General features: G+C 66.8%; 50 protein-coding genes (2 of these 50 only partly in view). 39 read left to right on the forward strand and 11 right to left on the reverse strand.

From position 1 onward, the window contains the following. Positions 1 to 524, reverse strand: the 5' portion of a protein-coding gene (locus tag QFZ57_RS14300) for a peptidylprolyl isomerase (RefSeq protein WP_306631025.1). Its footprint begins 295 nt before the window's first position; the window shows 524 of its 819 coding nt (coding positions 1–524); the start codon lies at positions 522 to 524; the stop codon falls past the left edge of the window. A gap of 230 nt (positions 525 to 754) precedes the next feature. Between QFZ57_RS14300 and hisS the strand changes: the two genes are divergently transcribed. Then, positions 755 to 2,125: a histidine--tRNA ligase gene (gene hisS / locus QFZ57_RS14305; protein ID WP_306900692.1), complete on the forward strand. Its 1,371-nt coding sequence runs from the start codon at positions 755 to 757 to the stop codon at positions 2,123 to 2,125. A gap of 7 nt (positions 2,126 to 2,132) precedes the next feature. On the opposite strand, the gene QFZ57_RS14310 is transcribed toward hisS, so the two are convergent. Continuing rightward, positions 2,133 to 3,389, reverse strand: coding sequence for an APC family permease (locus QFZ57_RS14310; protein WP_306900693.1), 1,257 nt, complete (start codon positions 3,387 to 3,389; stop codon positions 2,133 to 2,135). Positions 3,390 to 3,483: 94 nt separating this feature from the next. Here QFZ57_RS14310 and aspS point away from each other — a divergent pair, with 94 nt between their 5' ends. Together aspS and QFZ57_RS14320 are read left to right on the forward strand one after the other, a co-directional pair. Further along, positions 3,484 to 5,265, forward strand: coding sequence for an aspartate--tRNA ligase (aspS, locus tag QFZ57_RS14315; RefSeq protein ID WP_306900694.1), 1,782 nt, complete (start codon positions 3,484 to 3,486; stop codon positions 5,263 to 5,265). Between the two features lie 130 nt (positions 5,266 to 5,395). Next, positions 5,396 to 6,157: a GNAT family N-acetyltransferase gene (locus QFZ57_RS14320; protein WP_306901586.1), complete on the forward strand. Its 762-nt coding sequence runs from the start codon at positions 5,396 to 5,398 to the stop codon at positions 6,155 to 6,157. A 61-nt stretch (positions 6,158 to 6,218) separates the two neighbouring features. On the opposite strand, the gene QFZ57_RS14325 is transcribed toward QFZ57_RS14320, so the two are convergent. Beyond that, positions 6,219 to 6,890 (reverse strand): acVLRF1 family peptidyl-tRNA hydrolase, encoded by a 672-nt coding sequence (locus QFZ57_RS14325; protein WP_306900695.1) that lies wholly within the window; start codon positions 6,888 to 6,890, stop codon positions 6,219 to 6,221. 78 nt (positions 6,891 to 6,968) lie between these two features. Between QFZ57_RS14325 and QFZ57_RS14330 the strand changes: the two genes are divergently transcribed. From QFZ57_RS14330 to nusB, 14 genes are all read left to right on the forward strand, one after another. After that, entirely contained in the window at positions 6,969 to 8,438 is a 1,470-nt protein-coding gene (locus tag QFZ57_RS14330) for a replication-associated recombination protein A (protein WP_306900696.1), read from the forward strand. Positions 8,439 to 8,608: 170 nt separating this feature from the next. Beyond that, entirely contained in the window at positions 8,609 to 9,235 is a 627-nt protein-coding gene (rpsD, locus tag QFZ57_RS14335; RefSeq protein WP_306631030.1) for a 30S ribosomal protein S4, read from the forward strand. Positions 9,236 to 9,381: 146 nt separating this feature from the next. Next, the gene (locus tag QFZ57_RS14340) at positions 9,382 to 9,756 is read left to right on the forward strand and encodes a DUF948 domain-containing protein (RefSeq protein WP_056336614.1); all 375 of its coding nucleotides are present in this window, start codon (positions 9,382 to 9,384) and stop codon (positions 9,754 to 9,756) included. Positions 9,757 to 9,773: 17 nt separating this feature from the next. Beyond that, on the forward strand, positions 9,774 to 10,004 hold the full coding sequence (locus QFZ57_RS14345; protein WP_306631031.1) for a DUF6167 family protein: 231 nt from the start codon (positions 9,774 to 9,776) through the stop codon (positions 10,002 to 10,004). Between the two features lie 126 nt (positions 10,005 to 10,130). Continuing rightward, a complete protein-coding gene (gene alaS / locus QFZ57_RS14350; protein ID WP_306900698.1) occupies positions 10,131 to 12,809 on the forward strand; it encodes an alanine--tRNA ligase in 2,679 nt (892 codons plus the stop codon). Between the two features lie 7 nt (positions 12,810 to 12,816). Beyond that, on the forward strand, positions 12,817 to 13,416 hold the full coding sequence (gene ruvX, locus QFZ57_RS14355; protein ID WP_306900699.1) for a Holliday junction resolvase RuvX: 600 nt from the start codon (positions 12,817 to 12,819) through the stop codon (positions 13,414 to 13,416). Continuing rightward, complete coding sequence (gene mltG / locus QFZ57_RS14360) at positions 13,413 to 15,044, forward strand: endolytic transglycosylase MltG (protein WP_306900700.1); 1,632 nt, start codon at positions 13,413 to 13,415, stop codon at positions 15,042 to 15,044. Before ruvX ends, mltG begins: the two co-directional genes overlap by 4 nt. Beyond that, positions 15,041 to 15,901, forward strand: coding sequence for a shikimate dehydrogenase (locus tag QFZ57_RS14365; protein WP_306900701.1), 861 nt, complete (start codon positions 15,041 to 15,043; stop codon positions 15,899 to 15,901). The genes mltG and QFZ57_RS14365 overlap by 4 nt, the downstream gene beginning before the upstream one ends. A 23-nt stretch (positions 15,902 to 15,924) precedes the next feature. After that, complete coding sequence (gene aroC, locus QFZ57_RS14370) at positions 15,925 to 17,124, forward strand: chorismate synthase (protein WP_306632526.1); 1,200 nt, start codon at positions 15,925 to 15,927, stop codon at positions 17,122 to 17,124. Continuing rightward, on the forward strand, positions 17,124 to 17,693 hold the full coding sequence (locus tag QFZ57_RS14375) for a shikimate kinase (RefSeq protein WP_306900702.1): 570 nt from the start codon (positions 17,124 to 17,126) through the stop codon (positions 17,691 to 17,693). Before aroC ends, QFZ57_RS14375 begins: the two co-directional genes overlap by 1 nt. A 2-nt stretch (positions 17,694 to 17,695) precedes the next feature. Next, entirely contained in the window at positions 17,696 to 18,781 is a 1,086-nt protein-coding gene (gene aroB / locus QFZ57_RS14380; protein WP_373461312.1) for a 3-dehydroquinate synthase, read from the forward strand. Then, positions 18,781 to 19,299, forward strand: a complete 519-nt coding sequence (locus tag QFZ57_RS14385) for a tetratricopeptide repeat protein (protein WP_306900703.1) — start codon at positions 18,781 to 18,783, stop codon at positions 19,297 to 19,299. The genes aroB and QFZ57_RS14385 overlap by 1 nt, the downstream gene beginning before the upstream one ends. A gap of 171 nt (positions 19,300 to 19,470) precedes the next feature. Beyond that, positions 19,471 to 20,034, forward strand: coding sequence for an elongation factor P (efp, locus tag QFZ57_RS14390; protein ID WP_018769313.1), 564 nt, complete (start codon positions 19,471 to 19,473; stop codon positions 20,032 to 20,034). Further along, positions 20,034 to 20,444: a transcription antitermination factor NusB gene (nusB, locus tag QFZ57_RS14395; RefSeq protein WP_018769312.1), complete on the forward strand. Its 411-nt coding sequence runs from the start codon at positions 20,034 to 20,036 to the stop codon at positions 20,442 to 20,444. The genes efp and nusB overlap by 1 nt, the downstream gene beginning before the upstream one ends. Positions 20,445 to 20,519: 75 nt before the next feature. Here nusB and QFZ57_RS14400 read toward each other — a convergent pair whose 3' ends face one another. Next, a complete protein-coding gene (locus QFZ57_RS14400) occupies positions 20,520 to 21,791 on the reverse strand; it encodes a PrsW family intramembrane metalloprotease (RefSeq protein WP_373461313.1) in 1,272 nt (423 codons plus the stop codon). 183 nt (positions 21,792 to 21,974) lie between these two features. Here QFZ57_RS14400 and pyrR point away from each other — a divergent pair, with 183 nt between their 5' ends. The 13 genes from pyrR (at position 21,975) to QFZ57_RS14465 (ending at position 37,088) form a co-directional block, all read left to right on the forward strand. Then, a complete protein-coding gene (pyrR, locus tag QFZ57_RS14405; RefSeq protein ID WP_306631039.1) occupies positions 21,975 to 22,562 on the forward strand; it encodes a bifunctional pyr operon transcriptional regulator/uracil phosphoribosyltransferase PyrR in 588 nt (195 codons plus the stop codon). Then, positions 22,559 to 23,584: an aspartate carbamoyltransferase catalytic subunit gene (locus QFZ57_RS14410; RefSeq protein ID WP_306631040.1), complete on the forward strand. Its 1,026-nt coding sequence runs from the start codon at positions 22,559 to 22,561 to the stop codon at positions 23,582 to 23,584. The genes pyrR and QFZ57_RS14410 overlap by 4 nt, the downstream gene beginning before the upstream one ends. Further along, positions 23,584 to 24,924, forward strand: coding sequence for a dihydroorotase (locus QFZ57_RS14415; protein ID WP_306900705.1), 1,341 nt, complete (start codon positions 23,584 to 23,586; stop codon positions 24,922 to 24,924). The genes QFZ57_RS14410 and QFZ57_RS14415 overlap by 1 nt, the downstream gene beginning before the upstream one ends. Further along, on the forward strand, positions 24,924 to 25,442 hold the full coding sequence (locus tag QFZ57_RS14420; protein WP_306900707.1) for a PH-like domain-containing protein: 519 nt from the start codon (positions 24,924 to 24,926) through the stop codon (positions 25,440 to 25,442). Before QFZ57_RS14415 ends, QFZ57_RS14420 begins: the two co-directional genes overlap by 1 nt. Beyond that, entirely contained in the window at positions 25,423 to 26,727 is a 1,305-nt protein-coding gene (gene carA / locus QFZ57_RS14425; protein ID WP_373461252.1) for a glutamine-hydrolyzing carbamoyl-phosphate synthase small subunit, read from the forward strand. Before QFZ57_RS14420 ends, carA begins: the two co-directional genes overlap by 20 nt. Next, the gene (carB, locus tag QFZ57_RS14430; RefSeq protein WP_306900708.1) at positions 26,727 to 30,041 is read left to right on the forward strand and encodes a carbamoyl-phosphate synthase large subunit; all 3,315 of its coding nucleotides are present in this window, start codon (positions 26,727 to 26,729) and stop codon (positions 30,039 to 30,041) included. Before carA ends, carB begins: the two co-directional genes overlap by 1 nt. After that, the gene (gene pyrF, locus QFZ57_RS14435) at positions 30,034 to 30,912 is read left to right on the forward strand and encodes an orotidine-5'-phosphate decarboxylase (RefSeq protein ID WP_306900709.1); all 879 of its coding nucleotides are present in this window, start codon (positions 30,034 to 30,036) and stop codon (positions 30,910 to 30,912) included. Before carB ends, pyrF begins: the two co-directional genes overlap by 8 nt. Before the next feature lie 110 nt (positions 30,913 to 31,022). Then, positions 31,023 to 31,340, forward strand: a complete 318-nt coding sequence (mihF, locus tag QFZ57_RS14440; RefSeq protein ID WP_306631045.1) for an integration host factor, actinobacterial type — start codon at positions 31,023 to 31,025, stop codon at positions 31,338 to 31,340. 45 nt (positions 31,341 to 31,385) lie between these two features. Further along, on the forward strand, positions 31,386 to 31,979 hold the full coding sequence (gene gmk / locus QFZ57_RS14445; RefSeq protein WP_306900710.1) for a guanylate kinase: 594 nt from the start codon (positions 31,386 to 31,388) through the stop codon (positions 31,977 to 31,979). A 15-nt stretch (positions 31,980 to 31,994) separates the two neighbouring features. Continuing rightward, positions 31,995 to 32,255 carry a DNA-directed RNA polymerase subunit omega gene (gene rpoZ, locus QFZ57_RS14450; protein ID WP_009357412.1) on the forward strand — a complete coding sequence of 87 codons (261 nt, stop codon included), beginning with the start codon at positions 31,995 to 31,997 and terminating at the stop codon, positions 32,253 to 32,255. A 38-nt stretch (positions 32,256 to 32,293) separates the two neighbouring features. Beyond that, the gene (gene coaBC / locus QFZ57_RS14455; RefSeq protein WP_306900711.1) at positions 32,294 to 33,565 is read left to right on the forward strand and encodes a bifunctional phosphopantothenoylcysteine decarboxylase/phosphopantothenate--cysteine ligase CoaBC; all 1,272 of its coding nucleotides are present in this window, start codon (positions 32,294 to 32,296) and stop codon (positions 33,563 to 33,565) included. Between the two features lie 110 nt (positions 33,566 to 33,675). Next, a complete protein-coding gene (gene metK, locus QFZ57_RS14460; RefSeq protein WP_306631048.1) occupies positions 33,676 to 34,911 on the forward strand; it encodes a methionine adenosyltransferase in 1,236 nt (411 codons plus the stop codon). Positions 34,912 to 35,003: 92 nt separating this feature from the next. Continuing rightward, entirely contained in the window at positions 35,004 to 37,088 is a 2,085-nt protein-coding gene (locus QFZ57_RS14465; RefSeq protein ID WP_306900712.1) for a primosomal protein N', read from the forward strand. Positions 37,089 to 37,116: 28 nt separating this feature from the next. Here QFZ57_RS14465 and QFZ57_RS14470 read toward each other — a convergent pair whose 3' ends face one another. The 4 genes from QFZ57_RS14470 to QFZ57_RS14485 are packed head-to-tail and all read right to left on the reverse strand — an operon-like array spanning position 37,117 to position 40,981. Continuing rightward, complete coding sequence (locus QFZ57_RS14470; RefSeq protein WP_306900713.1) at positions 37,117 to 38,193, reverse strand: glycosyltransferase family 4 protein; 1,077 nt, start codon at positions 38,191 to 38,193, stop codon at positions 37,117 to 37,119. Next, complete coding sequence (locus QFZ57_RS14475) at positions 38,190 to 39,119, reverse strand: alpha/beta fold hydrolase (RefSeq protein WP_306900714.1); 930 nt, start codon at positions 39,117 to 39,119, stop codon at positions 38,190 to 38,192. Before QFZ57_RS14475 ends, QFZ57_RS14470 begins: the two co-directional genes overlap by 4 nt. A 7-nt stretch (positions 39,120 to 39,126) precedes the next feature. Then, a complete protein-coding gene (locus QFZ57_RS14480) occupies positions 39,127 to 39,996 on the reverse strand; it encodes an aldo/keto reductase (protein ID WP_306631052.1) in 870 nt (289 codons plus the stop codon). Between the two features lie 19 nt (positions 39,997 to 40,015). Beyond that, positions 40,016 to 40,981, reverse strand: a complete 966-nt coding sequence (locus tag QFZ57_RS14485) for a sugar-binding transcriptional regulator (protein WP_306631053.1) — start codon at positions 40,979 to 40,981, stop codon at positions 40,016 to 40,018. A 128-nt stretch (positions 40,982 to 41,109) separates the two neighbouring features. Here QFZ57_RS14485 and QFZ57_RS14490 point away from each other — a divergent pair, with 128 nt between their 5' ends. The 3 genes from QFZ57_RS14490 (at position 41,110) to glpK (ending at position 45,331) form a co-directional block, all read left to right on the forward strand. Then, positions 41,110 to 42,933 carry a glycerol-3-phosphate dehydrogenase/oxidase gene (locus QFZ57_RS14490; protein ID WP_306900715.1) on the forward strand — a complete coding sequence of 608 codons (1,824 nt, stop codon included), beginning with the start codon at positions 41,110 to 41,112 and terminating at the stop codon, positions 42,931 to 42,933. A gap of 92 nt (positions 42,934 to 43,025) precedes the next feature. After that, complete coding sequence (locus tag QFZ57_RS14495) at positions 43,026 to 43,775, forward strand: MIP/aquaporin family protein (RefSeq protein ID WP_306631055.1); 750 nt, start codon at positions 43,026 to 43,028, stop codon at positions 43,773 to 43,775. Positions 43,776 to 43,816: 41 nt separating this feature from the next. Then, positions 43,817 to 45,331 (forward strand): glycerol kinase GlpK, encoded by a 1,515-nt coding sequence (glpK, locus tag QFZ57_RS14500; protein WP_306631056.1) that lies wholly within the window; start codon positions 43,817 to 43,819, stop codon positions 45,329 to 45,331. A gap of 84 nt (positions 45,332 to 45,415) precedes the next feature. Here glpK and QFZ57_RS14505 read toward each other — a convergent pair whose 3' ends face one another. After that, positions 45,416 to 46,954, reverse strand: coding sequence for an FAD-dependent oxidoreductase (locus tag QFZ57_RS14505; RefSeq protein ID WP_306900716.1), 1,539 nt, complete (start codon positions 46,952 to 46,954; stop codon positions 45,416 to 45,418). A 291-nt stretch (positions 46,955 to 47,245) separates the two neighbouring features. On the opposite strand from QFZ57_RS14505, the gene leuS reads away from it, so the two are divergent. From leuS to holA, 5 genes are all read left to right on the forward strand, one after another. Then, on the forward strand, positions 47,246 to 49,771 hold the full coding sequence (leuS, locus tag QFZ57_RS14510; RefSeq protein WP_306631058.1) for a leucine--tRNA ligase: 2,526 nt from the start codon (positions 47,246 to 47,248) through the stop codon (positions 49,769 to 49,771). Between the two features lie 89 nt (positions 49,772 to 49,860). Continuing rightward, positions 49,861 to 50,877, forward strand: coding sequence for a DegV family protein (locus QFZ57_RS14515; RefSeq protein ID WP_306900717.1), 1,017 nt, complete (start codon positions 49,861 to 49,863; stop codon positions 50,875 to 50,877). A 48-nt stretch (positions 50,878 to 50,925) separates the two neighbouring features. Beyond that, positions 50,926 to 51,822 carry a ComEA family DNA-binding protein gene (locus QFZ57_RS14520; protein ID WP_306900718.1) on the forward strand — a complete coding sequence of 299 codons (897 nt, stop codon included), beginning with the start codon at positions 50,926 to 50,928 and terminating at the stop codon, positions 51,820 to 51,822. Between the two features lie 181 nt (positions 51,823 to 52,003). After that, a complete protein-coding gene (locus tag QFZ57_RS14525; protein ID WP_306900719.1) occupies positions 52,004 to 53,818 on the forward strand; it encodes a ComEC/Rec2 family competence protein in 1,815 nt (604 codons plus the stop codon). Then, entirely contained in the window at positions 53,752 to 54,768 is a 1,017-nt protein-coding gene (gene holA / locus QFZ57_RS14530; protein WP_306900720.1) for a DNA polymerase III subunit delta, read from the forward strand. Before QFZ57_RS14525 ends, holA begins: the two co-directional genes overlap by 67 nt. A 140-nt stretch (positions 54,769 to 54,908) precedes the next feature. Here the strand turns inward: holA and rpsT are convergent, their stop codons facing one another. Beyond that, positions 54,909 to 55,169 carry a 30S ribosomal protein S20 gene (rpsT, locus tag QFZ57_RS14535; RefSeq protein WP_306631064.1) on the reverse strand — a complete coding sequence of 87 codons (261 nt, stop codon included), beginning with the start codon at positions 55,167 to 55,169 and terminating at the stop codon, positions 54,909 to 54,911. 169 nt (positions 55,170 to 55,338) lie between these two features. Next, positions 55,339 to 55,896 carry a type II toxin-antitoxin system PemK/MazF family toxin gene (locus QFZ57_RS14540; RefSeq protein WP_306900721.1) on the reverse strand — a complete coding sequence of 186 codons (558 nt, stop codon included), beginning with the start codon at positions 55,894 to 55,896 and terminating at the stop codon, positions 55,339 to 55,341. Between the two features lie 173 nt (positions 55,897 to 56,069). On the opposite strand from QFZ57_RS14540, the gene lepA reads away from it, so the two are divergent. Further along, positions 56,070 to 57,671: the 5' portion of a translation elongation factor 4 gene (lepA, locus tag QFZ57_RS14545; RefSeq protein WP_306900722.1), read on the forward strand. The gene runs 255 nt beyond the window's last position; only the first 1,602 of its 1,857 coding nucleotides appear in the window; the start codon lies at positions 56,070 to 56,072; its stop codon lies beyond the right edge, outside the window.

Here is a 57,671-nt window from a genome sequence, read left to right on the forward strand (position 1 = left end):
TCCGGGTCGCCCTGCCCGTCTCCATTGGGCGAGCCGCACTGCAGCACGCCGAACTGGTCAGCAGTGGTGAGCCGGTGGCACGTCTTGCCGTTGAAGTAGCCTTCGTCGCTGAGGGACTTGAAGACGGCGGCCGCCTGCGGAGCTTTGGTCCCGTCCACTTCCACGCCGAGCGGGCTGCCGTTCAGCTGCAGCTGGCCGGTGAACGTTTTGCCCGCGGCCGTGTCCGCTGCCGGGATGTTTGGCGCATTGGTTGCCGGCGCCGAGGGTGTGGCGGAGGCGCTTGCCGAGGCGGACGGTTCCGTCAGCCCTGCCTGTGCGGCGGCGTATTCGTCTTCGGTGGGGTTCCCGGCGAATGCCGTGAGTTGGAGGACGACGGCGAGCACCACGGCGGCGGTTCCGGCACCGGCGGCTACCAGGTTGTCGCGCTTCCGCCGCTTCTCCTGGGCGCGGCGGAGCTCACGCTTGGCTTCCATTTGCTGGATGCGCCGTTTCGTTTCGCGTGCACTGCGTGAACTGGCCGCCAAGGGTCCTCCTCATCGTCGGGCTGCTGGTGCCCGGCGGATGGCCGCAGGGCGCAGGTGTTCGGGGCCAGGCTTTGCCGGTCCGCCGCATTAGAGATGCACACGGATGACGCATAAACTGGCTGCCGCACATAGTTTATGCATGGCTGGCTGTGTTGCCGCCGCATGCCGTCTTTGAGGGGCGCGGGCCGGCAGCTCCGGCGCACCTTCCACCCCTAAGGAGAACCTTCCCCATGGCACGCACCGCCTCCCTGTCCGGATTCCCCGAGTGGCTTCCCGAGGAGCGGCTGGTGGAGCTGCATGTGCTCGATACCCTGCGCCGGGTCTTTGAACTGCATGGGTTTGCCTCGATCGAAACCCGCGCCGTGGAGACGGTGGGCCAGCTGCTGCGCAAGGGTGAAATCGACAAGGAAGTGTACGGACTCAGCCGGCTCCAGGAGGACGAGAGCGAAAACCCCGTCAAAGGCGGCAAAGCTGATCCCCACGCGCTTGCCCTGCATTTTGACCTGACCGTTCCTTTCGCCCGCTACGTGGTGGAAAACGCCGGCTATCTCGCCTTTCCCTTCCGCCGCTACCAGATCCAGAAGGTGTGGCGCGGCGAGCGGCCCCAGGAAGGCCGGGCACGGGAGTTCACGCAGGCGGACATCGACGTGGTGGGCGACGGCGAGCTTCCGTTCCGTTACGACGTGGAGATCGCGCTGGTGATCGCCGAAGCACTGAGCGCCCTGCCCATCCCCGACTTCCGCCTCCGGATCAACAACCGCAAGCTCGCTGAAGGCTTTTACCGGGGCATCGGACTGGATGACACGGCCGGGGTGCTGCGCAGTATCGACAAGCTCGAAAAAATCGGCCCCGCCAAGGTGGCCGAACTGCTCAAGACCGAGCTCGGCGCGACCGACGACCAGGCCGCCAAAGCCCTGCAGCTTGCAGCCATCCGCACCGAAGATACGTCCTTCGTAGACCAGGTCCGGGCCCTCGGCGTCAGCAACGAACTCCTGGACGAGGGCCTGTACGAACTTGAACAGGTCATTGATGCGGCCGTGCAGCGGGCCCCCGGCAAGGTCCTGGCGGACCTCAGCATCGCCCGCGGCCTGGACTATTACACGGGCACAGTCGTGGAAACCGTGCTGGTGGGCCACGAACAGCTGGGGTCCATCTGCTCCGGTGGCCGCTACGACGCGCTGGCCTCCAAGGGGAACCGCAAGTTCCCGGGTGTCGGACTCTCCATCGGCGTCACCCGCCTGGTGTCCCGGATCCTGAGCCAGGACCTGGCCAAAGCCTCCCGTTCGGTTCCCACCGCCGTGCTGGTGGCCCTGAACCATGACGACAGCTGGGGCGCTGCCCAGGATGTCGCGGCACTGCTGCGCAGCCGGGGGATCCCCGCCGAGGTGGCGGCCAAGGCCGAGAAGTTCGGCAAGCAGATCAAGTTCGCGGACCGGCGGGGGATTCCCTTCGTCTGGTTCACGGACGAGGACGGCACCCACCAGGTCAAGGACATCCGCACCGGCGAGCAAGTGCTGGCCGCCCCTGAAACCTGGATGCCGCCGCTGGAGGACCTGGCGGTGCAGGTTGAAACAACCGCTGCCGCAGCAGCTGCGGTCTAGCCGGCGCCTATGCCCGCGGCTGGTGCTGCCGGAGCCGCAGCACCAGCCAGCGCCCTGCCACGCCTGCGGCAAGGACCCCCGCCATGGTCAGGACCGACACCGGCGGAAGCGTGAAGGCCAGCACCAGGCATGCCACGAAGCCGACGGCGTTCAACCACCTGGGTGCGTACCCCGGGTGCTCTTCCATTGTGTAAGCGGAGGCGTTGGCCACGGCGTAGTAAAGCAGCACGCCGAAACTTGAAAAGCCCACCACCGTCATGACATCGGTGGTCAGGAGGAGCAAAATGACGACGGCCGCCACGGCAAGTTCGGCGACGAACGGTACCGTGTGCCTGCCGCCCACCCGGGCCAGCGGACCGGGGAGGTCGCGTTCGCGTGCCATCGCCAATGTGGTGCGGCCCACCCCCGTAATCAGCGCGAGCAATGCGCCCAGGCACGCGGCCGCGGCTCCGGCCTGCACCAACGGCGCGCCGGCCGACAGCCCTGACTTGAGCACGGCGTCCAGGAGGGGGGTCCGGCTGGCAGCCAGCTGCCCGCCCGGGAGATGGTTCAGCAGCAGCAGCGCCAGGGCCAGGTAGATGGCGAAAGCGGCTGCGAGGGCCGCGAGAATGGCGCGGGGGATGGCGCGGGCGGGATCCTTGACCTCTTCCCCCAGCGTGGCGATCCGGGCATAACCGGCGAAGGCGAAAAACATCAGCCCGGCGGCAGGGAGGACACCGCCCGCACCCCCGGAGGGCACCCCTGTGGGCTCCGCCGCCGGGTGCGGACCCAGTATGGCGGCGATGGCAACGAACACCAGGGTGGCCAGGACCACGCACAGCAGGATCCGCGTCAGCAGGGCGGTCCGGGTAATGCCCAGCAGGTTGACGCCGGTGAGGGCGACGACGGCGGCCACCGCCACCGGGACTGCGTAGTCCGGCGCCACATAACTGCCGAACGTCAAAGCCATGGCCGCGCAGGACGCCGTCTTGCCCGTCACGAAACCCCAGCCGGCCAGGAAGCCCGGCCATTCGCCCAGCTGTTTCCGGCCGTACACATAGGTGCCGCCGCTGGTGGGGTACCTGGCGGCGAGGGCGGCAGAGGCCACCGCATTGCAGTACGCCACAACTCCGGCAACCACCACGGACAGGACCAGCAGGTTCCCGGCCAGAGCGGCAGCAGGGGCGAACACCACAAAGACGCCCGCGCCCAGCATGGAGCCCAGGCCGATGGCGGTGGCATCAAAGGTGCCAAGCCTGCGTTGCAGCTGCTGCGGTTCGCTCATGCGGCGGCAGTTCCTTTCCAGCGGGTAAACTCGGACGGGATCGTTCCCGCAACGATCATATTGACTTCCCACTGTTCCCGCAGAAAGGCGTGCTGTGCTGCGCACACATGACCTCGGATCCCTTCGTTCCGAGCACATTGGACAAACCGTAACCCTGGCCGGCTGGGTGGGCCGCCGTCGTGATCACGGTGGTGTGGCATTCGTGGACCTGCGCGACGCTTCCGGTGTTGCCCAGGTGGTGGTCCGGGAGGAAGAAGTGTTCCACGGGCTGCGCAATGAGTACGTCCTGCAGGTGACCGGCACAGTTTCGCGGCGCCCCGAGGGCAATGAGAACCCTGCCCTGGCGACTGGCGAAATTGAAGTGATGGCCGACAAGGTGGTCATCCTCAACACTTCGGACCCGCTCCCGTTCCAGATCGACGAGCACGTGGAGGTCGGCGAGGAAGCCCGGCTCAAGCACCGCTACCTGGATCTGCGTCGTCCGGGCCCCAGCCGCAACCTCCGCCTGCGTTCCGAGGCCAACCGGGTGGCCCGGGAAATCCTCCACCAGGACGGCTTTGTGGAAATCGAGACCCCCACGCTGACGCGTTCGACGCCCGAAGGGGCGCGCGACTTTGTGGTCCCGGCCCGTCTTTCCCCGGGTTCCTGGTACGCCCTGCCGCAGTCTCCGCAGCTTTTCAAGCAGCTCCTGCAGGTGGGCGGTTTCGAGAAGTACTACCAGATTGCCCGCTGCTACCGGGACGAGGACTTCCGCGCCGACCGCCAGCCGGAATTCACCCAGCTGGACATCGAGGCGAGCTTCGTGGACCAGGACGACATCATTGCCCTGGGCGAAACCATCGTCAAAGCACTGTGGAAGCTGATCGACGTCGAGATCCCCACGCCCATCCAGCGGATCACCTACGCGGATGCAATGGCCCGTTACGGCTCGGACAAGCCCGACCTCCGTTTTGGTGTTGAACTCACCGAACTCACCGAATTCTTCAAGGACACCAACTTCGGCGTCTTCAAGGCACCGTATGTTGGTGCCGTCGTGATGCCGGGCGGTGCCTCCCAGCCCCGCCGCACCCTGGACGGCTGGCAGGAGTTCGCCAAGCAGCGCGGCCACAAGGGCCTGGCCTACGTCCTCTTCAAGGAAGACGGCGAACTGGCCGGGCCCGTTGCCAAGAACCTGACCGACACCGAGCGTGCCGGCCTGGCCGGGGCAGTGGGCGCCAAGCCCGGCGACTGCATCTTCTTCGCCGCCGGCGAGAAGACAGCGGCCCGTGCCCTGCTGGGTGCGGCGCGCGTGGAAATCGGCCACCGGACCGGTCTGATCGATCCCAGCGCCTGGGCTTTCTGCTGGGTGGTGGACGCACCGATGTTCGAACCGGCCGCCGCCGCAGTGGCTTCCGGCGACGTGGCCGTCGGCGCCGGCAAGTGGACGGCCGTCCACCACGCCTTCACCTCGCCCAAGCCGGAGTTCCTGGATACGTTCGACAAGGACCCGGAATCGGCCCTTTCCTACGCCTACGACATTGTCTGCAACGGCAACGAAATCGGCGGTGGTTCCATCCGTATCCACGAGCGCGATGTCCAGGAACGGGTCTTCGAACTCATGGGCCTGGACCGCGAGGACGCCCATACCAAGTTCGGCTTCCTGCTGGAGGGCTTCAAGTACGGTGCGCCTCCGCACGGCGGCATCGCGTTCGGATGGGACCGCGTGGTTGCCCTCCTGGCGGGCGTCGAGTCCATCCGCGACGTCATCGCCTTCCCGAAGACCGGCAACGGCTTCGACCCGCTGACCCAGGCGCCCGCGCCGATCACGCCGCAGCAGCGGAAGGAAGCCGGCGTGGACTTCAAGCCCGAGGCCAAAAAGCCGGAAGAAAAGAAGTAACACGCAGCTGCCTGCAGCAGCCGTTGGAGGTTCCCCGGACAACCGGGGAACCTCCCGCCGTTAACGAAGGAGCAGTCCATTGTCCGCCGCAGGCGAAATCGAACCCGCACCCCTGGACCTCGAAGCCGCTATGGATGCCGCCTGGCCTGCCCTTGAACGTCATGACGCCGGTAGCTGGGTCCTGCGCGCCGCCGGCGGAGTGACGCAGCGTGCCAACTCCGTTTGGCCACGTGCCCTCGACGCCGGGCAATCCGATGACGATCTCCCTGCCCTGCTCGCGGATGCCAGGTCCTGGTACCGCAGCCGCCGGCTGCCGGTCATCTTCCAGGTGTTTGATGACGTCCGCAACGCCGCACTGAACGCCGTCCTCGACGAACAAGGCTTCACCCGCCAGTCCGAAACCGTGATCATGGTGCGTGGCACCCGCGGGGCCGGGGATGCCCAGGTTGACGCCGGCGTCGGGATCGCAGCAGAACCCTCTGAGGAATGGCTCCGGCTCTGGTGGGACGTCGATGGCCGCGGTGGTGGGGAGGCCCTCGCCACTGCCCGCAAAATCCTGACAGGCTGCCCCTCCCTGTATGCCCTGCTGAGGGACGACGACGGCACCCCCGCCGCCGTCGGCCGGCTTGCCGTTCCTGCCACCGGGCCGGGCGCCTGGGGTGGCTTGTACGGGATGGCCACCCGCCCGGATTTCCGCCGCCGCGGCTACGCAGCCAGGATCCTGCGGTCCCTGGTCCAAGCGGGGACCGCGCAGGGACTGGACGGGTACTGGCTCCTGGTCACAGCGGCCAACCATGGGGCGCAGGAGCTTTATGCGAAAGCCGGGTTCCGCGAAGCCGGCCGTTACCTGTACCGGCAGGAGAGGCCCCGGCGGTCACTGACCGGCTGCTGACCACCCCCTGCCGGTTGAGCTTCGAGGTGGTTGAACTTATCGAAACCCGGCCGCCACAAGCTCAACCACCCGGTGGGTCCGTCACCGTGATCCGCACGGAGCAGGCGTCCGCGGCGGCCTTCTTCAACACGGCAGCCCGGGGCTCAACTACATCCAGGTAGGCAAGGCGCGGCAGGCGTGCATAATCACGCAGCAGAGGTTCTTCAAGGACCAGGTCAGCCAGCCCCCTGTCACCACCGGGCACCACGTATTCGAAGGCGTGGCCGGCGAAGACCAGCCTTGCCTGTTCCGCCACAGCAGCCACCAGGGCGTCCGCCTGGTTGCCGCGGCGACGGGCAAAGCGCTGCTGGGACTGGCCGCCCGCAGCGGTACGGGACTGGACATATCTGGTGCCTGCCTTGGACGCCAGCAGCGTGCCCTCGCTTGCCACCCCGATTGCGTAACCGCCCCGCCGCACCAGCAGCAGTCCCAGCCGGCGGGGCTGGGACGCGAGGGACGCCAGCCGTTCCAGGCCGTCCGCACCCCGCCCCGGACGGCCATCCACCGGCCACGGCGCCCCAAGCAGCGCCTCGGTGCCGTCGCCCGCCACAAGGCGGAGGCCGTCGTCGTCATCCTGCAGCCGGTAACCGCCGTGGGAGGTGCCGAACCGCCCGGCCCAGCCTGACAGCCGGGCGCCGGAAACGAACGCCGTCCGGACGGAGGACAGGGCGCCGGGTGAACCTGGGGCGGGCATGGCGGTTCCTTCGGTATCAGGGGATCGGCGGGAAGGCAGGGGGAAAAGCAGGTGCTGGACTGGAAGTAGCCTATCTATGTGGATGATCTCTTCGGGCACGGGCCAGAAAATGACGACGACGACCGTCCCGTCGCCGGGGTGGGCACCGGTTCCCGGGGCCAGGGTGCACGGGGAAAGGGGTCGCCGCGCAGCCCGCTGGCTGTCAGGATGCGCCCCCGCACCCTGGACGAAGTGGTGGGCCAGCAGCATCTCCTGGGCCAGGGTTCCCCGCTGCGCCAGCTCGCCGCGGGGGCGGGAGCCGACACCTCGGGTCCGGCCGGCCCCACTTCCCTCATCCTCTGGGGACCCCCGGGCACGGGCAAGACCACGCTGGCGCACGTCATCGCGCGCGGGCCCGGGCGCAAGTTCGTGGAACTGTCAGCCATCACCGCCGGCGTCAAGGATGTCCGCCGCGTCATGGACGACGCCCTGACGGCCCGGGACCTGTACAAGACCACCACGGTGCTGTTCCTCGACGAGATCCACCGCTTCAATAAAGCCCAGCAGGACGCGCTGCTGCCCGGCGTCGAAAACCGGTGGGTGGTCCTGGTGGCCGCCACCACGGAAAATCCCTCCTTCTCGGTGGTCTCGCCGCTGCTGTCGCGCTCCCTGCTCCTTACGCTCAAGCCCCTGACGGATGCTGACATCGAGGGCCTGCTGGTGCGCGCAGTGGGGGACCCGCGGGGGCTCGGCGGCAAGGTACGGCTCAGCGACGAAGCGCTGGAGCACCTGGTCCGGCTGTCCGGCGGAGACGCGCGCAGGGCACTCACTGCCCTGGAAGCTGCGGCTGGCGTCGCCTTCGGTGACTCGGACGACGTCGAACGTTCCGTGGGGGAGGACGGTGCAGCCGGTGAGCCGGTCACCGCTGAGCCGGTCACCGTGGAGCTCCGCCACACCGAGCGCGCCCTCGATGCGGCTGCCGTCCGCTATGACCGTGCGGGGGACCAGCACTACGACGTCGCCAGCGCATTCATCAAGTCCATCAGGGGCTCTGACGTGGATGCCGCCCTGCATTACCTCGCGCGGATGCTTGAAGCGGGGGAGGACCCGCGGTTCGTGGCCCGGCGGATTGTCATCTCGGCAGCGGAGGACGTGGGGATGGCGGACCCCACCGCGCTGCAGACCGCCGTGGCCGCGGCGCAGGCGGTGCAGCTGATCGGGATGCCGGAAGGCCGGATCATCCTGGCTGAGGCCGTGGTCCATCTCGCCACGGCGCCAAAATCGAATGCCGCGTACATGGGCATCAACAAAGCCATCGCGGATGTCCGTGCGGGCCTCGGCGTCGGGATTCCCGCGCACCTGCGGGACGCACACTACCCGGGGTCCAAGCAGCTCGGGCACGGTGTGGGCTACAAGTACGCCCATGACGCGCCGCACGCGGTGGCCACCCAGCAGTACCCGCCGGACGACCTGGTGGGCCGGGACTACTACCAGCCCACCGGCAACGGCGCGGAACGGGACATTGCCCAGCGGCTGGAACGGCTGCGGAAGATTGTGCGGGGCAAGTAGCTGCCGTGGTAGGCTGGATGTTCGTCTGGCAAGGCACGGACGCAAAATCTCCCCAATTCACGTTGAGAAGGTTATGCCCTGCGCCCAGTAGCAAAAGGCAGCGGTTGGCCGATGCTCTCCATCGTGGAGGCCAGTAACACTGACACACCGCAGATATTGGAAGGACACAAGTGGCTAACAACACTCGTGCTCGCCGTCAGGCCCGCCTCTCGCGGTCCCTCGGCATCGCTCTGACCCCCAAGGCCGCCAAGTACATGGAGCGCCGCCCGTACGGCCCCGGTGAGCATGGCCGTGCCCGCAAGAAGCAGGACTCCGACTACGCCGTTCGCCTCCGCGAAAAGCAGCGCCTGCGCGCCCAGTACGGCATCCGCGAAGCACAGATGACCCGTGCCTTCGAAGAAGCCCGCCGCACCAAGGGCCTGACCGGTGAGAACCTCATCGAGCTGCTCGAAATGCGTCTCGACGCCCTGGTCCTGCGTGCCGGCTTCGCCCGCACCATCGCCCAGGCCCGGCAGCTGGTTGTGCACCGCCACATCATGGTTGACGGCATCCGCGTTGACCGTCCGTCGTTCCGCGTTGGCGAGGGCCAGCTGGTCCACGTCCACAGCCGCAGCGAGACCATGGTTCCGCTTCAGGTTGCAGCAGCCGGCGCCCACCGCGACGTCCTGCCCACCGTTCCGGCCTACCTGGACGTCAAGCTGGAAGCCCTGCAGGCACGCCTCGTGCGCCGCCCCAAGCGTTCGGAAATCCCGGTGACCTGCGAAGAGCAGCTCGTCGTCGAATTCTACGCACGCTAAATTCCAGCAGCGTCTCCAAAGAAGCCCGTGGCAAGCGCCGCGGGCTTCTTTGTATGTAAGGTACTTGGGGGACATCTGCGCAACGGGCCTTCCGTGCATACGGCGGATGGGGCCCAACCCACCGAATTTCAAGGAGATGAACGTCTATGTCTGGTGGCGATATTGCCGGCCTGATCGCTGCCGGGGTTTTCGCGCTCCTGGTGCTGCTGCTCGCGGTCCCCATCCTGAAGCTGGGGAAGGTCTTCGACGAGGTGCGGACCGCCATCAGGTCCATCAGCGACGGCGCCACGCCCCTGATGGATGAGGTGACGGCCACCGTCTCCACCACCAACCAGCAGCTGAAGAAGGTGGACGGCATCTCGTCCAACGTCTCGGATGCGTCCGCGAACATCTCCGCCCTGTCCTCGCTGGTAGCCGCCACCGTTGGTTCGCCGCTGATCAAGGTCGCGGCGTTCAGCTACGGCGTCCGCAGCGCCTTCGCCAACCGCCGGAAACCCGCGGCCGGCCGCCGCAGCCGATAGATTCGAAGAGAACGAAGATGAAAAGAATTATCTGGATGGGAATTGGCGTGGCCATTGGGGTCATCGCCTTCCGCAAAGTGAGCGAGGCCCAGTCCGCCCTTGGGCCGGCGGGTCTCAACCGTGCGGCAGGGCAGCTTGCCGACGGGGTGTACGACTTCGCCGACGCCGTCCGCGCAGGGATGCGTGAACGGGAAACCGACCTGAGGACCGCACTTGGGATCGAGTCCGCGGAACTGGTCCGCCGCTGAGCCCCTTCAGGGCATTCACCGGCATTAGCCAACAACCGGCAGGAACCCTAACCGGGAACCTTCCCACCTGAACGAAATTTCCGTGCCGCCCGGCGGGGCGGACCAAGAAGGGTAAGAAAACAGCTCATGAAGTCGCAGGAGATCACAAAGCGCTGGGTGGACTTTTTTGTCAGCAAGGGCCACACCGCGGTTCCCTCCGCATCGCTGGTCTCCAGCGACCCCTCGCTGCTGTTCACGGTGGCCGGCATGGTCCCGTTTATCCCGTACCTCACCGCCCGCGAGGAACCGCCCTACTCCCGCGCCACCAGCGTGCAGAAGTGCATCCGCACCGGCGACATCGAGGAAGTGGGCAAGACCGCCCGCCATGGCACCTTTTTCCAGATGTGCGGCAACTTCTCGTTCGGCGACTACTTCAAGGAAGACGCCATCAAGTTCGCCTGGGAGCTGCTCACCACGGGCGTTGACGACGGCGGCTACGGCCTTGCGCCCGAACGACTGTGGGTAACGGTCTACGAAGAGGACGACGAGGCCGAGGAACTGTGGCTGAAGAACACGGGCGTCCCCGCTGAGCGCATCCAGCGGATGGGCAAGTCGGACAACTACTGGCATACCGGCCAGCCCGGGCCCGCCGGACCCTGCTCCGAGATCTACTACGACCGCGGTCCCGCCTACGGCGTGGAGGGCGGCCCCATCGCTGACGAGACCCGCTACATTGAGATCTGGAACCTCGTGTTCATGCAGTACCAGATCGAAAACGTGCGCTCCAAGGTGGACTTCGACGTGGTGGGCGAACTGCCCAAGAAGAACATCGACACGGGCCTCGGCATGGAACGCCTCGCCATGATCCTGCAGGGCGTCGAGAACATGTATGAGACCGACCAGGTGCGGCCGGTCATCGACAAGGCCGCGGAACTGTCCGGCAGGGAATACACCTCCGCCGAAACGGCGGACGATCCCCACCACACGGACGACGTCCGCATGCGCGTCGTCGCCGACCACATCCGCTCGGCACTGATGCTGATTTCCGACGGCGTGACCCCCTCCAATGAGGGCCGCGGCTACGTCCTGCGCCGCCTCATCCGGCGTGCGGTCCGTTCCATGCGCCTCCTGGGCGTCGAACAGGCCTGCCTGCCTGAACTGCTGCCCGCATCCCGGGACGCCATGAAGGGCGTCTACCCCGTGGTGCAGACTGACTTCGACCGGATCAGCCGCATTGCCTACGCCGAAGAGAAGGCGTTCCTGCGCACCATTGCCTCCGGCACGGCCCGGTTGGAAGATGCGGTCAAGGCTTCAAAGGCGGCCAATAAGCCGCTCTCCGGCGAGGACGCCTTCGCCCTGCACGACACCTACGGTTTCCCCATTGACCTCACACTGGAAATGGCAGAGGAAGCCGGGCTCAACGTGGATGAGGCGGCTTTCCGCAGCCTCATGCAGGAGCAGCGCCAGCGTGCCCAGGCCGACGCCAAGGGCAAGAAGGGCGGCCACGCCGACCTCACAGTCTTCCAGGACATCCTGGCCCAGGGCGAGACGGTCTTTACCGGCTACACCGAGCTCGAAGGCGAGTCGCGCGTGCGCAGCCTGCTGAGCGCCGGCCGGCAGGTCCAGCAGGCAGCCACCGGCGACGAGATCGAACTTGTCCTGGCCGAAACCCCGTTCTACGCCGAAGCCGGCGGCCAGGCCGCCGACACCGGCCTGATCACCGGCGACGGGTTCGTCGTCGAGGTCCTGGACGTCCAGCGCCCCGTGAAGGGCCTGAGCGTCCACAAGGCGATAGTCCGCGAGGGTGAAATCGGCGCTGACTCGCTGGTGCGCGCCGCCGTCGACCGTGAACGCCGGCACGCCGCCGAGCAGGCCCACACCGGCACGCACATCGTGCACGCCGCCCTGCACCAGATCCTTGGGCCGGAAGCGACCCAGCGCGGATCCTTCAACAAGGCCGGCTACCTGCGCTTCGACTTCGCCTGGGGCGAAGGCCTGAGCACCGCCACCCGGTCCGAGATCGAAGAGGTCTCCAACCTGGCCATCCGCAACAACTACGCGGTGGAGACGAAGATCATGGGGCTGGCCGAGGCCAAGGCCATGGGCGCCATGGCGCTCTTCGGTGAGAACTACGGCAGTGAAGTGCGCGTCGTGGAGATCGACGGCGCGTGGTCACGCGAGCTGTGCGGCGGCACCCACGTTGCCAACACCTCGCTCATCGGCAGCCTGTCCCTCCTGGGCGAACAGTCCGTCGGTTCGGGCAACCGCCGCGTGGAAGCTTTCGTCGGCATGGAGGCCTTCCGGCACCTCGCGGCCGAGCGTGCCCTGGTGACTGAACTGACGGACCTTCTGAAGGTCCCGTCCGGCCAGCTCGCTGACCGGATTTCCGCCACCCTGGCCAAGCTGAAGGCCACCGAGAAGGAACTGGACCGGCTCCGCAAGGAACAGCTGGCCGCTGCCGCTGCGCAGCTGGTCAACAGTGCCAGGGACGCCGGGGGCGTCAAGGTGGTGGCCCACGACGCCGGTACCGTCAGCGGGGCGGACGATCTCCGCGGCCTGGCCCTGGACCTGCGCAACCGGCTCGGTTCGGCGGCTGCCGCCGTGGCCGTGGCAGGTGTCGCCAACGACCGCCCGCTGATCCTGGTGGCCACCAACGAGGGGGCACGGGAAGCCGGCGTCAGGGCCGGTGCCCTGGTCCGGGTAGCTGCCGGCGTGCTCGGCGGCGGCGGTGGCGGCAAGGATGACGTCGCCCAGGGCGGCGGAACCGACGCCGGAAAGGTCGACGCCGCCCTCGCAGCGGTCGTCGACGCCATCTCCAGGCGCTAATCACGTTATGACCAATCCTGTTGCTGCCGGCGGCTACCCCCAGGGCGTCAAACTGGGGGTGGACGTCGGCACCGTCCGGGTAGGGGTTGCCATCTGCGACCGCGACTCGATCCTGGCCACGCCGCACAAGACCCTGGACCGGAACGTCAAGAAAAACTCCGACGTGCGCGTTATCGCCAAACTGGCCGAGGAACTCGGCGCAGTGCAGGTCTTCGTCGGCCTGCCCAGGACGATGAAGGGCGAGGAGCACGCCTCCGCGAGGATGGCCACGGACTACGCCCTGCTCCTGGCCGCGGAGTTCTCCAGGCGTGGCCTTGCGGTCCCGGTCAACCTCGTGGACGAGCGCCTCAGCAGTGTCACGGCCCACCGAAACCTGCATGAAGCTGGCATGAGCAGCAGGGACCACCGTAAAGTAGTTGATCAAGTCGCGGCGGCAGCCATTCTTCAGCACGCCATCGACATGCAAAAAGCCAGGGGAGCGGATGTCGGCTCACGCGTGACAGCGCCATCCCCGCCCGTGGACATGGGGGCCGGTGGGGTGGACAAACCCGTCCGCGCCGTCCCCGCAGACACGGCCCGATCTTCAGATAATGGAAGGCAACAGTGAGCCCTGCCAACATCGACGACACCTCCGGCCCGGTGGACAACGGGGCCGCAAGGCCGTTGACCCGCAAGGAAATGAGGGCCCGGCAGAGGAACCTCAACACCGGAGGCCAGGACGCCGTTCCCGAACAGGCGTATGAATCGGGCGATGTTCCGCCGCCCCCTGCCATGCCACCGGCCGCCACGTCTCCCGCGGTCGAGCCGACCTTTGCCCCGCTCCCGGGCGCCAATGATGTTCCGCCGGCTCCGGAAACACCGCCGTCCATCCAGGACGCACAACCCGCAGACGCACCGCACCAGTACGTTGCCGACGACGAGCCGCATCACCACGAGGACGACGTGCATGCCGCCTATGCCACACCCGTGATGGCCGGCCATCGGCATGCAGCAGACGGACACTTCGCGGACGAGGTCCACTATGCCAACGGGCACGACTACCCGGACGGCGTGCACGATGAGCATGCCCACGAGCCCTCGGGGCATTACGCCGATGACCACCCGGACGCCCCACACGCCGACGCGGGCCACGAGCTGCTTCCCGGATCATCGGCAGCCCAGGTAGTGCCCCGGCCGTCGAAAAAGGTCCGGCGCCGCCGCAGGCTGCTGGCCCTGTTCCTGACGCTGGCTGTCTTCGTGACGGCCGTGGCCGTCGGGGCCCAGTTCCTCAAACCCCTCCTCGGCAACGGAAAGCCTTCGGACTTTCCCGGTCCGGGAACCGGAGAGGTCCAGGTGACCGTATCCACTGGCGAAGGCACGCGTTCTGTCGCCAGTGAACTGGAAAACCAGCGCGTCGTTGCCAACGCGGATACCTTCATGCAGGCGTTCCACGCGTCGGGCGGGACGCTTGCCCCGGGTGACTACACCTTCAAGCTGGAAATGAAGAACGCCGACGCGGTCAACGTCCTGCTCGGCAAGGACAAAACCAAAGTCATCTACTTCGCCCTGAGCGCGGGCCTGCGGATCGGCGAGTCCCTGCAGGCCATTTCCGAGGGGTCCGGAGTGTCCGTGCAGCAACTGCAGGCGCTCAGCAACCAACCGGCCCAGTTCGGCCTGCCCGCGAAGGCCAAGAACCTCGAAGGGTACCTGGCACCCGGCGAGTACCGCTTCCCCCTGGGCACCCCGGGCAAGGACATCCTGCAGGCGCTGGTGAAGGCCACCACCGATGAACTCGTGTCGCAGGGCATCAGCGATCCGGCCAAGCAGTACGAGGCCGTCATCGTGGCCAGCATCGTCCAGGCCGAGGGCGGCCAGGCCGACTACGGGGACGTCGCGGGCGCCATCTACAACCGGCTCAAGCCCAACGACCAGACCGGGGGCTTCCTGCAGGTTGACTCCGCGGTCACGTACGGCCTTGGCACCCGGAGCTTCAACTTCACGGATGAGCAGCGCAACGACAAATCCAACCCGTACAACACCTACGCGAATCCTGGGCTGCCGCCGGGACCCATCGGTTCCCCCGGAAAGACTGCCATCGACGCAGCCGCCCGGCCAAAGACCAACGATTACCTGTACTGGGTGACCATCAACCTGGACACCAAGGAAACCAAGTTCGCCAAGACGCTTGCCGAGCACAACGCCTACGTCGAGCAGTACAACGCCTGGTGCCAGGCCAACGCGGGCCGCTGCACATGAGCCTGCGGGCTGCCGTCCTGGGCCACCCGATCAGCCACTCGAAATCCCCGGCGCTGCACCTCTCCGCGTATGGGCAACTGGGCGCAGGCATCAGCTATACGGCCATTGATGTCACCGAGGAGTTGCTGCCGTCCTTCATGCGCCAGATCCGGCACCAGCCGGGCTGGCGGGGGCTCTCCGTCACGATGCCGTTGAAGACGGCCATGCTCGACCAGGTGGATGAGGTGCGGGGCGTGGCGCAGACCCTTGGAGTGGTGAATACCGTTACCTTCGAGGAATCAGCCGGCGGAATCAGGACGGTAGGCTCCAATACGGACGTCACCGGCATCGTCAGCGCTCTTCGCCATGCCGGCACGCCGGCAGCACCGTCGGCTGTCATCCTCGGCGGTGGCGGAACTGCTGCATCGGCTGTCGCTGCCCTGAAGGAACTGGGCACCGGGACAGTACAGGTGTTCGTCCGTGATGCGTCGCGGACGGCTGATGTCCGCGCAGCCGGGGACAGCCTGGAAGTGGCCCTTGAAATCCATCCCCTGGCTGAAGCCGCCCGCCCCACTGCGGAAGCCGACGTCGTGATTTCCACGCTGCCGCCCCGTGCGGCAGACGGACTCGCTGCGGAAGTTGCCGCGCTGAAGACTCCGACGCCAGGCGTACTGCTGGATGTTGCCTACGATCCCTGGCCCAGTCTTATCGCCTCGGTATGGCAGTCCGGTGGCGGCCGCGTCGTGCCGGGCCTGGAGATGCTGCTCTACCAGGCAGTGGAGCAGGTGCGGCTCTTCACCCGGAGTGGGGAAGACGTTAATGCAGCTGTCATAGATGTGATGTGTGACGCAGTCGGCCTAGCCCGGCGGGCGTTCTGACCGCCCTACGTGGCAGGATGGAAATTATGCGTTGGTTGACTGCCGGTGAATCCCATGGTCCGGCTCTAATGGGAATTATTGAGGGCGTCCCCGCCGGTGTGGAAATCACCAGCGGGAACATCGCAGCCTCCCTGGCCCGCCGCCGTCTTGGTTACGGACGCGGTGCGCGGATGAAATTCGAGCAGGACGTGGTCACGATCCTCGGCGGCGTCCGGCACGGCATCACCCAGGGCGGTCCCGTGGCCATCCAGGTGGGAAACACGGAATGGCCCAAATGGGAACAGATCATGTCCGCCGATCCCGTGGACCCCGAACTCCTGGCCGACCAGGCCCGCAACGCGCCCCTGACGCGCCCGCGGCCGGGGCATGCAGACTTCACCGGGATGCAGAAGTACGGCTTCGACGAAGCGCGTCCGGTGCTGGAGCGCGCCAGCGCCCGGGAAACCGCCACCCGCGTTGCGCTGGGCACCGTAGCCGCACAGTTCCTCAAGCAACTCGGCATCGAACTTGTCAGCCACACTGTGTCCATCGCCAGCGTGACGGTGCCCGAAGGCCGCCCGCTGCCCGTACCAGGTAACGTAATCGCCCTGGATGCCGACCCCTTGCGCTGCTTCGACCGTGAAACCTCGGATGCCATGGTGGCTGAGGTGGACGCCGCCCACAAGGAAGGCGAAACGCTGGGCGGTGTGGTGGAGGTCCTGGCTTACGGCCTCCCGCCCGGACTTGGCAGCTACGTTCACTGGGACCGCCGGCTGGACGGCAGGCTGGCCGCGGCCCTCATGGGGATCCAGGCCATCAAGGGCGTCGAGGTCGGCGACGGCTTCCTGACCGCCGCCCGCCGTGGTTCTGCCGCCCATGACGAAATCGTCCGCGACGCCGAGGGCCGGATTGTCCGCGCCAGCAACCGTGCCGGCGGCATCGAAGGCGGCATGAGCATCGGGGACGTCCTCCGCGTCCGGGCAGCCATGAAGCCCATTGCCACGGTGCCGCGTGCCCTGCGGACCATCGATGTCAGCACCGGCGAACCGGCCAAGGCCCACCACCAGCGCTCTGACGTCTGCGCAGTCCCGGCCGCCGGCGTGGTGGCCGAGGCCATGGTGGCCCTGGTCCTCGCCGAGGCCGTCATCGAAAAGTTCGGCGGTGACTCAGTGGCGGAAACCGCGCGCAACATCAAGGGTTACCTGGACAACATCCCGGCATCCCTGGACTCGATCGGCCAATAGTGCTCCACCGCAGCAGCACCGGACCTGCCGGCAACCGGCCGATCGTGCTGATTGGCCCCATGGCCGTCGGCAAATCGGCCATCGGGCAGCAGCTCGCACAGCAGTTGGGTGCCCGGTTCGTTGACACCGATGCCGTCATCGTTGCCGGACATGGATCCATCGCCGAAATCTTCGCCGGCCGCGGTGAGCGCGCCTTCCGGGAAATTGAGGCGCGGACCGTTGCCCGCGCCGTCGAGGAAGCCGAAGGGACACCCACCGTGATCTCACTGGGCGGGGGCGCGGTGCTCGACTCGGGGACGCAGCAGCTGGTCAGCCGGTGCACCGTTGTGTACCTGGAGTGCGACGCCGATACTGTGGCAGACCGGATCGCCCGGAACTCCGGCCGGCCACTGCTTGCCGGCGACGCCATGGGCCGCTGGACAGCAATGTTCGCCACCCGCAGGCCGGTCTACGAGAAGCTGGCCGACATCACCCTGGACGTCCGCCACGGCTCGATACCCGAGCTCTGCGGCCGGCTGGAAGCAGCACTGCGGAACCACGCAGCTGCCAAACAGGAAGTTGAAAAGTGAACATGCAATCAACAGTCATCAACGTCACCGGCGAAGGTGCCGGCAACAACTACGGCGTCGTCGTGGGGCGCGGCCTGCTTGGTGACCTTCCCGCGTTGCTGGGGGAGCGCGTCCGCCGGGTCCTGGTGATCCACCCCCGTGCCCTGCGCCTCACCGGCGATACCGTCCGCGACGAGCTCGCAGCCGCCGGCTTCACCTCCCTCACCGCCGAAATCCCGGACGCCGAAGAGGGCAAGCACATCCAGGTGGCAGCATTCTGCTGGCAGGTCCTGGGCCAAAACGACTTCACCCGCTCGGACGCAATCGTCGCCGTCGGCGGCGGCGCAGTCACCGATCTGGCGGGCTTCGTGGCCGCCACCTGGCTCCGCGGGGTCAAAGTCATCCACATGCCCACCAGCCTGCTTGGCATGGTGGACGCGTCCGTGGGCGGCAAGACCGGCATCAACACCGCAGAGGGGAAGAACCTGGTAGGCGCCTTCCATCCGCCCGCCGCCGTCCTGGCGGACCTGGACACCCTGGACACGCTGCCGAAAAATGAGATCATTTCCGGCCTGGCGGAGGTGATCAAGTGCGGCTTCATTGCCGATCCCGCCATCCTGGACCTGGTGGAAAAGGACCCGGCCGCCGTGGTGGACCCGCGCTCCGGGGAGCTCCGGGAACTCATCGAGCGGGCCATCGCCGTGAAAGCGAAAGTGGTGTCCGAGGACCTCAAAGAGTCCGGGCTGCGGGAGATCCTGAACTACGGACACACCTTGGGGCACGCCATCGAACTTGTGGAGCGGTACGCCTGGCGCCACGGCGCCGCGGTGTCCGTGGGCATGATGTTCGCAGCCGAACTTGCGCGCAGCGTTGGGCGGCTCAGCGATGCCGACGCCGACCGGCACCGGAGCATCCTGGAGGGGCTTGGGCTCCCGGTCACCTACCGGCGGGACCGCTGGCAGGGACTGCTGGACGGGATGCGCCGCGACAAGAAGTCCCGCGGCGATCTGCTGCGCTTCGTCGTGCTTGACGGCATTGCCAAACCGGGGATCCTCGATGTCCCGGACACGTCGCTGCTGTTTGCGGCTTACCAGGAAATTGCTTCCTGATGCAGGGCGACATGAGCGGTACCTCCGACTGGCCCGAGGCCGGGTTCCCGGGCATCCGGATCAACCCGGATACCCTGCTGCCCCAGATCGTCAATGAGGACGCCGTGAGGGAAGCGTTGGGCGCCTCAACCAACCCCGCGGACCACATCTTCGTGCTGCTGGTTGAGGGCCACGCATCCGAGGCAGCCGAACTGCTGGCCGAGGCACGTTTCAAGGACCCGGAGTCGTTCCTGCTTCGCGTGTTCGAGGCCGAGGTGCTGAGCGTCAGCCACCGCATGGACCGTGCCATCGCGCTGTTCCGCCAGCTCCTGGCCGAATCGCATGGCACGCCGCGGGAGGCGCTTGCCCTTCAGTACCTGGGCCGGACGCAGTACGCCGCCGGGCAAACCTCCGCCGCGGTTGAGTCCTTCTCCAGGGCGCTGGACCTGCGGGTGGCGCAATCGGCGGATGCGGCCCAGATTTACTCTTCAACGGTGGCGCTGCAGCGGGCCAGGGACGTCCTGGACCTGGCCTGCTGAGCCGGGAGTCAGTGGCTGCGGAAAGGCAGCCCGCTATTTACCGGTAGAATGGTTGTGGAATTTTTGCATCCACGCGATTTTTGACAAATACGTGCAGGCGGGCCGTTACGGCGTGCCCGCCGGAATACAGATCTGACCCGAGCGGCCAGACAAAGAAATTAGAGGAAACCAGTGGCAACCACTAACGACATTAAGAACGGAACGGTCCTGAAGCTTGAGGGCCAGCTCTGGAACGTCATCGAATTCCAGCACGTCAAGCCCGGCAAGGGCGGCGCCTTTGTGCGGACCAAGATGCGCAACGTGATGTCCGGCAAGGTTGTTGACAAGACCTTCAACGCCGGGCTCAAGATCGAGACGGCCACCGTGGACCGCCGCGACTACCAGTACCTGTACCAGGACGGTGCGGACTTCGTCTTCATGGACACCTCCGACTACGACCAGATCACCGTTTCCGGTGCCACGGTTGGCGACGCCACCAACTTCATGCTTGAGAACCAGATGGTCAACATCGCCATCCACGACGGCAACCCCCTCTACATCGAACTGCCGCCGAGCGTCGTCCTCGAAATCACCTACACCGAGCCGGGCCTGCAGGGCGACCGCTCCTCCGCAGGCACCAAGCCCGCCACCCTGGAAACCGGCTACGAGATCCAGGTCCCGCTGTTCATCGAGAACAACACCAAGGTCAAGGTGGACACCCGCGACGGCAGCTACCTGGGCCGGGTCACCGAGTAGTGAGCGCCCGCGGTAAAGCCCGCAACAGGGCACTGGATGTTCTTTTCGAGGCGGAGCAGCGCTCTGTTTCGGCGTTCGACGTGCTGCGTGCACGCCGGGAAAAGACCGACCAGGTGGTCAACCCCTACACGTTGGAAATCGTCGAAGGCGTGCTGTCCCAGCAGGCAGCCATTGATGAGTTCCTGGAGACGTACTCGCAGGGCTGGAGCCTGGAGCGGATGCCGTCAGTAGACCGCATCATCCTGCGTATCGGCACCTGGGAGCTTCTTTACAACGACGACGTCCCTGACGGCGTGGCGGTCAGCGAGGCTGTCGCGCTGGCCAAGACGCTGTCCACGGACGAGTCTCCGCAGTTCATCAACGGTCTGCTGGGCCGGCTGCAGCAGCTGAAGCCTTCGCTGCTCGCGTAGCCTTCCACCACACACAACAGGGCCCCGCCATCCGGCGGGGCCCTGTTGCGTCTATCGCGTAGTCGCCGGCAAAGCTCACCCGGCCAAGGCCGCCCTCAGGGCGACGATCCGCTGGAGCTGCTGCCTTTCCTCGGCCTGGTGCAGCGGAACGTCACGTCCGCTCAGGATCCGCTGGCGGGTGTTGGCAAGCTGGGTGGCCGCCTTCAGGAACTGCTTCATCTGCCGCTTCCTCCCCGAGCCCGCGGCCCACGCCAGGACCATGCGCCTGCCGCCGTGGGTCGCCAGCAGCTGCACTTCCGCCGGGGTAAACCATCCCGCTGCGGCGTACTCCAGCAGGCGCTGGCGCGTCAGGCGCTTCTCGGCCACCCGCAGGAAGATGATGCCGCCCACCGCCAGCACGAAGATCGGCACCTGGACCAGGATGTAGTCCAGCAGGAATCCCTGGCCCATGCTGTTCCACCGGTTGTGCAGGAACATGGCCGGCAGCAGCCCCACGAAAAAGGCGCCAATCGAAGCGCCGGTATGCCAGCGCCTGGCGGCAAAGCCCATGACAAGCCCGGTGGTGCCGGTAAAGATCGCATGGGCGAACGGGGACATGACGCCGCGGAGGAAGAAGACCTGGGCGAAGTCGCTTGCCGGTGATGCCGATTCCGCGATGGCCCTGCCGAAATAGAGGATGTTTTCGGTGAAGGCGAACCCGCCGGCGATCGTGAAGGCGAACACCACGCCGTCCACGGGCCCGTCGAATTGCCGGCGCGCCGCGAGAAGCAGGATGAGCAGGCCAAGAGACTTGGCGAATTCTTCCACGATGGGTGCCTGCACGGTGGCCATGTAGGTCTGCAGGTCAGGCTGGTCGGTGAACTGGAAGGCGATGACGAAGAACGGCTGGATGAGCAGGGTCACGGCAACGGAGACCGCCGCACCCCACGTGAAGGCGAAAAACAACAGCCGTTTGGGTTCCGGTTCCCACCGGTCAATGATGTGGACCGCCGCCAGGACCACCGCCAGCGGGATCAGGGATGCAAGGAAACCAATCAGGAATCCGGCGGCACCAGTGTTGGACAGGAGGAACGGCACCACCAGGAACAGGCTCAGGAAGGCGAGCAAACTGCCGGCAACTGTCAGCCCCACCAGCCCGCCGCGGGTCCGCGACGCCTGCAGTGCCGCGCCTTCGGCGTGCGGCGGTACCACCCCCTCCAGCGGCCGGCCCTGGTGCCCCGGCGCTGCGCGGTAGTGTTCCGGCTGCACCTGGCCCATCCAGCTTGGATTGGCCTGCCGGGGCAGGGGAGCGGTGCTCCCGCGGTAGGGGTCGTCGGGGAGTCCGGAGGAAGGCTGCTGCGGATACATCGGCATACCCGAAAGCCTAAGCGGGGGCCACCGCACCACAAAGGATCCTGCCGTCCGGGGCCCGGGATGTGACCATCACCGCGTTATCCAGCGACAGGCGGGCGCGGACCGTGTGGTAATTTTGAACAGCAAATATTCCTTTTTTAATTCCGTCCTGTGAGGCGGGGAAAGGGGAGACGAGCGTTGACTTCTGTCACCAGCGCACCGGTTCCAGCCAGGGTTGTCCTCAGCCAGGCGGACATTGACCGGGCCCTCACTCGTATCGCCCACGAGATCCTCGAAGCCAACAAGGGATCCCGGGATCTGGTCCTGCTGGGTATTCCCCGCCGCGGCTACCCGCTGGCTGTCCGGTTGGCAGAAAAAATTGCCGCCGCGGACAACACCGTTGATGCCGCCGCGATCGTGGGCCAGCTCGACGTCACCATGTTCCGCGACGACCTCTCGCACCAGGGAACACGGCCGCCCTACCCCACCAGGCTGCCCCGGACAGGCATCGACAACAAAGTGGTGGTGTTGATCGACGACGTACTGTACTCCGGCCGGACCATCCGTGCCGCCCTGGACGCACTCGTGGACCTCGGCCGCCCCCGCATTGTCCGGCTTGCAGTCCTGATCGACCGGGGCCACCGCGAACTTCCCATCCGGGCGGACCACGTGGGCAAGAACCTGCCCACCTCTTCTGCGGAAAAGGTCCGGGTCCGGCTCGAGGAAACAGACACGTCCGACGCCGGAACCCCGGTCAACGAAGTCGTGATCGAGGGCGGCGCATGAAACACCTCCTGTCCACCGAGGACCTCAGCCTCTCGAACGCCATCCGCATCCTGGACACCGCCGAGGAAATGTCGGCCGTGGGGGAGCGGGAAGTCAAGAAGCTTCCGGCGCTGCGCGGACGCACAGTGGTCAATCTTTTCTTCGAGGACTCAACCCGGACCCGCATCTCCTTCGAAGCCGCGGCCAAGCGGCTGTCAGCGGATGTCATCAACTTTGCCGCAAAGGGTTCATCGGTATCCAAGGGCGAGTCCCTCAAGGACACCGCCCAGACGCTGTCCGCCATGGGCGCCGACGCCGTGGTCATCCGGCACTGGGCCTCCGGCGCACCGCACCGGCTGGCCGCAACCGACTGGATCGACGCCGCCGTCATCAACGCCGGCGACGGCACCCATGAACACCCCACCCAGGCCCTGCTCGACGCCTTCACCATGCGACGGCACTGGGCCCGCCTCGCCGGCACCGGTTCTGAGGGGACGGACCTCAAGGGCATGCGGGTAGCCATCGCCGGCGACGTCCTGCACTCCCGGGTGGCGCGGTCCAACGTCTGGCTGCTCCGGACACTCGGGGCGGAAGTCACCTTGGTGGCGCCTCCCACCCTGCTGCCGGTCGGCGTCGACAAATGGCCCTGCAGTGTCAGCTACGACCTCGACCAAACCCTGGCAAACGGCGTCGACGCGATGATGATGCTCCGGGTCCAGGGCGAACGCATGAATGCCTCGTTCTTCCCCAGCACCCGGGAATACTCGCGCCGCTGGGGCTTTGACGACAACCGCCTCCGCGCCCTCGACGACCTTGGCATGACGGACACCATCATCATGCACCCGGGGCCCATGAACCGGGGCCTGGAAATCAGCGCCGCCGCGGCGGATTCCCCCCGTTCCACCGTCCTGGCCCAGGTCCGCAACGGTGTGTCCGTGCGGATGGCCGCACTGTACCTGCTGCTCTCCGGGGATACCCGCGAACCAGCCGCATACCGGGCACCGGCCTATGCCGCCGCCCCGTCCACGAAGGAGAGCAACTGATGGCAGCCAACACCGGAACCTACCTCATCCAGGGCGCAGCCATCCTGGGCGGTGACCCCACGGACCTGCTGGTCCGTGACGGCATCATCGCCGAGATCGGCAGCGGCCTTACCGCTGACGGCGCGACGGTCATCAACGCCGCCGGCCTGGTGGCACTGCCCGGCATGGTGGACGTCCACACGCACCTCCGCGAACCGGGCCGCGAGGACGCCGAGACCGTGGAGACCGGAACGCGGGCAGCGGCGCTGGGCGGCTACACGGCCGTGCACGCCATGGCCAACAGCACCCCCGTTGCGGACACGGCAGGCGTGGTGGAACAGGTCTACACGCTGGGCCGGGCAGCCGGCTGGGTGGACGTCCGCCCGGTGGGTGCCGTCACGGTTGGCCTCGCAGGGGAGCAGCTGGCCGAGCTGGGCGCCATGGCCGATTCCCGCGCCCGGGTCCGGATGTTCTCCGACGACGGCATTTGCGTCCATGACCCGGTGCTGATGCGCCGCGCGCTGGAGTACGTCAAAGCGTTCGACGGCGTGGTGGCCCAGCATGCGCAGGAACCGCGCCTGACCGCCGGTGCCCAGATGAATGAAGGCGACGTCTCAGCGGTCCTGGGCCTCACCGGCTGGCCTGCGGTCGCAGAGGAAAGCATCATCGCCCGCGACGTCCTGCTGGCCCAGCACGTTGGTTCCCGCCTCCATGTGTGCCACGTGTCCACGGCCGGCTCGGTGGAAATCATCCGCTGGGCCAAAGAACGGGGCATCGACGTCACGGCCGAGGTCACCCCGCACCACCTCCTGCTTACCGACGACCTGGTGCGCAGCTACGACCCCGTCTTCAAGGTCAATCCGCCGCTGCGCACCGACGCCGACGTCCAGGCATTGCGTGCCGGGCTGGCAGACGGAACGATCGACGTTGTGGGAACCGACCACGCCCCGCACCCCAGCGAGCACAAGGAATGCGAATGGGCGCAGGCAGCCATGGGCATGACCGGGCTTGAAACCGCCCTGTCCGTAGTACAGCACGCCATGATCGAAACCGGCCTGATGACCTGGGCGGACTTCGCCCGGGTCACGTCCACGGCGGCCGCCAAGATCGGCCGGCTGGGCGACCAGGGCCGGCCCATCGAAGCCGGGGAACCCGCCAACCTCATCCTGGTGGACCCGGCGGCACGCTGGACGGTGGACCCGTTCAAGATGGCCACCATGGGGCGCAACTCGCCGTTCAAAGGCAGGGAGCTCCCTGGCAAAGTGGTGGCCACCTTCTTCAAAGGGCACCCCACCGTCCTTGGCGGCGCACTCAACACGCCGCACCCGGAAGCCGCCACAACGCCGGCAGGCGCTGCCTGATGGACAAGATCCTTCCCGGACTTGCCATGCTGGCGGTAGTCGCCGTCGTATTCGTCCTGCTCGCCGTGGGCTGGCGCAACCGTTTGAGGCGCCAGTCCGACGTCGAACAACTGCCCCAGGTGCCCGCCGCCCCCGGTGAGCCCACCGCCGCTGCCGAAGGGCAGTACGTGGCCACCACCACGGCCGGCGACTGGCTGGACCGGATCGCCGTGCACGGGCTGGGCATCCGCACCAACGCCACCCTTGAGGTGTACCCGCACGGCGTCCTCTATGAGCGGTCAGGCGCGCCTGCCCTGTACGTCCCCGCAGCCGCCATGACGGATATCCGGCAGGACAGCGGCATGGCGGGTAAGTTCGTGGAAAAGGACGGCCTGCTGGTGCTCGCCTGGACGCTTGGCGCACACGAGCTGGACACCGGCTTCCGGACCCGCCGCGCAGCGGACAAGGACGTGCTTTACCAGGCCCTTCAGGATTTGATTTCGTCAGCCCCAGCGGCTGGTGCCACCAGTGGAAAGTAAGACAGTGAAAGCGAATACATTGACAGCAACCACCTCCGCTCCGGCAGCGCTTGTTCTCGAGGACGGGCGAATTTTCCGCGGCACCAGCTATGGCGCCACCGGCACCGCCCTGGGCGAGGCCGTCTTCGCCACCGGCATGACCGGCTACCAGGAAACCATCACGGACCCGTCCTACGCCCGGCAGCTGGTGGTGCAGACCGCACCGCACATCGGCAACACCGGCGTGAACAATGACGACGCCGAGTCCCGGCGCATCTGGGTGGCCGGCTACATCGTGCGCGACGCCGCCCGCCGCCCCTCCAACTGGCGCTCTGAGCGGTCGCTGGATGAAGAGCTGGTGGCCCAGGGCATCGTGGGCATCCAGGGCGTGGACACCCGCGCCATCACCCGGCACCTGCGCGAGCACAAGACCATGCGCGCCGGGATCTTCTCCGGCGAGGCAGCACAGGCAACGGACAAGGAACTGCTCGACGCCGTCCTGGCCAGCGCCCCCATGGAGGGTTCGCGCCTGGCCGAGGAAGTCAGCGTGGACGAAGCGTATGTGGTGGAGCCGAAGGACCATGGCTGGGACGGTGAACCCCGCTTCAGCATCGCGGCGATCGATCTCGGCATCAAGGCCATGACCCCGGTCAGGTTTGCCGAGCGCGGCGTCCGCGTCCATGTGCTTCCCGCCACCGCCACCCTGGAGGACGTCAAGGCCGTCAACCCGGACGGCTTCTTCATGTCCAACGGCCCCGGCGACCCCGCGACGGCGGACGCACAGGTCAAGCTGCTGCGCTCGGTCCTCGACGAAAAGCTGCCCTACTTCGGCATCTGCTTCGGCAACCAGATCCTGGGCCGCGCACTGGGCTTTGGCACCTACAAGCTCCGCTACGGCCACCGGGGCATCAACCAGCCCGTGATGGACCGGCGCACCGGCAAGGTGGAGATCACCTCGCAGAACCACGGCTTTGCCGTGGACGCCCCGCTCGACGGCGCCACCCAGGCCCCGGAGGCACGCTACGGGCGGGTGGAAGTGAGCCACATCAGCCTGAACGACGACGTCGTGGAAGGCCTCGCCTGCCTGGACATCCCGGCGTTCTCCGTGCAATACCATCCGGAAGCTGCGGCCGGCCCGCACGATGCCGCCTATCTGTTCGACCGCTTCATCGACCTCATGGAAGGCACGCGGGACGGCAGGAATGCCAACCTGTCGAAAGAGCCCGTGGACTCGGCCCACCCCGCGCAAGCGGACAACAACAGCGCCGGGCACAAAAACGACAACAAGACTGAGGACAAGAAGTAATGCCAAAGAGAACTGACCTTAAGAGCGTCCTGGTCATCGGTTCCGGCCCGATCGTCATCGGCCAGGCCGCCGAATTCGACTACTCCGGCACCCAGGCACTGCGTGTCCTCAAAGAGGAAGGCCTGCGCGTCATCCTCGTGAACTCCAACCCGGCCACCATCATGACCGACCCCGAGTTCGCGGACGCCACCTACGTCGAGCCCATCACCCCCGAGGTGGTGGAGAAGATCATCGCCAAGGAACGCCCCGACGCCGTCCTGCCCACCCTGGGCGGCCAGACCGCACTGAACACGGCCATCGCCCTGGACAAGAACGGCGTGCTGGAGAAGTACAACGTCGAGCTGATCGGTGCCAACATCGCCGCGATCGAGCTTGGTGAGGACCGCGAGAAGTTCAAGGGCGTCGTGGAGCGCTGCGGCGCCGAGTCTGCGCGCAGCCACATCATCCACAGCATGGACGAGGCCCTCACGGCGGCCACGGACCTGGGCTACCCCATGGTGGTCCGCCCGTCGTTCACCATGGGCGGTCTGGGCTCCGGCCTGGCCTACAACGAAGAGGACCTGCGCCGCATCGTGGGCCAGGGCCTGCAGTACAGCCCCACCAGCGAGGTGCTGCTCGAAGAGAGCATCCTGGGCTGGAAGGAATACGAGCTCGAGATGATGCGGGACAAGAACGACAACGTTGTTGTGGTCTGCTCCATTGAGAACTTTGATCCCGTGGGCGTGCACACGGGCGACTCCATCACGGTTGCTCCCGCGCTGACCCTCACGGACCGCGAATACCAGAAGCTCCGCGATGTGGCCATCGCCGTCATCCGCGAGGTGGGCGTGGACACCGGCGGCTGCAACATCCAGTTCGCCATCGATCCCGCCACCGGCCGCGTCGTGGTCATCGAGATGAACCCGCGCGTCTCCCGGTCCTCGGCACTGGCGTCCAAGGCCACCGGCTTCGCCATCGCCAAGATCGCCACCAAGCTCTCGCTCGGCTACACCCTGGATGAGATCCCCAACGACATCACGCAGAAGACCCCCGCATCGTTCGAACCCACCCTGGACTACGTGGTGGTCAAGGTTCCGCGGTTCGCTTTCGAGAAGTTCCCGGCAGCGGACAACACCCTCACCACCACCATGAAGTCGGTGGGCGAGGCCATGGCCATGGGCCGCAACTTCACCGAGGCACTCCAGAAGGCCCTGCGCTCCCTCGAGCAGAAGGGTTCGCAGCTGGACTTCAGCAGCGTCCCGGAGTGGGAAGTCGCGGAACTGATCGAAAAGGCCAAGCGCCCTACCACCGAGCGCCTGCACCAGGTCCAGCGCGCCCTCCTGGGCGGGGCCACCGTGGAACAGCTCTTCGAAGCCACCAAGATCGACCCCTGGTTCCTCGACCAGCTCCAGCTGCTCAACGAAATCTCCCACGAGATCCGCCAGGCCGGCGCCCTGACCGTTGACATGCTCAAGCGCGCCAAGCGCCACGGCTTCTCCGACGAGCAGATCGGCGCACTGACGCACAACTCCGAGGCCGTGGTCCGCGGCGTGCGCCAGGCACTGGGCATCCGTCCGGTCTACAAGACCGTGGACACCTGCGCCGCCGAATTCGCCGCCTACACGCCGTACCACTACTCGGCCTACGACGAGGAGGACGAGGTTGCGCTGCACTCCAAGCCGTCCATTCTGATCCTCGGCTCCGGCCCCAACCGCATTGGCCAGGGCATCGAGTTCGACTACTCCTGCGTCCACGCCTCCATGGCGCTGCGCAAGGCCGGCTACGAGACCGTCATGGTCAACTGCAACCCGGAAACCGTCTCCACTGACTACGACGTCTCCACCCGCCTGTACTTCGAGCCGCTCACGCTCGAGGACGTGCTGGAGGTCATCGCGGCCGAGGAACGCACCGGCGGCGTCATGGGCGTGTTCGTCCAGCTCGGCGGCCAGACCCCGCTGAAGCTCGCGCAGCAACTGGCCGACGCCGGTGTGCCGATCCTTGGCACCTCACCGGAGGCCATCGACCTCGCCGAGCACCGCGGCGCCTTCTCGCGGGTGCTGGACAAGGCCGGCCTGGTGTCGCCCAAGAACGGCACCGCCGTCTCCTTCGAGGACGCCAAGAAGATCGCCGACGAGATCGGCTACCCGGTCCTGGTCCGCCCGTCCTACGTCCTCGGCGGCCGCGGCATGGAAATCGTCTACGACGAGCCCAACCTTTCCCGCTACATCGCCAACGCCACCGAAATCACCCCGGACCACCCGGTGCTGATCGACCGATTCCTGGAGGACGCCGTCGAAATCGACGTCGACGCCCTCTTCGACGGAACGGACATCTACCTGGGCGGCATCATGGAGCACATCGAGGAAGCCGGCATCCACTCCGGTGACTCCGCATGCGTCCTGCCGCCGATCACCCTGGGAAGCAACGTGATCGAACGCGTCCGCGTGGCTACCCGTGCCATCGCCGAAGGCGTGGGCGTGCGCGGCCTCATCAACATCCAGTTCGCGCTGGCCTCGGACGTCCTGTACGTCCTGGAAGCCAACCCGCGCGCCTCCCGGACCGTGCCGTTCGTGTCCAAGGCCACGGGCGTCCAGATGGCCAAGGCCGCTGCCCTGATCGGCACCGGCGTCACCATCAACCAGCTCCGCAGCGCCTACAAGATGCTGCCGGAATCCGGCGACGGCTCCACCCTGCCGCTGGATGCCCCGGTGGCCGTCAAGGAAGCAGTCCTGCCGTTCAGCCGCTTCCGCACGGTGGAGGGCAAGGTCGTCGACTCCCTGCTGGGCCCGGAAATGCGCTCCACCGGCGAGGTGATGGGCATCGACAAGCACTTCGACACCGCCTTCGCCAAGAGCCAGGCCGCGGCCAACAACGCGCTGCCCACCGAAGGCAAAGTGTTCGTCTCCGTCGCCAACCGGGACAAGCGGTCCGTGATCATGGGCGTCAAGCGCCTCTCGGACCTCGGCTTCGAGATCGTCTCGACCGGCGGCACCGCCGACGTCCTGCGCCGCAACGGCATCCAGGCCACCCCGGTCCGCAAGGTCGCCGAGGGCAGCAGCGCCGAGGGCGAAGGCACCATCGCTGACCTGGTCATCGCCGGGGAGATCGATATGGTCTTCAATACCCCCTCCGGCGGCGAAGCCCGCAGTGACGGCTACGAACTCCGCGCCGCGGCCACATCCATCGGTATTCCGTGCATCACCACGGTGGCAGAGTTCAACGCCGCCGTGCAGGCCATCGAAGCCATGCGCACCTACGAGTGGTCCGTCACCAGCCTGCAGGAGCACGCCGCCGCGCTTGCGGAATCACAGAAGGCTGCCCTGCAGCATGCCTGAGCAGGTACCCGGCATCCATCAGGTACCAGGCGCCGGCCGGGAGTCTTTTGGCTCCCGGCTCGGCGCGGCCATGGCCGCCCGCGGTCCGTTGTGCGTGGGCATCGACCCGCACCCTGCATTGCTGAAGAGCTGGGGGCTGGACGACGACGCCGCGGGGTTGAGGCGCTTTTCCCTGACCGTCCTGGAGGCGGTGGCTTCGCTCGCTGCCGCGGTAAAGCCGCAGGTGGCCCTTTACGAACGCCACGGTTCGGCGGGCATGGCGGTGCTGGAGGAAGTCCTGGCCACGGCGCGGGACGAGTCGGTCCTCAGCATCGCTGATGCCAAACGGGGCGACATCGGTTCCACCATGGCCGCCTACGCCGATGCGTGGCTTCGGGATGAGTCGCCGCTGGCGGCGGACTCCGTCACGCTGAGCCCCTACCTTGGCTTCGAGTCGTTGCGCCCTGCCCTGGACCTCGCGGCGGAAACCGGGCGGGGTGTTTTCGTGCTGGCGCTGACCTCCAACCCTGAAGGCGCTTCCGTCCAGCACGTCGGTGGAAAGGACTCCGTGGCCCGCAGGATCACGGAGGCGGCCGCGGCGGAGAACTCCCGGTACGGGGGCAGCCTGGGTTCGGTGGGCCTGGTGGTGGGTGCCACCGTTGGCAGTGCCCTGGCAGACCTTGAACTGGACCTCGCTGCTGTCCGCGGCCCCATCCTGGCACCTGGTCTCGGGGCGCAGGGGGCCACGCCTGCGGACCTTCGGGCCACGTTCGGTGACGCCTACCCGCTGGTCCTGGGAACCTCCAGCCGCGACATCCTTTCCGCGGGACCGCAAACCGGCGGGCTGCGGGACGCTGCCCTGCGCACGCTTGACGGGCTGCGGGGACAATAGGCTGCAATTGCCGCAATGCATTGATTCGGGCTGCACCAGAGGGTAGTTTCAGGACAGGTCCAAGGGCGGCCGCCCTTGGATGAAATCCGCCGACTCCGGGGGTGTCCTTCATGGTCCTGCGACCCTTATCAGCGTCTGAACGGGCCGACGCCTTGGGCAAGGCAGCAGCGGCCAGGGCCACCCGTGCCGCCGCCAAGGAAAGCCTTCGGAGCGGCAACAGGTCCGCGGCGGACATCATCAGCTCCGCACTGGAGGACGACGCCCTGGCCCGGATGAAGGTTTCAGAACTGCTCGAGGCGCTTCCCGGGATCGGGAAGGTGCGGGCCGCCGCAATCATGCAGCAGCTGGGCATCGCGGCGTCCCGCAGGGTCCGGGGCCTGGGCGTCCACCAGCGCCGGGCGCTGGTAGATTTTATTGACGAGCATTAGGGCAGGCGGCGCCTGTCTTTCCCCCAACTGCGGCAAAAGGAATACGTGAGCAAGAAACCTGGACTGACAGTCCTCGCAGGTCCGACTGCTGTTGGCAAGGGCACCGTGTCCACCTACATCCGTGACAATTACCCCGAAGTGTGGCTTTCCGTCTCAGCCACCACCCGCGCGCCCCGGCCGGGAGAGGTGGACGGTGTGCACTACTTCTTCAAGACCAAGGACGAGTTCAAGCAGCTCATTGCCGACGGCGAGCTCCTCGAGTGGGCCGTCGTGCACGGACAGAACACCTATGGCACCCTGAAGAGCACCGTGAACCGGGCCATCGCCGAAGGCCGCTCCGTGCTGCTGGAGATTGACCTGCAGGGCGCCCGGCAGGTCAAGGCAGCCGTTCCGGACGCCCAGTTCGTGTTCCTGGCCCCGCCCACCTGGGATGAGATGGTCCGCCGGTTGGTGGGCCGTGGCACCGAAACCCCCGAGGAACAGCAGCGTCGCCTGGAAACCGCTAAACTGGAACTTGCTGCTGAACCGGAGTTCGACCACACCGTCATTAACGACGACGTCCGCCGGGCAGCGGACGAGCTTGTTTCACTCATGGGGCTGACACCGCATCCACACCTGCCGGAACCGTCAGCCCGCTAGGAATTTGGAGAATTCGTGTCCACGAACCTTGAAGGCATCATCAACCCGCCGATCGACTCGCTGCTTGAAGCAGCCGATTCCAAGTACGGCCTGGTGATCTTCGGTGCCAAGCGCGCTCGTCAGATCAACGCCTACTACGCCCAGCTGCACGAGGGCCTGTTCGAATACGTCGGGCCCCTGGTTGACACCAAGCTGAACGAGAAGTCGCTCTCGATCGCACTGCGCGAGATCAACGAAGGCAAGCTGGTTTCCACGCCGATCCAAGCCGCAGAGTAATCCTGCCGCTGAACTGACTTGCTGTTGACGGAGGTCACGTGCGCATAGTCCTCGGAGTCGGGGGAGGGATTGCCGCCTACAAGGTGGCATCGCTCCTCCGGCTTTTTACTGAAGCCGGCCATGACGTCACGGTGATTCCCACAGAGGCGTCCACCCGCTTTATCGGAACCGCCACCTGGGAGGCGCTGTCCGGAAACCCTGTCAGCAACAGCGTTTTCGATGACGTGCACCTGGTCAACCACGTGCGCCTGGGCCACGAGGCGGACCTGGTGGTGGTGGCACCCGCCACCGCGGACCTCCTGGCGAAGGCTGCCACCGGCCAGGCCGGGGACCTGCTCACCAACACGCTGCTGATGGCCCACGGCCCGGTGCTGTTCGCCCCTGCGATGCACACCGAGATGTGGCAGCATGCCGCCACCCGCGCCAACGTTGAAACGCTCCGCAGCCGCGGTGCGGCTGTCCTGGAACCCGCCTCCGGCAGGTTGACGGGCGCTGACTCAGGTCCCGGCAGGCTCCCTGAGCCGCAGGTGATCTTCGACGCAGCCATGGCCCTGGCCCAGGGACGAAGCGATTACCAGCTGCCCCTTGCCGGCCGCACCGTAACCATCAGCGCCGGCGGCACCCGGGAACCGCTGGACCCCGTGCGTTTCCTTGGCAACCGGTCTTCCGGCAAGCAGGGTGTGGCGCTGGCGGTCGCTGCCCGGAACGCCGGGGCTACGGTGCGTTTGCTGGCAGCCCACATGGACGTTCCGCCGCCGGCCGGCGTGGAGGTTGTCCGTGTGGAGACCGCGCTGCAACTCCGGGAAGCCGCGCTGGACGCCGCTGCCGGGTCCGACGTCGTCATCATGTCCGCAGCCGTGGCCGATTTCCGTCCGGCAGAAGTCTCGGACACCAAGATCAAGAAACGGGATGACACCGCGGATCCCGTCATCACCCTGGTCCGGAACCCGGACATCCTGCATGAACTCGTGGAGCAGCGCAATCTGAGGGCACGGCGAAACGTCACCGGGGAGGGCAACGGGGGTACTGCCGGAGCCGGGCAGCTGATCGTCGGCTTTGCCGCCGAGACCGGGGACAGCCAAGGCGACGTCCTGGCCTATGCGGAAGCAAAACTCCAGCGCAAGGGCTGCGATCTGCTGGTGGTGAACCACGTAGGAACGGACAAGGTCTTCGGGCAGGACTCCAACTCGGTCGTCATCCTCTCGCGCTCCGGCTCCGAACCACAGGAAGCATCGGGAACCAAGACAGAGGTTTCGGAAGCCATCATCAGCCGCATCAGCTTTGAACTGAACCAGGTCTCTTTCAACTGAACCTGTTTCGCCCCTCGCTGGAGGTGGTTCCCGCCACCTTTGCTTAGCACGGGGACATCTGCCGACTTCTCCCTGACGGGAGTACCAACACCAACCAGTAAGGTAGTTGAGTGACTTTACCGCTGCACCTTCCCCAGTCCCATGGGGCCACGCCCTCCGCGCTCCGGCTTTTCACGTCGGAGTCGGTCACTGAAGGCCATCCGGACAAGATCTGCGACCAGATCAGTGACGCCATCCTGGACGCGCTGCTGGCCGCTGACCCGGAGTCCCGTGTTGCCGTGGAGACCATGGCCACCACAGGCCTGGTGCACGTGGCAGGCGAAGTCACCACTGACGCCTACGTCGAAATCCCGCAGATTGTCCGCGAGACCATCCTGGGCATCGGCTACGACTCCTCGGCCAACGGCTTCGACGGTGCCCGCTGTGGCGTGTCCGTCTCCATCGGCCAGCAGTCCAACGACATCGCCGGCGGCGTGTTCAACTCCCTTGAGGCACGCGAAGGCCGCCAGGAAGACGACTACGACCTCCAGGGCGCGGGTGACCAGGGCCTGATGTTCGGCTACGCCAGCGACGAAACCCCTTCCTACATGCCCACGCCCATCTGGCTGGCCCACCGGCTCTCCGAACGGCTCACGGAGGTCCGCAAGACCGGCCAGCTGCCCTACCTCCGCCCCGACGGCAAGACCCAGGTGACTGTCGGCTACGACAAGGACCGGCCCGTATCCGTGGAAACGGTGGTGATTTCCAGCCAGCACGCCGAGGGGGCGAGCCTGGAGCAGCTGCGCGCCGACCTCGCCGCCGTCGTCATCGAACCCGTCCTGGCGGGCGCCAACCTGGACATCTCACGGGCGGCAAACATCCTTAACCCCGCCGGTGAGTTTGTCATCGGCGGGCCTGTTGGCGACGCCGGCCTCACCGGCCGCAAGATCATCGTCGATACCTACGGGGGCATGGCACGCCACGGCGGCGGCGCCTTCTCCGGCAAGGATCCGTCCAAGGTGGACCGCTCCGCCGCGTACGCCATGCGCTGGGTTGCCAAGAACGTGGTGGCCGCAGGGCTGGCCAAGCGCGCTGAGATCCAGATCGCCTACGCCATCGGCCAGGCCCGGCCGGTGGGAACCTACGTGGAGACGTTCGGCACCGAGACCGTGGACCCTGCCCGGATCAGCGCAGCCATCGCGGAGATTTTCGACCTCCGACCGCGTGCCATCATCGATGCCCTGGACCTCAAGCGCCCCATCTATGCCAAAACGGCAGCCCACGGGCACTTCGGCCGGGATGAGCCCGACTTCACCTGGGAACGCCTGGACCGGGTGGATGACCTGAAAGCATTTTTCAACGCCTAGGCTGCTTCGGCCGGGATGCCGGCAGAACAATGTCAGTGCCCGGTGATTGGCTGTTCCTGTCCAAACCCGGTAGCTGAACGGAGGTAACCGCCATGGTTGCTGACAGTTCCGTCCAGCCATCCCTCCTGCAGGGTTTCCCTGCACGTCCGGTCCAAGGCGGCGTGGCGGTGGCGGAGCGGCTCCCGGTGGCACGGGTGCTCGTTGAGTCCTCGCTGCCACATCTGGACCGCCCTTTTGACTATGCAGTCCCGGTTGCACTCGACCATGCAGCCCAGCCGGGCGTCCGGGTCAAGGTTAAATTCAACGGCCAGGACCTCAACGGGTTTCTGCTTGAGCGCATGGCCGTCTCCGACGCCGGACACAACCTGGTGCCACTGGCCAAGGTCGTGTCCCCGGTTCCGGTCCTTACGCCGGCCGTCAGGGACCTTGCCACCGCCGTCGCTGCACGGTATGCCGGTACGGTCAGCGATGTCCTCCGCCTCGCAGTTCCACCCCGCGTTGCAGGGTTGGAAAAGGACTTTCCCGGCGCACTGGACACCGCCGGGGCGGAGGGTATGCCGGGCACGCCTGGTGACTCCGACTTTCCAGCCTGGACCCCGTACCGCACAGGTGCCGCATTCCTGCGGCACCTGGCCGGCGGGGGATCACCACGTGCCGTCGTCAACCCGCTGCAGGGGTACGGGCCTGCCGGCTGGCCGGACCTGCTGGCCCAGGCCGCCGCTGCCGCCTATGCCTCCGGCCGTGGCGCCCTGCTGCTGGTGCCCGACTACCGGGACCTTGACCGGCTGGAGAAAGCACTCACCGACCTGGTGCCGGAGCATGCCGTGGCCAGGCTCACCGCCGACGACGGCCCCACACCCCGGTACCGGAACTTCCTGCGTCTGCTCGCCGGCACGGCAAAAGTCGCCATCGGTACCCGTTCGGCAGCCTTCGCCCCGGTGCAGGACCTGGGGCTTGTGGCCTGCTGGGACGACGGCGATGACCTCCACATCGAGCAGCGGGCACCTTACGCCCACGCCAGGGAGGTCCTGCTCCTCCGGGCGGAGCAGGAGGGGACGGCCTGCCTTCTCGCCGGGCACGCCCGCAGCACCGAGGTCCAGCGTCTGGTGGAGGCCGGCTGGGCCGTCCCCGTTGACGTCGGGCGTGCCACCGTCCGCGGGACCGTTCCCCGCGTGGTCAGCACTGCCGACAGCTTCGAGCGGGGGCGGGACCCGCTGGCCACCCTCGCCCGCCTCCCGCATGCCGCGTGGCAGGCCGCCAAGGAAGGGTTGGAGCGCGGCCCTGTCCTGGTCCAGGTTGCCAGGGCGGGCTATGCGCCCTCGCTGGTGTGCGAAACATGCCGGGAACCGGCCCGCTGCGGCAACTGCCAGGGACCCCTGGCGCTGGCCGGCACATCCGCACTGCCCCAATGCCGGTGGTGCTCCACCCCGGCCCCGGACTGGACGTGTTCACATTGCGGTGGGCGGCGTCTTCGAAAAGGTGCTACCGGAGTCCTGCGCACTGCCGAGGAGCTTGGCCGCGCGTTTCCCGGGAAAACGGTCATCACGTCCTCCGGCGACCAGGTGAAAGCCACGGTGGGCGCGGGCAAGGCGCTGGTGGTGGCAACGGTGGGGGCCGAACCGGTCGCGGACGGCGGGTATGCCGCAGCCCTGCTGCTGGACGGGGATTCCCTGCTGCGCCGGGAGACCCTCCGCGCGGGCGAAGACACGGTGCGCCGCTGGTTCAACGCCGCTGCCCTCGTCCGCCCCGCCCCGGACGGTGGGCTGGTGGTGGTCACCGCCACGGACACGGCCGCCACCGGCGCGCTGCTGCGGTGGGATCCGGCAGGTTACGCGGGCCGGGAGCTGTCCCTGCGCGTGGAGCTGCAGCTTCCCCCGGCGGTGCGCATCGCGTCAGTAACAGGGCCGCGCGCCGCCGTCGAACACTACACCGGCGCCGTGGAAGCGGACCTTGCCGGCACGGGAATAACAGTCCGTACCGCAGGCCCGGCCCCGCTGCTGCTCACCGCACAACCCTCCGGCAGGCGCTCCGCGGAGGATGTACGGACCCTGCTGTTCTTCCCCTACGGCCAGGCCACCGCCGTCGTCCGTGTCCTGCGGGCCACCCGGGCAGCCGTGGCCGCCAAGCGGACCACGGAACCGGTGCAGTTGCGCCTGGACGGCGTGGACGTCATCTAGGGAAGGCGTGGTCTGCCGCGGCCCACCTTCAGCGGCGCCTTTTCGCCGCTACCTCGTGCGCCGCGTCCACCAGCTGCCGTGCCGATTCATCCCAGCTGAACTCCGCCGCCCGGGCCGTTGAGCGGCGCGACATGTCCTGCCAGTGCGCGTCGTCCTGCAGCTGTGCCACCGCGCCGGCGAACTGGCCGGGTGACTCCGGGTCCACATAGATGGCGGCGTTCGCGCCGACTTCCCGGAAGATTGGGATGTCGCTGGCGATCACCGGGGTACCCACGGCCATCGCCTCGACCAGGGGAAGGCCGTATCCCTCGGCCCGGGAGAGGCTCACCAGTGCCGTGGCCCGCCGCAGCAGCCCGTCATACTCCGCGTCCGTCACGCCGTTGTGGAACACCACGGAAGCGCCGGCGGGGATGATGCTTTCCAGTTCCGCCCGCCGCTGCGGCGTGATCCGGCTGAGCAGGTGCAGCGTGTAGCCGGGCAGCCTGGACATGCCGGCCACCATGGTTTCCACGTTCTTGTAGGGCATGAAGGAACCCATGTAAATGATCGTTTTGTCCGCACCGTCGGCCGGGTTGCGTGGTTCCTGCGCCGGTTGCGGGGCGTTGGCGACAATGCGCACGGGCCTGCGCGTCAGGCGGTACTTGGCCATCAGCGCCTCGGTGGTCCGGCTGATGGTGGCCACGGTATCGGCCCGGTTGAGGAGCAGCCGTTGCGGCCAAAACGCCTTGTGGTAGAGGCGCCAAAGCAGCCGGACGGGGGCCGGCAGGAATCCCGGGGGAGCCGGGTGCTCATAGTAGATGAGGTCGTGCAAAGTCAGGATCAGCCCGTACTTCCGGCCCCAGGTGCCCATTGTCTGCATGGGACACACCACCACGTCCGCCCCGATCGCGTTCACCTTCCGGGCAACGAAAAGCTCCAGGGGCGAGAGCGGGCTGCTGATCAGCGTGTAGGGCACGTCAGGCAGGAGGGCGAGTTGCCGGACGTCGGAGACCAGCATGGAGACGTCAGCGATCCTCGCCGTGGCAGCGATCAGGCTGGCTCCATAGCGGCTGATGCCATCGTGATGGTCGGTACGGGTGAAACGTGCATCAATGACGATCTTCACGCGGGATGGTCCTTCAGGAAGCTGCGGATGTAGCGGGCGGCCGGCTCGGGTGTTTCGTAGTGGATCAGGTGTCCGACGCCGGGAATCACCTTCAGTTCCCCGTCCGGAAGCAGTGCCAGGAGGCGGTGCTGGTTGGGAAGGGTGGCGATTTCATCCTTTTCGCCGGCAATCAGCAGGACGGGAAGTTCCAGTTGTCCGGCGACCTCTGCCACGTGGTTGCTGACCGAAGCGGTAAATGACTCCAGCAGGCTGTCCCGGTCGGCAAAGGAACTGAAATAAGCGTGGTGCTGGCCGTGGATGAAGGCCCGCAGCTCCTTGTCGCGGGTCTTGGCCATGGTCCCGCTCATGACCCTCACGATCAGCGGATTGCGCAGCAGCGCCAGCCCGGGCCTGCGGGGGAGCCGCGCCGCCAGCCGGTAGTACAGCACGGCCAGCCGCGTCATCAGGCCCTTGGGTCCTTCCAGCGCCGGAGCGGCGATGGGGTTGATGAGGATCAGGGGGCGCACGGCCTCCGGGTTGTTGGCCACGAAGTGCGCGGCCACGATGGAGCCGAAGGAGTGCCCCAGCAGCACGGTATCCGGTCCCAGGCCCTGGGCCGCCATGAAGTCAGTGATGAACTGCCCGTAGCGTTCCACCGAGTGCGGGTCCCGGGCAAAGGCATCCGAACTGCCGAACCCAGGCAGGTCGGGCATGATGATGCGCATTTCCGGGAGCTGGTCCGCGACGCGCAGGAGCCCGTGGTGGTCGCCGCGGAACCCGTGGACCACCAGGACGGTGCGGGTCTCCGGCGTCTCCTGCAGGGGCTCGTAGGTCCAGAAGGCCACCGTGCCGCCGTCGAGGGTCACGGTTGAGGCGGAGGCGCGGGCGGAAAGTTCAACGCTCAGGTATGCAGGCGCAGGGGAGGTCCCCGGGTTAACGGTGTCCATGGCGGGCCTAGTTGACGTTGTCCGGATGGGACCCGGTCCGCTGGCCGCGGTCCAGCGCGTTGATGGCCGCAAGATCGCGTTCGGAGAGCTGGAAGCCGAAGACGTCGAGGTTCTCCCGGATCCGCGCTTCCGAGCTGGCCTTGGGGATGGCGATGTTCCCCAGCTGCATGTGCCAGCGCAGAATCACCTGGGCGGGGGACCGGCCGTGCTCGGCGGCGCAGGCCTGGATGACAGGATCGGCCAGCACCTGGCCGCGGCCCAGCGGGCTCCAGGCCTCGGTGCGGATGCCCAGCTCCGCGTGCCTGCTGCGCAGTTCCTCCTGCTGCAGCCAGGGGTGCAGTTCGATCTGGTTGACGGCAGGGACCACTTCGGCGCTTTGAAGCAGGCGGTCAAGATGTGCCGGCTGGAAGTTGCTGACACCAATGGCACGGACCCTGCCTTCGCGGTAGAGCGTTTCCAGGGCACGGTAGGTTTCGGGGAAGAGCCCCCGGCGCGGGCAGGGCCAGTGGATCAGGTACATATCCACGTAGTCCAGGCCCAGATTGACCATGGAATCATCGAATGCGCGCAACGTCGCGTCGTACCCGTGGTGGTCGTTCCATACCTTGGTTGTGATAAAGACGTCGGCCCGGCCCAGGGACGGGAACAGCTCCCCGGAGCCGCCGCTTCCGCTACCGTCGCCAAGCTGCGAACTGATGCCGCGCGCCACCCCGGTCTCGTTTCCATACATGGCTGCGGTGTCGAAGTGGCGGTAACCGGCGGCGAGCGCAGTGGCCACCAGCCCTTCCGCGTCCGCTGCCGGCACCTTGTACAGCCCAAAGCCGAGCTGGTCTATCAGCACGCCATTGTTCAGGCTCAGCCGGGGTGAGGTTCTCATGGCAACGACTCTACCTACTTCAGCTGGTCAGTCCCTCGTAATTGACCAGCCGGCGTGCGGTGGCTTCATCCAGGATCAGGTCGGTGGCCAGCCTGGCCGCCAGGGCTCCGCGCAGCCCGTTGATCTTGGAGACCCCCGAGACCACGCAGATCCTGCGGCGCACCTGCCGGAGCTGGGCAAGTGCCGGGCCGGTGGACCTTTCATTCAGGACGATCCCGTCAGAGGACCCGTCCGCCCGGAAAAACACGGTGGCAACGTCTCCCACCACGTCGGAATTGGCCAGGGCGTTCAGGTCCTCCTCGTCAAGGTACCCGCCCGCGTAAACATGGCTGGGATAGTCGGCGTGTACGGAACCGACACCGAAAATGGCGATGCTCATCTTGGCCTGCAGTTCCAGGACCCGCTGCACACTGCGTTCATTCCACATGGCCGTCTTGGTAGCGGCATGGTCGAAGAAGGCGGGGACGGGGAACTGCTCCACCCGCGCCCCGTACGCGCTGCCGAACCTGCGCATGATGTCGCTCGCGTAGGTGATACCGGTGGTGTGCATGTTTCCGGCACCGTTGAGCTGGACGATGACGCTGTCGTGCGTGATCTTTCTTGTGAGGTGCCGGCTGACCGCACTGAGCGTTGATCCCCAGGCCACGCCGATGATGGCATTGGAATCCACCAGTGGCCCGATGGTACGCGCCGCCTGCATGGCCACGCGGTCCAGGGTTTCGGCTTCATTGAGCGTCCCGAGGATGGGAACCACGTGGACATCCAGGTTGTACCGGCGCCGGATCATGCCCTCCAGTTCGGGCCCGGTGTCCAAAGGGTTGCGGATCTGGATCTGCACCAGGCCCGATTCCCTGGCTGAGGACAAAAGCCGCGAAACGGTGGACCGGGAGGTACGCAGTTCACGGGCGATCGCATCCATGGTGAGGTCCTGCAGATAGTACATTTGTGCAGCTCGGAGGGCATCTGCGTCCCGGGAAAGTGTCATCTCAGTTCCCTTCTGCACGTTTGTGCATAGTGCTTGACTCCATTTTCCATTTCTCCAAACAATAGAGCAGAACGGCGGCGCCAAACAGCCGGTGCCCGCATCACACAAAGCCCCAAGGGAGTAGTTTTTTGGGACCCAAGGATTCAACTGTTCACCCGTCTGTCACCGCAGCCCGGCCTGGGACCGAACGCGCTTCGGTCCACAGCCTGCGGCGCCGTCCGCACGCGAAAGTGCTGGTGGTGGGTGGTGGCATCAACGGCGTAGGCACGTTCCGCGATCTGGCACTGCAGGGCGTGGACGTGGCGCTGGTGGAGCGCGGCGATTACTGCCAGGGCGCCAGCGGTGCGTCCTCACACATGATCCACGGCGGTATCCGGTACCTGGAAAACGGCGAGTTCCGCCTGGTCCGGGAGTCCGTAGTGGAACGCAACCGCCTGCTGAAGATTGCCCCGCACTACGTCAAGCCGCTGCAGACAACCATCCCGATCTCCAGCACCTTCTCCGGCATCCTCTCCGCACCGCTGCGCTTCCTCACCCACAAGCAGCAGGGCAAGCCCAAGGAGCGTGGCGCATTCCTCATCAAGGCCGGCCTCAGCCTTTACGATTCGTTTTCACGGGACGGCGGGACCGTGCCGCGGCACCAGTTCCGCACCCACAAGGCAGCCCTCAAGGAACTGCCCGACCTCCGGCCCGACGTTAAATACACCGCCACCTACTTCGACGCCTCCGTCCACAACCCGGAGCGCCTCACCCTCGATGTCCTCCAGGACGGCGAAAAGGCCGGCCGGGGAGGCAACCAGCAGGGCACCAGCGCACAGGGTGATACGGCCCGCGCCAGCAACTACCTCTCCCTCCAGTCCGTGTCCCCCGAGCCCAACCCGGGGACGGGGCGCGGCAGCACCGTCCGGTTGCGTGACGAGCTGACGGGGGAGGAGTTCGACTTCACCGCGGACGTCATCGTCAACACCACCGGGGCGTGGGTTGACCTCACCAACGAGGCAATGGGTGCGGCATCGTCCTTCATGGGCGGAACCAAGGGCTCCCACATCGTGCTGGACCATCCCGGCCTCCTGGCCGCCTGCCGCGGCCGGGAAATCTTCTTTGAGCACACCGACGGCCGGATCGTCCTCATCTACCCCATGGGAGACCGGGTGCTGGTGGGCACCACGGACGTGGACGCTGACATGTCGGAGGATGCCGTCTGCACCGATGAGGAGATCCAGTACTTCTTCGACCTGATCGGCCACGTCTTCCCCGCGATTGACGTCACCCCTGACGACATCGTCTACACGTTCTCGGGTGTCCGCCCCCTGCCGAGCCATGACGCCACCCAGCCGGGGTTCGTCTCCCGCGACTACCGCATCGAACGCCGCGCCTCCGGACGCGACGGAAGCGGCGCCGTCGTGCTGAGCCTGGTAGGCGGCAAATGGACCACCTTCCGCGCCCTCGCCGAGCACCTGACCAACGAGGTCCTCAGCGAACTGGGCGTGCAGCGCAAGGTTTCGACGGCGCAGCTCCCCATTGGCGGCGGCGCCGGTTTCCCTGCCGACGAAGCAGGCGTCCAGAAGTGGATCAAGGCACACATGGCGGAGGGCCGGGACGCAGACCGCACAGCCGGGCTGCTGACCCGCTACGGGACCCGGGCCGAAGCAGTAATCGCCTACCTCGATGCCGGACCCGACCAGGCACTGCGGTCCACCCGGGAGCTCAGCGTCCGTGAACTGGAGTTCATGGCGGCAAACGAGCAAGTGGGGCACCTGGTGGATGTCTTCATCCGGCGCACCTCCCTGGCCTTTCGGGGGCTCGTCACCGGCGAACTTCTCAACGAGGTGGCGGAGGTGCTGTCCGTCCCGCTCAAGTGGGACGCTTCGGCGCGCACCGCTGAGATCAGGCACGCGCAGGACGTGCTGCAACGTTTCCACCGGGTGGAAACGCACAGCCTGGTCTCCTGAGGACCAGGCTGCCGGCCGGGACGTTTCAGCGTCCCGGCCCAACGGTCCTTCACCCGCGGAGGACCGACAACTAAAAACAGAAGGAGTCAATGATGTCTCTAGGAATAGTCTTCCTCTCCGAAGTCTTTGGCACGGGCATGCTGACCCTGTTGGGTTGCGGCGTCGTTGCCAACGTGGCTTTACGGGGGACAAAAGGCAACAGCGGCGGTTTTCTGATGGTCACCTGGGGATGGGGCATTGCCGTATTCTGTGGTGTCTTCGTTGCCGCGAAGTCGGGCGCGCACCTGAACCCTGCCGTCACGCTCGGCCTGATGCTCAACGGAAAAGCCGAATACGCTCCCGGTGTCGCCGTAGACGTGGCTTCCACGCTGACCTACTTCGGCGGCGAGATGGTGGGCGCCTTCCTCGGCGCCGTAGTCTGCTGGCTGGCTTACAAGCAGCACTTTGATGACGAGCCGGAGCCTGCAGGCAAGCTCGGGACCTTTTCCACCGGGCCTGCCATCCGCTCCACCCCGTGGAACCTGATCACCGAGATCATCGGTACTTTTGTCCTGGTCTTCGTCATCCTCACCCTCGGCGGGACACCCTCCGGCCTCGGTCCGCTCGCGGTCGCGCTGCTCGTGGTGGGCATCGGCGTTTCCCTTGGCGGCCCCACCGGCTACGCCATCAACCCCGCCCGCGACCTCGGACCGCGCATCGCCCACGCGCTGCTTCCAATCAAGGGCAAGGGTTCCAGCGACTGGGCCTACTCCTGGATCCCCGTCGTCGGGCCTCTGGTCGGAGGCGCCCTCGGCGGCCTGGCAGCCCGCATAGTTCCCATCATCGTCACGGCCGCTTCCTGACCCGTACCGACTACAGCCATCAACAAGACAAGGACGTCATCATGAACCAGTACGTAATCGCCATTGACCAGGGCACCACCAGCACCCGCGCCATCATCTTTGACCACAGCGGCGCCATTGTCTCTTCCGGCCAGATGGAACACGAGCAGATCTTCCCCCAGGCAGGCTGGGTGGAACACGACGCCGCGGAGATCTGGAACAACACCCGTGAGGTCATCGGATCGGCCCTCTCGAAGGCGAACCTGACACGGCACGACATTGCCGCCGTCGGCATCACCAACCAGCGCGAAACCGCTGTGGTGTGGGACAAGACCACGGGCAAGCCGGTCTACAACGCCATCGTGTGGCAGGACACCCGGACGCAGGACATCGTGGATGCGCTGTCGAAGGACGGCGGCGCGGACCGCTTCAAACAAAAGGTGGGCCTGCCCCTGGCCACCTACTTCTCCGGCACCAAGATCAAGTGGATCCTGGACAACGTGGACGGTGCCCGCGAAAAGGCAGAGGCCGGGGACCTGGTCTTTGGCAACACCGACGCCTGGGTCCTGTGGAACCTGACCGGCGGCGTGGACGGCGGCGTCCACGTCACCGACGTCACCAACGCCTCCCGGACCCTGTTCATGGACCTCGACACGCTGCAGTGGGACGACGAGATCCTCGGGATCTTTGGCGTACCCCGCAGCATGATGCCGGAGATCAAGTCCTCTTCCGAGGTGTACGGCGAAGTCCACGGCTCGCAGCTGCTCCGCGAGACGCCCGTGGCGGGCATCCTGGGCGACCAGCAGGCCGCCACTTTCGGCCAGGCGGCCTTCGAAGCCGGCGAAGCCAAGAACACCTACGGCACGGGCTGCTTCCTGATCTTCAACACGGGCGAAGAAATCGTCCACTCGAAGAACGGGCTCCTCACCACGGTCGGCTACAAGCTGGGTGATGCCAAGCCGCACTACGCCCTCGAAGGCTCCATCGCCGTCACCGGCTCCCTCGTCCAGTGGCTGCGTGACAACCTGGGCATGATCAGCAGCGCCCCTGAAGTGGAAACCCTTGCCGCGTCCGTGAAGGACAACGGCGGCGTGTACATCGTTCCGGCCTTCTCCGGCCTGTTCGCCCCGTATTGGCGCTCCGACGCCCGCGGCGCGATCGTCGGCCTGACCCGGTTCGTCAACAAGAACCACATCGCCCGGGCGGCGCTCGAGGCCACCGCGTTCCAGACCCGGGAGGTGCTGGACGCGGTCAACGCGGACTCCGGTGTGCCGCTGAGCGAGTTGAAGGTCGACGGCGGCATGGTTGCCAACGACGCGCTCATGCAGTTCCAGGCGGATATCCTGGGCGTCCCGGTCATCCGCCCCAAGGTCATTGAAACCACTGCGCTGGGAGCTGCCTACGCGGCAGGCCTGGCTGTTGGTTTCTGGAAGGACCTGGGCGAGTGCTCGGCCAACTGGGCGGAGGACAAGCGCTGGGAGCCTCAGATGGACCAGGCTGAACAGGACCGCCAGATGCGGCTCTGGAAGAAGGCCGTCAGCAAGTCCATGGACTGGGTCGACGAGGACGTGCGCTAGCTGTACTGTCCCGGGGCCGCCTGCCGATTTCGGCGGGCGGCCCTGCCGTGTCCCCGCCAAGCCCTGTCAGCGGTGTCAGCGGTGTCAGGGCGTGGGCCGCGGCGGCAAATCCTCTGTGGCCGGGCCCTGGATGACCTTGCCGTCCACATCGAACCGGGAGCCGTGGCAGGGGCAATCCCACGTGCGTTCCCCCCTGTTGAAGCCGACAGTGCAGCCCAGATGGGTGCAGACCGCGGACACGGCATGCACGCCTCCCGCTTGATCCCTGTAGTAGGCCGTGTTGGTCCCGGCTGCTTCAATCACCGTGCCGTCGTCAGGCTGTAGGTCCGCTACCGGCAAGGCAACATCCTTTGGGCGGGTCTTCTCCCCGTCCCTGTCATCGGCGGCCGCCGCTGCTGGAACCCCTGCTGGCCCTGTCCTGGCCCGTGACGGCGCGCGGTTGCTGTCGAACAGGGGCGCCCAGTCGTTTCGCGTGCCGTCGAGCAGATCCGCCAGCATCAGTGCGGCGGCTGTACCGTTGGTCAGCCCCCATTTGCGCAGGCCCGTAATGACGAAGGCATGCCGGCTGTCCGGGTTCAGCGGCCCGACGTAAGGCAGTCCGTCTTGCGGCATGTTGTCCTGGGTGGACCAGCGGTACGCAACGGCCCCTGCCCCGAATCGGCTGCGCGCGTAACCGGCCAGTCTGGCATGGCGTGATGCCGGATCCACTTGTTGGGTGGCGGGATGGCCCTCGCCGCCGGCCAGCAGGTACGTGACCCCGTTCAGCCGAACCGTCAGCAACGAACGCATCGGCTCATCGGTGCTGATAAAGGTGGCGTCCAGGGGAGGGCTGTCCAATATTGCGGCAACGATGTAGGAGCGGTGTGGCTGGCACAGTGTTTCGAACCGGCCATGGTCGCCGAAAGGCACGTTCGTGGCCACAATGGCATCGCCGGCCAGCACCGTTCCGTTCCCGGTGGTCACTATCACCGGTGTTTGCTCCTGCAGATTGTTGGCGCGCGTCCCTTCGAAGACGAAGCTGCCGCCTCCATCCACTGCGGCGGCCAGTCCATGGAGGTACTGCACCGAGTGAATCTGCGCCTGCCTGTCGAACCGGACGGCGCCGGCCACCGGGAACGGCAGGGGTACGTCGACCGTGAACGTGGCCGGAAGGCCGAGACTGGCGGCAAGTTCTGCTTCTGCGCGTACCTCCGGCAGGGCGTCCGCACTCCCGGCGAAGGTGTAGTTTGCAACCCGGCGGAAACCGCAGGAAATGTTTTCTGCCGCCACCACTTGGGCGATGTGCTCCACGGCAGCCTGGTTGGCGAGCCCATAGATGCCGGCGGCGCTGCGTCCATGGGTCCGGTCCAGAGCCGTGTATGCGAGGCGGTGCAGCGACGTCACTTTGCCGGTGGTATGGCCGGTGACGCCCGTACCGATCCGGCCGGCTTCCAGGACGGCCACCGAGCGGCCCGAACGCTTCAGGGCCAGTGCTGCCGTCAGACCGGCCACGCCGCCCCCGATCACCGCAACGTCCACTTCCACCGTGCCGCGCAGTTCCGGGAAGTCCGTGGCGCCGGCAGTTGCCAGCCATAGGGAGAGGAGTGCCCCTTCAGCTGAGCCCGCGGTGGTTGCATCCGGCATCGTGTGCTGCCTCCCAACGTTGTGGGATGATCATGCGCGCTTGCGCCGCGTAATTCAATCAGCCGCAGGGCCGGGCTGCGGCGGGCGACGTGCCGGTGCGCTAAAGTAGATCCATGCGTGCGATCCTTCTGCTTAGCTAGCCGCCGGGTGTCCCAGACTGTGGACAACTGAGCGGCGGCCCCTCCATGGCGAGGGGCTTTTGTGTGTCCGGGGCATGGCGCCGGGCCGGCAGCAGGAGGATCAGGCCGTTATGGCAGCACAGATGCCGTAACAGAACAGAAGAGGGCAGCAGTGGGCGTTCAGCCGGAGACAGAGACCGGAACAGCAACAGCAGTATCGGCGGAGCCTGAAGAGGGCACCTACAGTTTCACCGCCATGGAGGCCAAGTGGCCGCAGGTGTGGGAGGACCTCAACGTCTTCACCCCGGTGGATGACGGGTCCCGGGAGCGCCGCTACGTACTTGACATGTTCCCCTACCCGTCCGGCGACCTGCACATGGGCCACGCTGAAGCTTTTGCCATGGGTGACGTGGTGGCCCGCTACCTGCGCCAGAAGGGCTACGACGTCCTGCACCCCATCGGCTGGGACTCTTTCGGCCTGCCCGCCGAGAACGCCGCCATCAAGCGCAACGCCCACCCCAGTGAGTGGACCTACACAAACATCGACACCCAGGCGGCGTCCTTCAAGCGGTACGCGATTTCCGCCGACTGGTCCCGCCGCCTGCACACCTCGGACCCCGAGTACTACCGCTGGACCCAGTGGCTGTTCAAGCGCTTTTACGAGCGCGGCCTGGCCTACCGGAAGAACTCGCCGGTCAACTGGTGCCCCAAGGACCAGACGGTCCTGGCCAACGAGCAGGTTGTCAACGGCGCCTGCGAGCGCTGCGGCACCACCGTTACCAAGAAGTCGCTCAACCAGTGGTACTTCAAGATCACGGAGTACGCCGACCGGCTGCTGGACGATATGGAGGAGCTCCGCGGCCACTGGCCCGAGCGCGTGCTGGCCATGCAGAAGAACTGGATCGGCCGCTCCGAAGGAGCGCACGTCAACTTCGTGATCGAGGCCGACGGCGGCAAGCCCGCCAAGGACGTCACGGTCTTCACCACCCGGCCGGACACCCTGTACGGGGCGACGTTCTTCGTCGTCGCCGCCGACGCGCCGCTCGCCGTCGAACTGGTCACCGATGAGCATGCCGCCGCCCTGGACGCCTACCGCGAGCAGGTCAAGGCCCTCTCGGAGATCGAACGCCAGTCCACGGAGCGCGAAAAGACCGGTGTCTTCACCGGCCGCTACGCCGTCAACCCGCTGAACGGCGAAAAGCTGCCCGTCTGGGCCGCTGACTACGTCCTGGCCGACTACGGGACGGGCGCCATCATGGCTGTTCCCGCCCACGACCAGCGCGACCTCGACTTCGCCCGCGCGTTCGACCTGCCGGTCCGGGCCGTCCTGGACACCGGTGAAGAGGATCCGGCCGTCTCCGGCACCGCCACCGCGGGGGAGGGGACGCTGATCAACTCCGGTGAGCTCGATGGCCTGCCGAAGGCTGAGGCCATCCCGGCCGCCATTGCGATGCTGGAGCAGCAGGGCACGGGCGAGAAGTTCGTGAACTTCCGGCTCCGCGACTGGCTGCTGAGCCGGCAGCGGTTCTGGGGTACCCCGATTCCCATCATCCACTGCCCGTCCTGCGGCGAAGTCCCGGTCCCGGACGAACAGCTGCCCGTGACCCTGCCTTCGGATCTCCGCGGCGAGGACCTGGCTCCCAAAGGCACTTCGCCGCTGGCCGCGGCCGAGTCCTGGGTGAACGTGGAATGCCCCACCTGCCACGGCCCCGCCAAGCGTGACACCGACACCATGGACACCTTCGTCGACTCCTCCTGGTACTTCCTGCGCTTCGTCTCCCCGCAGTACACCGGGGGTCCCTTCGATCCCGAAAAGATCAACGACTGGATGCCCGTGGGCCAGTACGTGGGCGGGGTGGAGCACGCCATCCTGCACCTGCTGTACGCGCGCTTCTTCACCAAGGTCATCCATGACCTGGGCATGCTCGACGCCGATGAGCCGTTCAGCGCGCTGCTGAACCAGGGCCAGGTCCTCAACGGCGGCAAGGCGATGAGCAAGTCGCTGGGCAACGGCGTGGACCTCGGCGAACAGCTCGACAAGTACGGCGTGGACGCGGTCCGGCTCACCATGATCTTCGCCTCCCCGCCGGAGGACGACGTGGACTGGGCCGACGTCTCGCCGTCGGGCTCTGCGAAGTTCCTGGCCAGGGCCTGGCGCCTCGCCCAGGACGTGACCAGTGAACCCGGCGTAGACGTCACCGCCGGTGACCGTGCGCTGCGTTCGGTAACGCACCGCACCATCGCCGACGCCGCAGAGCTGCTGGACGCCAACAAGTTCAACGTGGTGGTGGCCAAGCTGATGGAACTGGTCAACGCCACCCGCAAGGCGATCGACTCCGGGGCAGGCGCAGCGGACCCTGCCGTCCGCGAAGCTGCCGAGGCAGTGGCTGTGATCCTCAGCCTCTTCGCGCCTTACACGGCTGAGGACATGTGGAACCTGCTGGGCCATCCGGCGTCGGTGGCCAACGCAGGCTGGCCCACCCATGATCCCGCGCTCCTGGTCCAGGACACCGTCACCGCCGTTGTCCAGGTGCAGGGCAAGGTCCGCGACCGGCTGGAGGTGTCCCCGGACGTCTCCGAGGATCAGCTCCGCGAGCTGGCGCTGGCGTCGGAGAACGTCCAGCGTGCCCTTGACGGCCGCGGCATCCGGACAGTCATCGTCCGTGCCCCTAAGCTGGTCAACATCGTTCCGGCATAATTGCTGCACCCGCACTAACCCCACCGGCCGTCGGAAATTTTCCGGCGGCCGGTGGTGGCTGAGCCGGACACCCGTCCCCTGGAGGCCCCTTGCCTGACAGTAATGCCGCCGCCTGGCCATGGGTCCGTGCGCGGCTGTCCGGGCTCCGTCACACGGCCCGGCCGGGGACCGGGCGGCCGGGCGGGAGCCCCCTGGTGCGCACCGCCGTCGTCACCGACTCCGCAGCTGCCCTGCCCGCGGACTATTCGGGCAGGCTTGCGCAGGGTGGCATCCTTACCGTGACTCCCATGCCCGTCATGGTGGGCGCGGAAATCTATGGCGAGGGCGAGGACGACATCCTGGACACCGTCGCCGTGGCCATGGCCGCGGGAAAGGCGGTCAAAACATCCCGGCCCTCACCTGGCCAGTTCGAGCAGGCTTACCGCGCTGCCGAACTGCGCGGATTCGAGGGGATCGTTTCGGTCCATATCTCCGGTGGTCTTTCGGGCACCGCTGACGCCGCCCGGCTGGCTGCCGCCAGGGTGGGAATCCCGGTGGAAGTGGTGGACACGGGAACAGTCGGCATGGCGCAGGGAATGGCGGTGCAGGCCGCGGTGCAGGCAGCCGCGGCCGGTGCCGGGCCTGCGCCGGTGGCTGCTGCGGCAGCGGCCCAGGCAGCGCGCACCAAGGTCTTCTTTTACGTCCCCAGCCTCGAACAGTTGCGGCGCGGGGGACGGATCGGCGCCGCCGCATCGCTGCTGGGCACCATGTTTGCCATCAAGCCCATCCTGGCGGTCGACGGCGGCAGGATCGTCCCCCTGGAGAAGGTGCGGTCGGGGGCCAGGGCTGTGGCGCGCCTTGAGGAAATCGTGGCGGCAGAAGCGGCGGCGCGTCCGGGTGATTCCGTACGCCTGGCCGTCCATCATTTTGGGAACCCGGAAGAGGCGGAGAGTCTGGCAGCCAGGCTGGAAGCGGCGCTTCCCGAATGTCCTCCCGCCCAGATCAGTTCCCTTCCGGCGGTCCTGGCCGCGCACGCGGGCCTTGGTGTCCTTGCGGTGATTGTAGGCAGGACGGCCAGCGGCCCGGAGCCGGGCGGGCCTGAGGCCGGCGCACACCTTTCCACATAGGGGCTTTGGCGGCTGCCGGGTAGAGGTCCGTGTTCATAGGGTGGAGCTATGTCACGCCGGGATGCTGGAGCAGCAGGTCAGCGGGCACGCCATGTGAGGGCCAGGCTCCAGGCGACCCTGGGGGAGGCCACTCCCGGGCTCCTGGAGGATGGCCCCGGCCTTGACGGTCTTGAGTACCGCGGTTCCGGGGACGTGGCAGAAGCTGGCGGGGGCGGCGGAGCTGAAACCGGCAGCGGCTCCGGGGGAGGTACCGGTGGGGCGCCTTCGCTCCGGTGGCGGGTGGGGTTCCGCGTCGCCGTGCTGCTGGCCGCCCTGGCAGTGGCGGCCGGGGCGTGGTTCTGGTGGCAGGCCGCCGCGGCGGCGCCCGAGGTCCTTCCGCTGGGTGGAGTCAGTTCCCGCGGCGCACCAGGGGCGGACGGGGACATTGCCGCCGACCGGGGCGGTGCGGCCACATCACCTGAGCCCGGCGATGGGCAGGATGGGTCTGGGCCTGCCGGCCGGGTAGTGGTGCACGTTGCCGGGGCCGTGGCCAGGCCCGGTGTTATCCGGCTCCAGCGGGGCAGCCGGGTCGACGATGCCATCGCTGCCGCAGGCGGCGCAACCGCGGATGCCGACGTCAACCGGCTCAACCTTGCACTCGTTGTGGAGGACGGGCAGAAGATCTATGTCCCGCAACGTGGGGAGCCGGTGTCCTCCTCGTCCGATGCCGCCGTTCCGGATGGCTCCGGCACAGGTGCGGCCGACGCTGCCGGAGGAAAGATCAACCTCAATACCGCGGACGCTGCCGCCCTGGACACGCTGCCAAAGGTCGGTCCTGTGCTGGCGCAGCGGATCGTGGATTGGCGAAAGGATCACGGTCCCTTCAAGAGCGTCGAAGAGCTGGACGCGGTGGATGGTGTTGGGCCGAAAATGCTTGAAGCCTTGCTGCCACTGGTGACGGTCTAAGACGGCCATGGCAGCGAACCCGGGCAGACGCCACAGTCCTTGGAGCCGGTTCGTCGAATCCGCGGTACGGGGCCGGGACGCGGAGCCACCGGGCGTGCCGGGTTCAGGCATCAGGACACCTTCAGGCGGAAGGGAACCTGCATGGTGCTGGGCGCAGGGCGTAGACCATGTCCGCAGGCGGATGGCGGACAACGGCAAGGCCCACCAAGAAGCGGATTCCAGTCCCGCGGGGCCACGGCGACGCCTGGATCTCCGCCTTGCCCTTCCTGCAGCCCTCGTATGGGCCGCTTCTGTGGCCGGGCTCTGGCTGCCACCCGCCGGCTTGGCCGCTTTGTGCTCCGCACTGGCGGCGCTCGGCGGCGTCCTCCTGGCCCGCGCGGCGAAGGTCGGACGGGCGCGGAAGGCACGTCCCGCCGTTGGCCGCGCCACAGTGCCGCGGTCCCGCCAGGCCAGGGTGCGGAGTTTTCCCGCCGCGCTGGGCGTCTCACTGGTGCTGGCCGCCGCCGCCGCAGCCCACTCTGCAACATCGTCCAGCCAACGGTTCGATGGGCCGCTTGCCGAGGCCATCAGCGCCGGCAAGTCAGCCGTCGCCGTCGTTGAGGTGGCAGGAAACCCGCGGGCCATGGCAGGCCCCGGCGGAACGGCGGGACGCTGGTCGGTGCCTGTGTGGACGCAGGAAGTGACGACTGGCGGTGTCCTGGTGCGGACGCGGGCCCGGCTCGTCGTCATGGGCGGGCAAGGCTGGGGCGGGGTGGTGCAGGGGCAGATCCTGCGGGCAACCGGCAAGCTGCGGGTTGCGGACCCCGGAGAGCCGGAGGCGGGAACCCTGGCCGCCTCGACGGCACCGGGCAAGGCCACGGGCGGCTCGCTGCTGGAGGGGGCAGCGAGGGAGCTTCGGGGACGTTTCGTTTCGGCCGCGTCTTTCCTGTCACCCGATGCCCGGGGGCTCCTTCCGGGGATGGTCACCGGTGATACCAGTGCACTGGATGAGGGACTGAACAATGCGATGAAGGCGGTGGGGATGACCCACCTGACTGCGGTCAGCGGGGCAAACTGCAGCCTGGTGCTGGGGGCGTTGCTGCTGCTGTGCCGGCGGTTCCGGCTGCCCCGCGCTCCTGCTGCGGCCATGGCACTTGCCGGCCTGGCCTTGTTCGTTGTCCTGGTGGGACCTGACGCCAGCGTCCTGCGTGCAGCGCTGATGGGTGCCATAGGAGTTGCCTCCCTGGCGGGTGGACGCTCGGGACGCGGGCTCAGCTTCCTGTGCCTGGCTGTCATCGGGCTCCTTCTGACCGAGCCCGCCCTGGGCTCAAGTTTCGGATTCCTGCTGTCCGTTCTGGCAACACTGGGAATTATTCTCCTGGGACGGCGGATCATCGGCTGGATTCCCGCGGCCGTGCCCCGATGGACCGCTGCCGCGGTTGCGGTTCCGCTCTCCGCACAGCTGTTATGCGGGCCCGTCATAGTTCTCCTGCAGCCACAGTTTGCAACCTATTCGCTCGTGGCCAATGTCATGGCGTCGCCCCTTGTGGCTCCCGTGACCCTGCTGGGAACGGCCGCGGTGCCCCTGCTGGTGGTGCTGCCATGGGCCGCCACGGCACTGATAGCTGTGGCTGGAACGTTCAGCGCCGGCGTCGCCGCCACGGCCAGGTTCGCCGCGCAGCTGCCGGGCTCTGCTCTTCCCTGGCCGGAAGGAGTCCCCGGGCTGCTGTCCATGGTGCTGTTGTCGGCCGTGACGCTTGCAACGGTATGGGCAGCGGCCCGGCCCTTGCGGCTCCTGCGCAAGGCCCAGGCAGCGCACTCCGTCACGGTGGCTTTGATCGAGTTGCTGGAGCTGCGGCTGCAACGCTTCCGCCGTGCCGGCAGCTTGGACCCCGGACGCAGACATGGCAGGCTGGGATATTGCAATAAAACCTCCGGAAGGGACCTTCGATGGCCGCTGCGCAAAACCGAGCAACCCGCTCCCCGGCATCGAACACAGCCTCCTGGCGGGACGTAGCCCCCGCCTCGATCGTGCTGGTGAGCGGCCCGGAAGAGTACCTGGGCATCAGGGCCATGGACAGGATCCGGTCCCAGGTCAGGGCGGCCGAGCCGGACGTGGAACTGAGCCGCATCAACGCCGCCGGATATGAAGCCGGCACCCTGACCATGCAGGTGAGCCCTTCGCTGTTCGGCGAGCGCAAGCTCATTGAAGTGGAAGCCGTGGAAGGGATGAACGACGCTTTCCTTGCAGATGCCCTCAGTTACCTGCAGCACCCGGAAGAGGACGCTGTCGTCGTGCTCAGGCATGCTGGCGGGGCCCGCGGCAAGAAGCTCCTCGACGCCATCAAAAAAGCGGGCTGGCCGGTGGTCGACTGCCAGCCGTTGAAGAAGGACGCGGACAAGGTCTCGTTCGTCATGGCGGAGTTCAAGGCGGCCGGACGCCGGATCAACCAGGACGCCGTGCAGGCGCTGGTGAATGCCGTGGGTGCAGACCTGGCAGAACTCGCGGCCGCCTGCTCGCAGCTGATCGCCGACGCGGGAAGCACCGTCACCACTGAGACCGTGGACAAGTACTACGGTGGCCGGATCGAAGCCACAGCGTTCAAGGTTGCCGATGCCGCAATGGCGGGGAACGCCCCCGTGGCGTTGTCGACGCTGCGCCACGCCCTCGCCACCGGGGCTGACCCGGTACCGCTGGTGGCAGCCCTCGCAGCGAAGCTGAGGACTGTCGCGCGGGTTGCGGGCGCCTCCGGATCATCCGCACAGATCGCCGCGGAACTGGGGATGCAGCCGTGGCTGGTAGAACAGGCGCAGCGTGACGTACGGCGCTGGACCCCCGAAGGCCTGGTGCGTTCCATCCAGGCCACGGCCGAGGCCGACGCGCAGGTCAAGGGCCTGTCCAGGGATCCGGTCTACGCGGTCGAGCACGCCGTGACCGTCATCGCCATGTCCGTCCGGGGACGGTAGCCGGCACGTCCTGGTGAAGTTCGACGGCGGTGCTGCCGCGGCTCCCTGAACGTGTTGGCTTGGTGGCGGGACCGTTTAAAGGAGCGTGGCCGGCACCCGAGGGTACCGGCCACACCATCAGTTCGTGGGAACTGGAAACCTTAGAGTGCGTTGACCTTCTTGGAGATCGCCGACTTGCGGTTCGCTGCGTTGTTCTTGTGCAGAACACCCTTGCTGACAGCCTTGTCCAGCTTACGGCTGGCAGAAACGAGCGCAGTAGTAGCAGCTTCCTTGTCAGCGGACACAACGGCGGTGTTGACGGCGCGGATGGCCGTCTTCAGCTCGGACTTGACTGCGTTGTTGCGCAGGCGGGCCTTCTCGTTGGTCAGGATGCGCTTCTTCTGGGACTTGATATTCGCCACGTGTGAACTCTCTTTGTGATGCGGAAATGGTCTAGAGGGCTTTCAGGCTGGCCTTGACTGAGCGGCGTGGGGATACCTATGGCGGCCAGCCATCAGTGACCGTCGACCTGCACGGACACACAGCAATAAAGAATAGCAGGTGAGCGGCCAAACTGGCCATTTGGGGCGGTCAGGTCCAGCCGTGTCGCCGGCGCAGCCCGGCCGCCACTGTTTCGAACCGCGCCTTGTCCAGCACCGCGCCCTCCCGGCGGATGCTGTCCGGGCGGAGCTGCAGGATCCGGTCCAGCCGCACCTCGCTGGCCCTGCCCTGCTTGTCCCAGCCACCGGACCCAAGGTCCACGTATTCGCCGGACGCTGAACCGGCAGGAACCCTGTCCCTGCTGGTCAGCATCAGCCCCAGGAGGAACGGGCCGTTGTGCCCCACCAGCAGCACAGGCCGGTCCTTCCCCTGGCCGTGGTCCTCCTCATACGGGACCCAGGCCCACACCACCTCGCCCGGATCCGGGTCGCCGTCCGGCTGCGGGGCGTATCGAACGGCGGCTCGGCCGCGGTAATCACCGGGATATGCGGCGGGCCCGGCAGGAATGCCGCCGCCGGGCGCCGTGCGCTTGGCACCGGGGCGTCGGTCCCGGCCCGTGCCCGGCGGCGGCGGGGCCGCGGCGCGATTCTGCAGCATGCGCAGCCCCCGGCGGACGGCATTTCCCAGGGAGCGGAGATCGATGGCCATTCCGAAAGCCTATCGGCGGGGGTGCGCCAATGAAACGCCTATACCGCCCGGTCAGGATGCGGTGCGCGGGTCCCGGACGTGGGACACTGGATGTTCAAGATGTGCGGCTGGACCGCTGGCGCCTTCCGTGTGCCTGCCGGTGGCTGCAGAAATGCCAACAGTAAGGACCCTGCGTGTCTCCCATGGCCCGCACCGCACCGGTGCCCGCCGCGACAGATCCGGCAATTATTCGGAACTTTTGCATCATCGCGCATATCGACCACGGCAAGTCCACGCTGGCTGACCGTATGCTGCAGTCCACGGGGGTGGTCCAGGCGCGTGACATGAAGGCCCAGTACCTGGACCGGATGGACATTGAGCGCGAACGTGGCATCACCATCAAGTCCCAGGCCGTCCGCATGCCGTGGGAGGTAGACGGCGCCAGCTATGCGCTGAACATGATCGACACCCCAGGCCACGTCGACTTTACGTATGAGGTGTCCAGGTCCCTGGCCGCCTGCGAGGGTGCCGTCCTGCTGGTGGACGCAGCCCAGGGCATTGAGGCCCAGACGCTTGCAAACCTGTACCTGGCCATGGAAAACAACCTCACCATCATCCCGGTGCTGAACAAGATCGACCTGCCGGCGGCGCAGCCTGAAAAGTACGCGGCCGAGCTGGCCAGCCTGATCGGCGGCGATCCGGAAGATGTCCTGCGCGTCTCCGGTAAGACCGGCGTCGGCGTCGAGGCCCTCCTGGACAAGATTGTCCGCGACCTGCCAGCGCCGGTGGGGGACCCCAACGCGCCGGCCCGCGCCATGATCTTCGACTCGGTCTACGACACCTACCGCGGTGTGGTGACCTATGTGCGCGTGGTGGACGGCATGCTCCACCCGCGCGAGCGCATCCAGATGATGTCCACCCGGGCCTCGCACGAGCTCTTGGAAATCGGTGTCAGCTCCCCGGAACCCACACCCTCCAAGGGTCTCGGCGTCGGCGAAGTGGGCTACCTGATTACCGGTGTGAAGGACGTGCGGCAGTCCAAGGTGGGCGACACCGTCACCAACCTGGCCAAGCCGGCCGCCCAGTCGCTTCCCGGGTATGCCGACGCCAAGCCCATGGTGTTCTCCGGCCTGTATCCGCTGGATGGTGCCGATTACCCGGTACTTCGTGACGCCCTCGAAAAGCTCATGCTCAATGACGCCGCGCTGGTGTACGAACCTGAGACCTCGGCTGCGCTGGGCTTCGGCTTCCGCGTGGGCTTCCTGGGACTCCTGCACCTTGAGATCACCCGGGAACGCCTGGAGCGCGAATACAATCTCGACCTCATCTCCACCGCACCGAACGTGGAGTACGAGGTGACGCTGGAGGACAAGAAGGTGGTCCGGGTGACGAACCCCAGCGAGTATCCAACCGGCAAGATCGCCGAGGTACGTGAACCCATGGTGTCCGCCACCATCCTGGCTCCCAACGAATTCGTCGGCGCCATCATGGAACTGTGCCAGGCGCGCCGCGGCGTCCTGGGCGGCATGGACTACCTTTCGGAGGACCGGGTCGAAATCCGCTACCGCCTGCCGCTTGCCGAGATCGTGTTCGATTTCTTCGACATCCTGAAGTCGAAAACCCGGGGCTACGGCTCCCTGGACTGGAAAGCCGACGGTGAGCAGGTTGCCGACCTGGTTAAGGTCGACATCATGCTCCAGGGCGAACAGGTGGATGCCTTCAGCGCCATCACCCACAGGGACAAGGCATACGCCTATGGCGTGATGATGACAGGCAAGCTGCGCGAACTCATCCCG

This window comes from Arthrobacter sp. B1I2, from assembly GCF_030816485.1.
Taxonomy (GTDB): domain Bacteria; phylum Actinomycetota; class Actinomycetes; order Actinomycetales; family Micrococcaceae; genus Arthrobacter.

Bases quoted from the DNA above. Each gene is read 5' to 3' on its own strand.
- hisS (WP_306900692.1), top strand. From the start codon at position 755: ATGGCACGCACCGCCTCCCTGTCCGGATTCCCCGAGTGGCTTCCCGAG.
- QFZ57_RS14310 (WP_306900693.1), bottom strand. From the start codon at position 3,389: ATGAGCGAACCGCAGCAGCTGCAACGCAGGCTTGGCACCTTTGATGCC.
- QFZ57_RS14320 (WP_306901586.1), top strand. From the start codon at position 5,396: ATGGATGCCGCCTGGCCTGCCCTTGAACGTCATGACGCCGGTAGCTGG.
- QFZ57_RS14325 (WP_306900695.1), bottom strand. From the start codon at position 6,890: ATGCCCGCCCCAGGTTCACCCGGCGCCCTGTCCTCCGTCCGGACGGCG.
- QFZ57_RS14340 (WP_056336614.1), top strand. From the start codon at position 9,382: ATGTCTGGTGGCGATATTGCCGGCCTGATCGCTGCCGGGGTTTTCGCG.
- QFZ57_RS14345 (WP_306631031.1), top strand. From the start codon at position 9,774: ATGAAAAGAATTATCTGGATGGGAATTGGCGTGGCCATTGGGGTCATC.
- alaS (WP_306900698.1), top strand. From the start codon at position 10,131: ATGAAGTCGCAGGAGATCACAAAGCGCTGGGTGGACTTTTTTGTCAGC.
- ruvX (WP_306900699.1), top strand. From the start codon at position 12,817: ATGACCAATCCTGTTGCTGCCGGCGGCTACCCCCAGGGCGTCAAACTG.
- QFZ57_RS14365 (WP_306900701.1), top strand. From the start codon at position 15,041: ATGAGCCTGCGGGCTGCCGTCCTGGGCCACCCGATCAGCCACTCGAAA.
- aroB (WP_373461312.1), top strand. From the start codon at position 17,696: ATGCAATCAACAGTCATCAACGTCACCGGCGAAGGTGCCGGCAACAAC.
- QFZ57_RS14385 (WP_306900703.1), top strand. From the start codon at position 18,781: ATGCAGGGCGACATGAGCGGTACCTCCGACTGGCCCGAGGCCGGGTTC.
- QFZ57_RS14400 (WP_373461313.1), bottom strand. From the start codon at position 21,791: ATGTATCCGCAGCAGCCTTCCTCCGGACTCCCCGACGACCCCTACCGC.
- QFZ57_RS14410 (WP_306631040.1), top strand. From the start codon at position 22,559: ATGAAACACCTCCTGTCCACCGAGGACCTCAGCCTCTCGAACGCCATC.
- QFZ57_RS14415 (WP_306900705.1), top strand. From the start codon at position 23,584: ATGGCAGCCAACACCGGAACCTACCTCATCCAGGGCGCAGCCATCCTG.
- QFZ57_RS14420 (WP_306900707.1), top strand. From the start codon at position 24,924: ATGGACAAGATCCTTCCCGGACTTGCCATGCTGGCGGTAGTCGCCGTC.
- carB (WP_306900708.1), top strand. From the start codon at position 26,727: ATGCCAAAGAGAACTGACCTTAAGAGCGTCCTGGTCATCGGTTCCGGC.
- pyrF (WP_306900709.1), top strand. From the start codon at position 30,034: ATGCCTGAGCAGGTACCCGGCATCCATCAGGTACCAGGCGCCGGCCGG.
- mihF (WP_306631045.1), top strand. From the start codon at position 31,023: ATGGTCCTGCGACCCTTATCAGCGTCTGAACGGGCCGACGCCTTGGGC.
- QFZ57_RS14465 (WP_306900712.1), top strand. From the start codon at position 35,004: ATGGTTGCTGACAGTTCCGTCCAGCCATCCCTCCTGCAGGGTTTCCCT.
- QFZ57_RS14475 (WP_306900714.1), bottom strand. From the start codon at position 39,119: ATGGACACCGTTAACCCGGGGACCTCCCCTGCGCCTGCATACCTGAGC.
- QFZ57_RS14480 (WP_306631052.1), bottom strand. From the start codon at position 39,996: ATGAGAACCTCACCCCGGCTGAGCCTGAACAATGGCGTGCTGATAGAC.
- QFZ57_RS14485 (WP_306631053.1), bottom strand. From the start codon at position 40,981: ATGACACTTTCCCGGGACGCAGATGCCCTCCGAGCTGCACAAATGTAC.
- QFZ57_RS14495 (WP_306631055.1), top strand. From the start codon at position 43,026: ATGTCTCTAGGAATAGTCTTCCTCTCCGAAGTCTTTGGCACGGGCATG.
- glpK (WP_306631056.1), top strand. From the start codon at position 43,817: ATGAACCAGTACGTAATCGCCATTGACCAGGGCACCACCAGCACCCGC.
- QFZ57_RS14505 (WP_306900716.1), bottom strand. From the start codon at position 46,954: ATGCCGGATGCAACCACCGCGGGCTCAGCTGAAGGGGCACTCCTCTCC.
- QFZ57_RS14520 (WP_306900718.1), top strand. From the start codon at position 50,926: ATGTCACGCCGGGATGCTGGAGCAGCAGGTCAGCGGGCACGCCATGTG.
- QFZ57_RS14525 (WP_306900719.1), top strand. From the start codon at position 52,004: ATGGCGGACAACGGCAAGGCCCACCAAGAAGCGGATTCCAGTCCCGCG.
- holA (WP_306900720.1), top strand. From the start codon at position 53,752: ATGGCCGCTGCGCAAAACCGAGCAACCCGCTCCCCGGCATCGAACACA.
- QFZ57_RS14540 (WP_306900721.1), bottom strand. From the start codon at position 55,896: ATGGCCATCGATCTCCGCTCCCTGGGAAATGCCGTCCGCCGGGGGCTG.